At 46.3% G+C, this 55,566-nt stretch carries 56 protein-coding genes, 6 tRNA genes and 1 pseudogene (1 of these 63 only partly in view); 35 read left to right on the forward strand and 28 right to left on the reverse strand.

Going from position 1 to position 55,566, the window contains the following annotated elements:
* Positions 1 to 170 precede the first annotated feature (170 nt).
* From ACH2BK_RS05040 to ACH2BK_RS05055, 4 genes are read right to left on the reverse strand one after another with little or no spacing between them, the layout of a single operon-like run.
* Entirely contained in the window at positions 171 to 455 is a 285-nt protein-coding gene (locus ACH2BK_RS05040) for a hypothetical protein (protein WP_395002348.1), read from the reverse strand.
* A 43-nt stretch (positions 456 to 498) separates the two neighbouring features.
* Positions 499 to 1,107 carry a class I SAM-dependent methyltransferase gene (locus ACH2BK_RS05045; protein WP_395002349.1) on the reverse strand — a complete coding sequence of 203 codons (609 nt, stop codon included), beginning with the start codon at positions 1,105 to 1,107 and terminating at the stop codon, positions 499 to 501.
* 39 nt (positions 1,108 to 1,146) lie between these two features.
* Complete coding sequence (locus ACH2BK_RS05050; protein WP_395002350.1) at positions 1,147 to 1,722, reverse strand: flavin reductase family protein; 576 nt, start codon at positions 1,720 to 1,722, stop codon at positions 1,147 to 1,149.
* Positions 1,722 to 2,876, reverse strand: a complete 1,155-nt coding sequence (locus tag ACH2BK_RS05055) for a glycosyltransferase family 9 protein (RefSeq protein WP_395002351.1) — start codon at positions 2,874 to 2,876, stop codon at positions 1,722 to 1,724. Before ACH2BK_RS05055 ends, ACH2BK_RS05050 begins: the two co-directional genes overlap by 1 nt.
* Before the next feature lie 133 nt (positions 2,877 to 3,009).
* Between ACH2BK_RS05055 and tkt the strand changes: the two genes are divergently transcribed.
* Together tkt and ACH2BK_RS05065 are read left to right on the forward strand one after the other, a co-directional pair.
* Positions 3,010 to 4,956, forward strand: a complete 1,947-nt coding sequence (tkt, locus tag ACH2BK_RS05060) for a transketolase (RefSeq protein ID WP_395002352.1) — start codon at positions 3,010 to 3,012, stop codon at positions 4,954 to 4,956.
* Entirely contained in the window at positions 4,947 to 7,298 is a 2,352-nt protein-coding gene (locus ACH2BK_RS05065) for a PD-(D/E)XK nuclease family protein (protein WP_395002353.1), read from the forward strand. The genes tkt and ACH2BK_RS05065 overlap by 10 nt, the downstream gene beginning before the upstream one ends.
* Here the strand turns inward: ACH2BK_RS05065 and ACH2BK_RS05070 are convergent, their stop codons facing one another.
* The 7 genes from ACH2BK_RS05070 to nrfH all read right to left on the reverse strand — a co-directional run bounded on the left by ACH2BK_RS05070 (position 7,299) and on the right by nrfH (position 13,699).
* Positions 7,299 to 8,267, reverse strand: coding sequence for a hypothetical protein (locus tag ACH2BK_RS05070; protein WP_395002354.1), 969 nt, complete (start codon positions 8,265 to 8,267; stop codon positions 7,299 to 7,301).
* Positions 8,267 to 9,451 (reverse strand): DegT/DnrJ/EryC1/StrS family aminotransferase, encoded by a 1,185-nt coding sequence (locus tag ACH2BK_RS05075; protein ID WP_395002356.1) that lies wholly within the window; start codon positions 9,449 to 9,451, stop codon positions 8,267 to 8,269. The genes ACH2BK_RS05070 and ACH2BK_RS05075 overlap by 1 nt, the downstream gene beginning before the upstream one ends.
* Positions 9,451 to 10,137 carry a hypothetical protein gene (locus ACH2BK_RS05080; protein ID WP_395002358.1) on the reverse strand — a complete coding sequence of 229 codons (687 nt, stop codon included), beginning with the start codon at positions 10,135 to 10,137 and terminating at the stop codon, positions 9,451 to 9,453. Before ACH2BK_RS05080 ends, ACH2BK_RS05075 begins: the two co-directional genes overlap by 1 nt.
* Positions 10,138 to 10,393: 256 nt before the next feature.
* Positions 10,394 to 10,768, reverse strand: coding sequence for a hypothetical protein (locus ACH2BK_RS05085; protein ID WP_394996649.1), 375 nt, complete (start codon positions 10,766 to 10,768; stop codon positions 10,394 to 10,396).
* A 71-nt stretch (positions 10,769 to 10,839) separates the two neighbouring features.
* Entirely contained in the window at positions 10,840 to 11,187 is a 348-nt protein-coding gene (locus ACH2BK_RS05090; RefSeq protein ID WP_394996646.1) for a hypothetical protein, read from the reverse strand.
* A 117-nt stretch (positions 11,188 to 11,304) separates the two neighbouring features.
* Positions 11,305 to 13,149: an ammonia-forming cytochrome c nitrite reductase subunit c552 gene (locus ACH2BK_RS05095; RefSeq protein WP_395002453.1), complete on the reverse strand. Its 1,845-nt coding sequence runs from the start codon at positions 13,147 to 13,149 to the stop codon at positions 11,305 to 11,307.
* Between the two features lie 40 nt (positions 13,150 to 13,189).
* The gene (gene nrfH, locus ACH2BK_RS05100; RefSeq protein ID WP_394996643.1) at positions 13,190 to 13,699 is read right to left on the reverse strand and encodes a cytochrome c nitrite reductase small subunit; all 510 of its coding nucleotides are present in this window, start codon (positions 13,697 to 13,699) and stop codon (positions 13,190 to 13,192) included.
* Between the two features lie 148 nt (positions 13,700 to 13,847).
* Between nrfH and ACH2BK_RS05105 the strand changes: the two genes are divergently transcribed.
* The 10 genes from ACH2BK_RS05105 to ACH2BK_RS05150 all read left to right on the forward strand — a co-directional run bounded on the left by ACH2BK_RS05105 (position 13,848) and on the right by ACH2BK_RS05150 (position 24,020).
* On the forward strand, positions 13,848 to 14,645 hold the full coding sequence (locus ACH2BK_RS05105; RefSeq protein WP_395002360.1) for a polyphenol oxidase family protein: 798 nt from the start codon (positions 13,848 to 13,850) through the stop codon (positions 14,643 to 14,645).
* 97 nt (positions 14,646 to 14,742) lie between these two features.
* Positions 14,743 to 15,507 (forward strand): flagellar biosynthetic protein FliR, encoded by a 765-nt coding sequence (gene fliR / locus ACH2BK_RS05110; protein ID WP_395002455.1) that lies wholly within the window; start codon positions 14,743 to 14,745, stop codon positions 15,505 to 15,507.
* The gene (locus ACH2BK_RS05115; protein WP_394996639.1) at positions 15,508 to 15,993 is read left to right on the forward strand and encodes a GNAT family N-acetyltransferase; all 486 of its coding nucleotides are present in this window, start codon (positions 15,508 to 15,510) and stop codon (positions 15,991 to 15,993) included.
* Positions 15,994 to 16,157: 164 nt separating this feature from the next.
* Positions 16,158 to 16,382 (forward strand): DNA-directed RNA polymerase subunit omega, encoded by a 225-nt coding sequence (locus ACH2BK_RS05120; RefSeq protein WP_394996636.1) that lies wholly within the window; start codon positions 16,158 to 16,160, stop codon positions 16,380 to 16,382.
* 42 nt (positions 16,383 to 16,424) lie between these two features.
* Positions 16,425 to 18,572, forward strand: coding sequence for a RelA/SpoT family protein (locus tag ACH2BK_RS05125; RefSeq protein WP_394996633.1), 2,148 nt, complete (start codon positions 16,425 to 16,427; stop codon positions 18,570 to 18,572).
* A 99-nt stretch (positions 18,573 to 18,671) separates the two neighbouring features.
* A complete protein-coding gene (gene tyrS / locus ACH2BK_RS05130) occupies positions 18,672 to 19,856 on the forward strand; it encodes a tyrosine--tRNA ligase (protein WP_395002457.1) in 1,185 nt (394 codons plus the stop codon).
* A 12-nt stretch (positions 19,857 to 19,868) separates the two neighbouring features.
* On the forward strand, positions 19,869 to 20,957 hold the full coding sequence (locus ACH2BK_RS05135) for a nitronate monooxygenase (protein ID WP_394996631.1): 1,089 nt from the start codon (positions 19,869 to 19,871) through the stop codon (positions 20,955 to 20,957).
* Entirely contained in the window at positions 20,957 to 22,045 is a 1,089-nt protein-coding gene (locus ACH2BK_RS05140; RefSeq protein WP_395002362.1) for an N-acetylmuramoyl-L-alanine amidase, read from the forward strand. Before ACH2BK_RS05135 ends, ACH2BK_RS05140 begins: the two co-directional genes overlap by 1 nt.
* Positions 22,046 to 22,055: 10 nt before the next feature.
* The gene (locus ACH2BK_RS05145) at positions 22,056 to 22,925 is read left to right on the forward strand and encodes a hypothetical protein (RefSeq protein WP_394996625.1); all 870 of its coding nucleotides are present in this window, start codon (positions 22,056 to 22,058) and stop codon (positions 22,923 to 22,925) included.
* Positions 22,926 to 22,973: 48 nt separating this feature from the next.
* Positions 22,974 to 24,020 carry a tetratricopeptide repeat protein gene (locus ACH2BK_RS05150; protein WP_395002364.1) on the forward strand — a complete coding sequence of 349 codons (1,047 nt, stop codon included), beginning with the start codon at positions 22,974 to 22,976 and terminating at the stop codon, positions 24,018 to 24,020.
* Positions 24,021 to 24,137: 117 nt separating this feature from the next.
* On the opposite strand, the gene ACH2BK_RS05155 is transcribed toward ACH2BK_RS05150, so the two are convergent.
* Positions 24,138 to 25,007 (reverse strand): ATP-binding protein, encoded by an 870-nt coding sequence (locus ACH2BK_RS05155; RefSeq protein ID WP_394996680.1) that lies wholly within the window; start codon positions 25,005 to 25,007, stop codon positions 24,138 to 24,140.
* 80 nt (positions 25,008 to 25,087) lie between these two features.
* Positions 25,088 to 25,366 carry a hypothetical protein gene (locus ACH2BK_RS05160; RefSeq protein WP_395002366.1) on the reverse strand — a complete coding sequence of 93 codons (279 nt, stop codon included), beginning with the start codon at positions 25,364 to 25,366 and terminating at the stop codon, positions 25,088 to 25,090.
* 25 nt (positions 25,367 to 25,391) lie between these two features.
* On the opposite strand from ACH2BK_RS05160, the gene ACH2BK_RS05165 reads away from it, so the two are divergent.
* Positions 25,392 to 25,556, forward strand: coding sequence for a hypothetical protein (locus ACH2BK_RS05165; RefSeq protein ID WP_394996614.1), 165 nt, complete (start codon positions 25,392 to 25,394; stop codon positions 25,554 to 25,556).
* Positions 25,528 to 25,683 (forward strand): hypothetical protein, encoded by a 156-nt coding sequence (locus tag ACH2BK_RS05170; RefSeq protein ID WP_395002368.1) that lies wholly within the window; start codon positions 25,528 to 25,530, stop codon positions 25,681 to 25,683. Before ACH2BK_RS05165 ends, ACH2BK_RS05170 begins: the two co-directional genes overlap by 29 nt.
* A gap of 78 nt (positions 25,684 to 25,761) precedes the next feature.
* On the opposite strand, the gene ACH2BK_RS05175 is transcribed toward ACH2BK_RS05170, so the two are convergent.
* The 5 genes from ACH2BK_RS05175 to ACH2BK_RS05195 all read right to left on the reverse strand — a co-directional run bounded on the left by ACH2BK_RS05175 (position 25,762) and on the right by ACH2BK_RS05195 (position 26,629).
* A tRNA-Arg gene (locus ACH2BK_RS05175) sits at positions 25,762 to 25,838 on the reverse strand.
* Between the two features lie 13 nt (positions 25,839 to 25,851).
* A tRNA-Arg gene (locus ACH2BK_RS05180) sits at positions 25,852 to 25,928 on the reverse strand.
* A 27-nt stretch (positions 25,929 to 25,955) separates the two neighbouring features.
* Positions 25,956 to 26,032 (reverse strand) — tRNA-His (locus ACH2BK_RS05185).
* Positions 26,033 to 26,048: 16 nt separating this feature from the next.
* Positions 26,049 to 26,126: transfer RNA gene (locus ACH2BK_RS05190), tRNA-Pro, on the reverse strand.
* Positions 26,127 to 26,245: 119 nt separating this feature from the next.
* On the reverse strand, positions 26,246 to 26,629 hold the full coding sequence (locus ACH2BK_RS05195) for a RidA family protein (protein WP_394996609.1): 384 nt from the start codon (positions 26,627 to 26,629) through the stop codon (positions 26,246 to 26,248).
* 115 nt (positions 26,630 to 26,744) lie between these two features.
* Here ACH2BK_RS05195 and ACH2BK_RS05200 point away from each other — a divergent pair, with 115 nt between their 5' ends.
* The 7 genes from ACH2BK_RS05200 (at position 26,745) to ACH2BK_RS05230 (ending at position 32,883) form a co-directional block, all read left to right on the forward strand.
* Positions 26,745 to 27,320: a hypothetical protein gene (locus tag ACH2BK_RS05200; protein WP_395002370.1), complete on the forward strand. Its 576-nt coding sequence runs from the start codon at positions 26,745 to 26,747 to the stop codon at positions 27,318 to 27,320.
* Complete coding sequence (purU, locus tag ACH2BK_RS05205) at positions 27,320 to 28,186, forward strand: formyltetrahydrofolate deformylase (RefSeq protein WP_394996604.1); 867 nt, start codon at positions 27,320 to 27,322, stop codon at positions 28,184 to 28,186. The genes ACH2BK_RS05200 and purU overlap by 1 nt, the downstream gene beginning before the upstream one ends.
* A gap of 397 nt (positions 28,187 to 28,583) precedes the next feature.
* Positions 28,584 to 29,144 carry a pyruvate flavodoxin oxidoreductase subunit gamma gene (locus tag ACH2BK_RS05210; protein ID WP_394953663.1) on the forward strand — a complete coding sequence of 187 codons (561 nt, stop codon included), beginning with the start codon at positions 28,584 to 28,586 and terminating at the stop codon, positions 29,142 to 29,144.
* Between the two features lie 17 nt (positions 29,145 to 29,161).
* Positions 29,162 to 29,560 carry a 4Fe-4S dicluster domain-containing protein gene (locus ACH2BK_RS05215; protein WP_394996601.1) on the forward strand — a complete coding sequence of 133 codons (399 nt, stop codon included), beginning with the start codon at positions 29,162 to 29,164 and terminating at the stop codon, positions 29,558 to 29,560.
* A gap of 9 nt (positions 29,561 to 29,569) precedes the next feature.
* On the forward strand, positions 29,570 to 30,787 hold the full coding sequence (locus ACH2BK_RS05220; RefSeq protein WP_395002372.1) for a 2-oxoacid:ferredoxin oxidoreductase subunit alpha: 1,218 nt from the start codon (positions 29,570 to 29,572) through the stop codon (positions 30,785 to 30,787).
* 12 nt (positions 30,788 to 30,799) lie between these two features.
* Positions 30,800 to 31,744 carry a thiamine pyrophosphate-dependent enzyme gene (locus ACH2BK_RS05225; protein WP_394996591.1) on the forward strand — a complete coding sequence of 315 codons (945 nt, stop codon included), beginning with the start codon at positions 30,800 to 30,802 and terminating at the stop codon, positions 31,742 to 31,744.
* A gap of 212 nt (positions 31,745 to 31,956) precedes the next feature.
* Entirely contained in the window at positions 31,957 to 32,883 is a 927-nt protein-coding gene (locus ACH2BK_RS05230; protein ID WP_395002374.1) for an aldo/keto reductase, read from the forward strand.
* 81 nt (positions 32,884 to 32,964) lie between these two features.
* Here the strand turns inward: ACH2BK_RS05230 and ACH2BK_RS05235 are convergent, their stop codons facing one another.
* Both ACH2BK_RS05235 and ACH2BK_RS05240 read right to left on the reverse strand, forming a co-directional pair.
* Positions 32,965 to 35,637 carry a DEAD/DEAH box helicase family protein gene (locus ACH2BK_RS05235; RefSeq protein WP_395002376.1) on the reverse strand — a complete coding sequence of 891 codons (2,673 nt, stop codon included), beginning with the start codon at positions 35,635 to 35,637 and terminating at the stop codon, positions 32,965 to 32,967.
* A complete protein-coding gene (locus ACH2BK_RS05240) occupies positions 35,630 to 37,636 on the reverse strand; it encodes a DNA methyltransferase (protein ID WP_395002379.1) in 2,007 nt (668 codons plus the stop codon). Before ACH2BK_RS05240 ends, ACH2BK_RS05235 begins: the two co-directional genes overlap by 8 nt.
* 142 nt (positions 37,637 to 37,778) lie before the next feature.
* Between ACH2BK_RS05240 and ACH2BK_RS05245 the strand changes: the two are divergent.
* Positions 37,779 to 38,847: pseudogene (locus ACH2BK_RS05245) on the forward strand (alpha/beta hydrolase).
* A gap of 301 nt (positions 38,848 to 39,148) precedes the next feature.
* Here the strand turns inward: ACH2BK_RS05245 and luxS are convergent.
* Entirely contained in the window at positions 39,149 to 39,637 is a 489-nt protein-coding gene (gene luxS / locus ACH2BK_RS05250; RefSeq protein ID WP_394996583.1) for an S-ribosylhomocysteine lyase, read from the reverse strand.
* Between the two features lie 103 nt (positions 39,638 to 39,740).
* Here luxS and ACH2BK_RS05255 point away from each other — a divergent pair.
* The 3 genes from ACH2BK_RS05255 to ACH2BK_RS05265 all read left to right on the forward strand — a co-directional run bounded on the left by ACH2BK_RS05255 (position 39,741) and on the right by ACH2BK_RS05265 (position 40,938).
* Positions 39,741 to 39,837 (forward strand) — tRNA-Sec (locus ACH2BK_RS05255).
* 31 nt (positions 39,838 to 39,868) lie between these two features.
* Positions 39,869 to 40,135, forward strand: coding sequence for a flagellar biosynthesis protein FliQ (gene fliQ / locus ACH2BK_RS05260; RefSeq protein ID WP_394996581.1), 267 nt, complete (start codon positions 39,869 to 39,871; stop codon positions 40,133 to 40,135).
* A complete protein-coding gene (locus tag ACH2BK_RS05265) occupies positions 40,135 to 40,938 on the forward strand; it encodes a UDP-N-acetylmuramate dehydrogenase (RefSeq protein ID WP_395002381.1) in 804 nt (267 codons plus the stop codon). The genes fliQ and ACH2BK_RS05265 overlap by 1 nt, the downstream gene beginning before the upstream one ends.
* Before the next feature lie 42 nt (positions 40,939 to 40,980).
* Here the strand turns inward: ACH2BK_RS05265 and ACH2BK_RS05270 are convergent, their stop codons facing one another.
* A complete protein-coding gene (locus tag ACH2BK_RS05270) occupies positions 40,981 to 42,411 on the reverse strand; it encodes a catalase (RefSeq protein WP_395002383.1) in 1,431 nt (476 codons plus the stop codon).
* Between the two features lie 68 nt (positions 42,412 to 42,479).
* Positions 42,480 to 42,962 carry an ankyrin repeat domain-containing protein gene (locus tag ACH2BK_RS05275; RefSeq protein WP_395002385.1) on the reverse strand — a complete coding sequence of 161 codons (483 nt, stop codon included), beginning with the start codon at positions 42,960 to 42,962 and terminating at the stop codon, positions 42,480 to 42,482.
* A 119-nt stretch (positions 42,963 to 43,081) separates the two neighbouring features.
* On the opposite strand from ACH2BK_RS05275, the gene ACH2BK_RS05280 reads away from it, so the two are divergent.
* Together ACH2BK_RS05280 and ACH2BK_RS05285 are read left to right on the forward strand one after the other, a co-directional pair.
* Positions 43,082 to 43,579, forward strand: coding sequence for a PAS domain-containing protein (locus tag ACH2BK_RS05280; RefSeq protein WP_395002387.1), 498 nt, complete (start codon positions 43,082 to 43,084; stop codon positions 43,577 to 43,579).
* A gap of 497 nt (positions 43,580 to 44,076) precedes the next feature.
* A complete protein-coding gene (locus ACH2BK_RS05285; RefSeq protein WP_395002459.1) occupies positions 44,077 to 44,898 on the forward strand; it encodes a methyl-accepting chemotaxis protein in 822 nt (273 codons plus the stop codon).
* On the opposite strand, the gene ACH2BK_RS05290 is transcribed toward ACH2BK_RS05285, so the two are convergent.
* Entirely contained in the window at positions 44,871 to 45,059 is a 189-nt protein-coding gene (locus ACH2BK_RS05290; protein ID WP_395002389.1) for a hypothetical protein, read from the reverse strand. The genes ACH2BK_RS05285 and ACH2BK_RS05290 overlap by 28 nt on opposite strands.
* A 49-nt stretch (positions 45,060 to 45,108) precedes the next feature.
* On the opposite strand from ACH2BK_RS05290, the gene ACH2BK_RS05295 reads away from it, so the two are divergent.
* Positions 45,109 to 46,761 carry a hypothetical protein gene (locus ACH2BK_RS05295; RefSeq protein ID WP_395002391.1) on the forward strand — a complete coding sequence of 551 codons (1,653 nt, stop codon included), beginning with the start codon at positions 45,109 to 45,111 and terminating at the stop codon, positions 46,759 to 46,761.
* Here the strand turns inward: ACH2BK_RS05295 and dxr are convergent.
* Positions 46,758 to 47,876, reverse strand: a complete 1,119-nt coding sequence (gene dxr, locus ACH2BK_RS05300; RefSeq protein WP_395002393.1) for a 1-deoxy-D-xylulose-5-phosphate reductoisomerase — start codon at positions 47,874 to 47,876, stop codon at positions 46,758 to 46,760. The genes ACH2BK_RS05295 and dxr overlap by 4 nt on opposite strands.
* Positions 47,877 to 47,879: 3 nt before the next feature.
* Positions 47,880 to 48,683, reverse strand: a complete 804-nt coding sequence (locus ACH2BK_RS05305; RefSeq protein ID WP_395002395.1) for a phosphatidate cytidylyltransferase — start codon at positions 48,681 to 48,683, stop codon at positions 47,880 to 47,882.
* A 136-nt stretch (positions 48,684 to 48,819) separates the two neighbouring features.
* On the opposite strand from ACH2BK_RS05305, the gene ACH2BK_RS05310 reads away from it, so the two are divergent.
* From ACH2BK_RS05310 to ACH2BK_RS05340, 7 genes are all read left to right on the forward strand, one after another.
* Positions 48,820 to 50,118, forward strand: coding sequence for a S41 family peptidase (locus tag ACH2BK_RS05310; RefSeq protein ID WP_395002397.1), 1,299 nt, complete (start codon positions 48,820 to 48,822; stop codon positions 50,116 to 50,118).
* A gap of 12 nt (positions 50,119 to 50,130) precedes the next feature.
* A complete protein-coding gene (gene purC, locus ACH2BK_RS05315; RefSeq protein WP_395002400.1) occupies positions 50,131 to 50,844 on the forward strand; it encodes a phosphoribosylaminoimidazolesuccinocarboxamide synthase in 714 nt (237 codons plus the stop codon).
* Between the two features lie 8 nt (positions 50,845 to 50,852).
* The gene (purS, locus tag ACH2BK_RS05320; protein ID WP_395002402.1) at positions 50,853 to 51,095 is read left to right on the forward strand and encodes a phosphoribosylformylglycinamidine synthase subunit PurS; all 243 of its coding nucleotides are present in this window, start codon (positions 50,853 to 50,855) and stop codon (positions 51,093 to 51,095) included.
* Positions 51,092 to 51,760, forward strand: a complete 669-nt coding sequence (gene purQ / locus ACH2BK_RS05325; RefSeq protein WP_395002404.1) for a phosphoribosylformylglycinamidine synthase subunit PurQ — start codon at positions 51,092 to 51,094, stop codon at positions 51,758 to 51,760. The genes purS and purQ overlap by 4 nt, the downstream gene beginning before the upstream one ends.
* Positions 51,757 to 52,947 (forward strand): hypothetical protein, encoded by a 1,191-nt coding sequence (locus tag ACH2BK_RS05330; RefSeq protein ID WP_395002406.1) that lies wholly within the window; start codon positions 51,757 to 51,759, stop codon positions 52,945 to 52,947. Before purQ ends, ACH2BK_RS05330 begins: the two co-directional genes overlap by 4 nt.
* Complete coding sequence (locus tag ACH2BK_RS05335; protein ID WP_394996539.1) at positions 52,931 to 53,635, forward strand: 1-acylglycerol-3-phosphate O-acyltransferase; 705 nt, start codon at positions 52,931 to 52,933, stop codon at positions 53,633 to 53,635. Before ACH2BK_RS05330 ends, ACH2BK_RS05335 begins: the two co-directional genes overlap by 17 nt.
* Before the next feature lie 42 nt (positions 53,636 to 53,677).
* Positions 53,678 to 53,753 (forward strand) — tRNA-Ala (locus ACH2BK_RS05340).
* Between the two features lie 249 nt (positions 53,754 to 54,002).
* Here ACH2BK_RS05340 and ACH2BK_RS05345 read toward each other — a convergent pair.
* Positions 54,003 to 54,419 (reverse strand): universal stress protein, encoded by a 417-nt coding sequence (locus ACH2BK_RS05345; RefSeq protein ID WP_394996533.1) that lies wholly within the window; start codon positions 54,417 to 54,419, stop codon positions 54,003 to 54,005.
* Positions 54,416 to 55,566, reverse strand: the 3' portion of a protein-coding gene (locus ACH2BK_RS05350) for a molybdopterin molybdotransferase MoeA (RefSeq protein ID WP_394996531.1). The gene runs 94 nt beyond the window's last position; 1,151 of the gene's 1,245 nt are visible here — the last part of the coding sequence; its start codon lies beyond the right edge, outside the window; the stop codon is at positions 54,416 to 54,418. The genes ACH2BK_RS05345 and ACH2BK_RS05350 overlap by 4 nt, the downstream gene beginning before the upstream one ends.

The following is a 55,566-nucleotide window of genomic DNA, read 5'->3' on the forward strand; positions in this document are numbered from 1 at the left end:
AGAAGGGGGGATTCTATCATTTTATGCAAGTTTGTTTCACAAACTTGTTATCGGCAATGTTGGCAAAGCCCTCATTGCCTCCGCTTACGCGAGCATACATTAGTCTAAATCTATTGGCGTAGATTCTATAACGCCGATAGTGGCTTAGAATCTAAGAGGAGAACCCAAAGCTATCGTAGCTCATAGACTGCCACGGTGGTGTGTCCATAGGCATTTGGTGGGATTTGGATAAGCCTCCTGCCCACAATGCCCGCTTTGCCGATGAGTTTGCGCATTAAGCCCCTATCAATGAGCGGTGTGGGTAGGAATTTCTTTGCCCACATCGTGGCTTTGTAAAATTCTCTGTGCTCGGGCTGCACGGGCTCGTGATAGATTTCTATAAGGCGTAGGTTAAAAAGTTTGGCGATATGGTGGAGTGTTTTGTCGCTAAATCGGGAGATATGGTGTGGAGGCATATTTAAGATGCCATTGACGCAATAGCGCAGGAATGAATCCTCACTAGGCACAGCGATGATAAGCTGCGATGGTTTGTTGTGTATTGCCCCCCCCCCTAGTTGTCTTTAGACAGACAATCTGTGCGCGCAAAAACTCATAGGGATCACTGACATGCTCTAGCACCTGAAAGCTACAGCTCACATCAAACTCCCCGCTATGCTGCGTGCAGTAGTGCTCAATAGGAATGTTTTGGATACTGATACCGCGCTTGGCAGCCATTTCCTTAGCCTTGGTGCTAAACTCTAGCCCGACATAATTGCTCTTTTGTGGGAGAAAATCCGCAAACGCCGCCTTGCCACAGCCCACCTCTAGCACTTTAGATTCTGAAGTGATGAGGTTTTTGACATAATGATACTCGTGCTTTTCATCAAAGTAATACCACGGCAGATTGTTAAGGGCGTTATAAAACGCGTCATCGCCAGTGGGGATACTGCCATCCTCGCACACAAAAAACTTGAGATCGCACTCTTGGCAGTGCCTATACTCCAAATCACTAGAGAGGATAGCGCGTATGTCTATCCCAAAGCTCCTCTGATAGAGCGCGATGAGATCCTCTCTGCGCACGCGCTCTTTTAGTGTTACCTTATTACTATGGCACAAAATACATTGCATAATTAAGCTCCTTTTGGTTTGATAGCCCTGCATTATAACTCACAAATCTTGCAACACTTTGAATCCACTCCCAGCGCGCGCAAGCGGCTCAAACACAAAGCGCAAATCATCACTAGAGTCGCTCACACATCGCTCACTCACAAAGCATTGCTTGAGCTCTAGCAGCAGCGTATCCGTCGCGCTTTGGAAGCCTAATACATCATAAAAATCACAGAAAAATGCGCATTGGCAGCCGCTAGGCACGGGCGGATAGTCGCTAAGTAGGCTTGTGAGGTGTATGCCTAGCTCGCTTGCCTCGCTTTTGCCTAGCTCAAGCTCTAGGGAGCAGCCCTGCACTTGCGCGCTCTCTTGTGGGCTTGGGATCGTGATAGTTACGCGCTTGGAGGTTTTGGCATTGTGCAGCGTGTCCTTGGGGCTGCCATCGCTTTTTTTCATCAGACACACGCTTAGGATGGTGGGCTCTAGACTTATGGGGGCGAAAAAACTAAAGGGCGCGAGGTTGATACTGCCATTGCTATGTATCGTGCTAATCCACGCAATGGGGCGCGGTATGAGGCATTGGCTTAGGATTTTGAAGTTTTGTAGCGGTGTGGTGGGCGAAAATGTAAAAATCATCATAGCTCCTTTGTGCGCGTTTTTTGTGCAGATTCTCCAAGTATGGTGAGTGCGGATTCAAAGACTTCATCGGGTGTGATGGATTTCATACACAGGTGGTGGCTAAGCGGGCAGGTGCGCTTTTTGCACGGGGAGCACTTAAGGTGTTTGCTAAGGATTGTGAGATTGTCAGCAGTGAGGGATTGGAGCGTCGTGATATCCTTTGGCGCGCTACAATCTAGCCTTATAGAATCTAGCGCGTTTTTATCCTCTGTGTTTTTGTCCCCTAGGAGTGCGCGCATAGGTAGGAAAAACTCCCGCGCTATTGCCTCATTCCACGGGCAGGTATCGGCGGTGTCTGTGGAGCCAAAAATGGCTATGGTAGGGGTGTGGAGTGCTGCGGCGATGTGCATAGGACCGCTATCGTTGGTGATAAACAAATCTAGCGCGCCAATGCTATCAATAAGCTCTATTAGACTTGTTTGATTGCTCAGATCGTGGATATGTGCGTTGCTTTGTGTTGTGAGGTTTTGCGTATCGCCAAAGATATAGACTTCCCAGCCTCGTGAGACAAAACGCGTGATAATCTCGACAAAATATTCCTTCTCCCAGCATTTTGCCCAGCCAAATGCTGCACCCGGATTGATACCAATGTGCTTTGTGTGGCTGCGCTCTATCTTGCTACACTCGCCACGCACGAGGGATAGCGGCACAAAGGAGGTAAAAATTATAGAATCTACAAAGTCTTTAATGAGGTATTCGTATTTTTGCACTTGATGAAGCGGCGTGAGGGGCGGGGGTGTGAGCGCGTGGGTTAAGAGGGGAGAGCGGAGGTTTTTGGCATAGCCCACGCGCACCTTTGCCCTGCATAGATAGAGCAGCAGTGCGCCAAAAAATCCATTGCTAAAGCAAAAGCTCAGATCGATTTGCCCAACCTCTGTGCGTATCTGCTTGCAGAGGCGATAGAGGCTTAAAAGGCGATTTTTTGCCCTCTTGCTCTCATCGAGATAGATTGCCCTCACGCGCTCTTCGCGTCTAAACGCCTCGCACGCATAGCTTCCCACTAGCACAAACTGCGCGTTTGGATACATTATTTTGAGTTTTTCAAATGCACTTGCGCACATCACACTATCGCCCAGCCAATTTGGCAGCCGCAAAAGAATTGTTTGGATCATTATTACGCTCTTTATAGAATCTAGGATTGGTGCGGCATTATAGCAAATCTGTTAAGGTTTGTAAAAACTCTCTTTTGTTAGAATCTGCCCCTGCGTGTGAGAGAGCGACAATTTAAAAGACAAAGGATTTGTGATGCTTACCCCCCTTAAGCTTAATGATACCGACAAACTCCAACTTGCAAGAATGGCAAATACTCTGCGTTTTTTGTGTGCAGATATGGTGCAGAGGGCAAATAGCGGGCACCCCGGCGCGCCAATGGGTTTGGCAGATATAGCCACGATGCTAAGCCTGTATCTAAAGGTTAATCCAAACGAGCCCTTGTGGCTTAATCGCGACAGAATCGTCTTTAGCGGAGGGCACGCGAGTGCGCTCGTGTATAGCCTGCTCCATCTTTGGGGCTTTGGGGTGAGTAAGGAGGATTTGAGAGCATTTCGTCAGCTAGATTCTAAGACGCCCGGGCACCCCGAGTTTGGGCACACGCCCGGCGTGGAGATTACAACTGGTCCCCTAGGGCAGGGGATTGCCAATGCCGTGGGTATGGCGTTTGCCTCCAAATACGCTAGAGGGCTACTAGGGGGAGATCTCATCTCACACAATATCTTTTGTTTTTGCGGCGATGGGGATTTGCAAGAGGGGATTAGCTATGAGGCTTGCTCGCTTGCGGGGCTTCATAGCTTAGAAAATCTCGTTGTGATTTATGATAGCAATGGTATCAGTATCGAGGGCGCAGTGCAAAAGGCGTTTGATGAAAATGTAAGGGAGCGTTTTATCGCGCAGGGTTGGGAAGTGCTAGCGTGTGATGGGCACGATTACGATTCTATAAACACCGCGCTTGTGAGTGCGATAAATGCTAGCAAACCAAGCCTTATTATCGCCACCACCACCATAGGCAAGGGCGCACTAAGCCTAGAGGGGAGCCACAAGACTCACGGCGCGCCTTTGGGCAAAGACATTATCGCGCAGGCAAAGGCGGCGCTAGGGTTTGAGAGTGATGAGGAGTTTGCAATCCCCCAAGATGTGGCATTGCGGTTTTTAAATGTCAAAGAAAGCGGCACACTCGCCCATTATCAATGGCTAAAAAACCTCACGCCAGAGGCAAAATCCCTCATAGATTCACTCCTAGATACAGGCTCTATTGACTATCCTAGCTACCAAAAGGGACAATCCATCGCCACGCGCGTGAGCAATGGCGAGATACTAAACGCGATTGCTAAGGGTATGAAAGGCTTTTTGGGCGGGAGTGCGGATTTGGCTCCGAGCAACAACACCGAGCTAAAGGGCGAGCAGGATTTCCCAAATGGGCGTAATCTGCATTTTGGTATCCGCGAGCACGCTATGGGCGCGATTTGTAATGGCATTGCAAATTATGGCTTGTTTTTGCCTTTTTGCGCGACATTTTTTGTCTTTAGCGATTATCTCGCGCCTAGTATGCGTGTATCAAGCCTTATGAAGGCGCGCGTGATGTATGTTTTCACACACGATAGTATCGGCGTGGGCGAGGATGGTGCGACGCATCAGCCCATCGAGCAGCTCTCGCATTTGCGCGCTATGCCAAATCTCCTCGTGTTTCGCCCCTGCGATGGGAATGAAAATGTGGCGTGCTGGCAGGTGGCATTGCGCCAAAATGCGCCGAGTGCCTTTGTGCTTAGCCGTCAGAATCTAGAAGTCGTGAGCGAGAGCCCAAACGCCGCGGCGGTGGCAAGGGGTGGCTATATCCTCCAAGAGAGCGCGCTAGATTCACACAATCCGCACCTTGTGCTGCTTGCTAGCGGTAGTGAGGTAAAGCTCGCGCTAGATTCTCAAAAGCTCCTAGAGGGGCAGGGGATTGCCACGCGTGTGGTGAGCGTGCCCTGCTTTGATTTGCTCCTAGCCCAAGATGAGGCTTATAAAAAAGAGCTTTTTGGAGAAAGCAAGGTGCTAGCTATAGAGGCTTCGCGCGGCTTAGAATGGTATGTGTTTGCCCACGAGGTGGTGGGTATGAGCAGCTTTGGTGCGAGCGGCAAGGGCGAGGCGTTGTTTGAGCGATTTGGCTTTAGCGTAGAAAATATCATAAATCGGGCTAAGATGTTATGCCATTAGATTCTAGGTCATTACAGAATCTACACTCAAAAGAGCTACTTGTCTTTCCCTCTAGGCGCGCGCTACTTTGGCATCACAAGAGTGAGGGGATTTGTCCGCCTAGTATGCTGCTAGGCGAGTTTTTTGCCAAGGCGGTGTATTACCCAAATAAGAGCATTTTGCCCACGCATTTGCGCAAGTTTGTCCTAAGCCGCGTGCTTAGAGACTACGACAGGGAGCGTGTGAATCTCCTCGAGCGCGGGCTTGTGTTTGAGCGCAAGTTTTTGGCGTATTTGCAATCTAGCGAGTTTTTTTTGCAATTTTTTGATGAGCTTTTTGTGCATAATATCAGCATTGACACAATCCCTTTGCTTGATACCTATGGGGAATATGAGGATCATTTGCGGATTCTAAAAGAAGTGTATGAGCGATATTGCGCGTTTTTGGAGCAGCGAGAGTGGGTGCATAGGAGCTGGGATTTTAGACTTGCGCGCTTGTGGCTAGAGGAGTTTGCGCGTGTGCGGATTATGCTCTGTGGTGTGCTAAGCCCCTTTGAGCTGGCGATATTGCGTGAAGTGGCGAGCGTGTGTGAAGTGTATGTGTGCTTTGATGTGTATCAAAACATGCAAGGATTTTGGGATATTTTTGATGTGCCCTTAGAGCTAGATTCACATTTTTGCTACACGATTGCCTATCCAAGCGGCGTGGTGGTGGCAAAGACGCCGCTAGATTGTGCCCCACACATACGCGCGTATTCGTTTCTCTCGCGCATAGAGCAGGTGGGTGCTATCCGTGAGCAAATCGCGCAGTGGCTTATGCGTGGTATTGAGCCAGAAGAGATGAGTGTCGTGCTGCCCCAAGAGGACTTCACGCGGTATTTGCAGGTGCTCGATAGGGAGCAAAATTTTAATTACGCAATGGGTAAGCCATTTAAGGGCACGGAGTTTTATAACGCGCTGTGTCCGCAGCTAGAGGAGGCACCACAGAGTTTGCGTGCGTGTGTGGCGCAGAGTTTTGGTGCTCTTAGTGCGGCACAGAGGGCTAAATATGGCGTGTTTAAGCAAAAAATCGATGAGATTGTGTATCAATACGAGGCAATGAGCGGATTTTTGGACGATGTGAGTGTCAAGGAAGTGGCGCGGAGCTTTTTGCACGAGGTTGAGGGGCTAAGTGTGGATGATGTGTATGGCGGGAGAATCCGCGTTATCGGCGCGCTTGAGAGCAGGGGTGTGGAGCTGCCTTATGTGATTTTGGTGGATTGTAATGATGGCGTGATACCGCGCCTTAAGAGTAATGACTTGTTTTTAAACACTGCACTGCGCTCAAAACTAGGTATCCCCACGACTTATGACAAAGAAAAACTGCAGGTGTTGTATTACAAAAATTTGCTCCTAGGCGCAAAGGAGGCGGTGGCGCTCTGTGTGCAAGATGACAAGAGCACGCCCGCACATTTGCTAGAGGAGCTGGGCTGTGAGGTGTGTGAGAGCGCGCAAAGCCTCTTTGAGCACACTTTGGGGCAAATCCCCACTTACAAGCAGGAGCGATATGTCGGACGACTGCGCAAGGTGTTTTCGCCCACGCGCTTTAATGTCTTGGTGCAGTGCAAGCGCAAATACTGCTTTAAATATATGCTAGAGCTTAAAGAAGGCGATGAGCTAAAAGAGGCGGCGTCTATGGGGGATTTAGCACACGAGGCGTTGCACAAGGCGTATGAGCCCTATATAGGCAAGCGCGTGAATCTAGCGGATATAGATTGCGTGCAGAGAGCTTGTGAGGAGTATCTGCGCGCACGGATTCCAAACAACGCGCTAGAGCGCGCGAATGTCGAGATTTTGTGGCTTGATTTATTGAGATTTTTTGATTTTGAGCGTGAAAATATCGCTAAAAGTGGCGCGTTTGAGATTTTGGGCTTAGAGCAGGAGCTAGAGGAGTTTGTGCTAGAGGGCTACACATTTCGCGGCGCAAGGGCGGATAGAATCCAGCGCGATGGGGATGGCAAGGTGCTTGTGATTGATTACAAATACAAAAACAACTTTAAAGATAGCAATGAGGATTTTGCCCTCGAGCTGTATGCAATCGCGCTAAGTGCGCGGTATGGGGCAGTGGAGGGGGTGTATTATAATATTAAACAAGCAAAGCCCACCCCACAAAATGAAGGCAAAAGAGAGAATCTTTTCAAACATTTACGAGCGATAGAGGAGCATTTTAGCGCGCAAGGCGTAGATGAGAAAAGTGAAGTGGAGATAGGGTATGCGTATGAGGTGGGAGATGAGAGACTCACAAAGGGTTATGGCGCGTTTGAGGCTGCGCAGAGCTCTGCACCCTGTAGATTCTGCGCGTATAAAAGCCTATGTGATAGGTAGCTAGGGCTGCAAAAACTCCGCCACAAGGCTTTGTAGGCATTTGGTATCATCTTGGCATTCTTGGCGTCTAGCGATGTAGTCTTGTGCGCGCTCCTTGGTGGATTCTAAGAGTATGAGTGTCTCTCTATCGGCTTTAGCGAGCTCTGAATCTTGGCAAATCGCGATTTCATCTGGGCTTTGGGCTTTGGCGCACTCAAAGCTTGGCTGGACTTTGTAATACATTGGCGCAAGCACGCCTTTGGCATAGAGTGCCTCACACGCGCTTTTGTTTTGGAAGGAATTAATCTGCAGGCTATAGGCATCACGCTTTTCTATCATAATCCCGCATTCTGGCGTTTGGGCTTGGGTGATGTAGGCTTGGGTGCTATTGAGGGGCTTGAGGATAAATGCCTCGCTTTTGGTGCTCTCTCCTCCGTTATTTTGGAGCGTGTGGCGGAAAATCACGCGATCTTGTTGTAGGCTGATGATGTAGGACTCGCCTTGGAATTGCGGGGATTTGGGGGATTGTGAATCTAGCGAGGCTTTGGGGGGAGTGTCTGTGGGGATTAGCGGGGCTTCTTGGGGCTCTTGTATGGGCTTTAGAATCTGCTTGGTGTAGCTAAATGCGCTGATATCTTCCCAACTTTTGCTAAACCTCTGCCCATCGACATACGCGCACGAGATAGGCTGAATCTGTGTGAAAGAGGGCTCTTCATTTTGTGCGCTTTGCGCAAATATCGCCTTGCTTGGCGCGAGGATATACACATTTTGTTTGTGCGCAAAAGAGAAAAAGCCCTCGCTCACGCTTATCTGCGCGTTGCTCTCATCAAGCTTGGTGCTTATAGAATCTTCTTTGTTGATAAGGCTTAGCGTGGGATTTTGGCATTGTGCTTGGCACTCAAACTTCACATACAGGCTTTGAGCTTCAAAGCACTCTGCGCCAAACCCCACGCCCAAACCCCACACAAGCAATCCCACAAACACTCTCATCACAATCCTTTTTGTCGTTTGTAAGAATCTAACACATCAAGGATAATATCCCCCACCTTCCTAGCGTCATCGCGCCCCATATTTTGCGCACAGGGGATTGAAAGCTCGGCATTATAGAATCTTAGCGCGTTTTGTAGGTGTATCTCCCCAAATCGCTGCTTATACAGGCTAAAGGTGTGGATTGGGATATAATGCACCTGCACGCCCACGCCGCGCGCGTGCAGGGATTCAAAAATTGCGATTTTGTGCGCCCAAAATCGTGGGTGCAAAAAAATGGGATAGAGGTGGTGAGTGCTTATGTCTCGCGCAGGTGGGAGGAGGGTAAAAAACGGATTGTGCGCAAAGTGGCTATCATAAAATTGTGCGATTTCCTCGCGCTTGGCGATAAAAGATTCTATCTTTTGAATCTGTGAGAGCCCCAACGCCGCGCTTAGCTCGTGCATTCTGAAGTTAAAGCCGCAATCAAGACAATCATACTCCCACGCCCTGCCTTTAGTGATACCATGGCTTATGAGGCGGCTTGCGTGCGCGTGAATGCGCTCATCATTGGTTACAAGCGCGCCGCCTTCAGCGGTGGTGATGGGCTTAATTGCGTGAAAGCTAAAAACACTCACATCGGCTTGTGTGCCTAGCCTTTGTCCCTCAAACCTCGCGCCAAAGGCGTGTGAGCTATCTGAGAGCCAAATGAGATCGAACTCTTGGGCGAGTTGGCGCATCTGTGTGCAATCCACGCTCCTCCCGCCATAATCCATACTCACTAGCAGCTTAACCTGCGCTCTGTGCGGGTGGGAGGTGAGAATCTCACGCACGCTTATGGGATCTAAATGCCCGCTAGGCGTGATATCAGCAAAGATTGGCGTGATGTTATTAGCTAGCATCATATTTGTCGTGGCGACAAAACTAATGGGCGTGGTGATGGCAAAGATTGGCGCATTTGTGGAGTTGTGCGCGACTTTTGAAGTGGATTGTGTGGATTGGAGGGTGGATTTGATCGCGTGGTAGGCGGCATAGAGTGCGGAGGTGGCGGAATTGCACACGCTCGCGTATCGTGCGCCACAGGTGCGTGCTATGGCAGATTCAAACTCTCTAGCGCGCCAGCCTTGCGTGAGGTGCTCATCATCTAGGGCGCACAAAACCGCGGACTTGTCGTCCTCTTGGATACTCTGCGTGCTGTAGGGATACATTAGGAAAGCAACTTGCTTACGCGTTTAGAATCTAGCTTGCTCGCATCGTGTGAGCCGCGCAGAAAATCCCCCATATTTTTGAAAAACGAGGCGATTTTGCTCGGTTGCTTTTCTTTAGTGAGAGAATCTAGCGCGTTTTCTTTAGGCTTATCGTGCTTTTGGGTGGCTTTGGCTTGGATTTTTTGCACGCTTTCTTGGGCGTCTTGGGAGAGTAGGGCTATGGCGTCTTTGATATCTTTTTGCAAATCTTTTAGCTCTTGGTTGAAACTCTCCAAATCCTGCTTGTCCTCACTGATGAGTGAGGTATCGAGCTTGATTTTTTCAAGCACGATATTGCCTTGTGAATCTTTAAACCTCACGCCAAAAACTTTTTGCCCTTGGAATTTTGTATTTTGTATCGTTTGTGTGATCTCATCTTTGAGTTCCTCGGCTTTTTCGCTTCTTTGGGTTTCATCGTTTATTTTTTGGAGGCTGCGCACTTTTTGCTCGATAGAATCTAGCGAGGATTGGAGGGTTTGGAGCTTGCCGATGTTGGTGTTTAAGTCTTTGATAATATCGGTATTGATTGCCTGTGTCTTTGGGAGGGATTGGGTGCTTTGCTTGGCGGCGGTGGTTTTGGATTCTCTTTCTTGTGGTTTTTGTGCTGCTTGTGTCAAAGCGCTGCTTTTGGTGCTCTCAATTTTCATAGGCTACTCCCTTTTTGTATGCTTTAAGCAAATCCCGAGCCATTGTGCGAGTTTTGCCTGCATAAGGGAGAGATTGTGGCGCGAGGTGGCTTTAGGATTTACCCCCTTTGCTACGCTAAGTGGCGCAAATCTCTTATGCCAAAGGCGACAAACTATGGCTACGCACAATCCTTTGGGGTGGAATGGTGCAATAGCGTAATCTTGCGTGATACAAGGGCGGGGGAGCTCTTGTATCATCATATCGTGATGATAGGTATTAATGCTTTTGTAGAATCTTTTTTATGGGAGCTTTTAGGGTGCGCTTGATTGTGGCAGAGATTTTGATGATAAACTTTCTTTTGAGGTGTGCTAGCTCTTTAGTGTATATCTCCCAAAGCTCTGGATGCACGAGATAGGGCGGTATCGGCGTGGGTGCTATGCCACCAAAGAGCTCTAATTGTTGCTTATGCACAAACACAAGCGTGTTTTGTCGATACCACGATTCTACTTTTGGATTGTGCCATATCTGCATACGAATGTAATCTAAGCACACATAATCGTGCTTAGCAAAGAGCTCTGCCCAATACGCAGGGGGTTGTTCATTGACATAGTGTGTGCCGCCCTGATGAGGGATGGCAGCGGAGAATAGCACGACATCGGCGAGGGAAGTGAGGAGTGTGATGAAGTTTTTGGCATATTGCGCGTCAAAATGCTCGGCGACTTCTAGGGATTGCGCGAGCGTAAATGGCTTCGCCCTCCCCCATTTGGCTTAGAAGAAATCTGTTGCAAAATTTGGCGTGAATCTTGCGTGAGATCCACACGCTCATAGCATTCTGTGGGGATAAAAAAGAGCGATTTATCGACGCTATTGCCATCAATCCCAAAGACTGCAATACCCGGCTTTATATCCTGCCAAGCTTTAAGCCATGTGCCCACCCCACAGCCCACATCAATCACGCTTTTGACATCGAGATATTTTTGCACATAGGGGAGAATCTCAAGTGCGGAGTTGTAGCTGCCTTGCATTTGGGCGTTGTAAAATTCTTCATTGTAGAGATTTGCTTGTTGCATAATAGTCCTTTGTGTGGTGAGATGGGGCGTATTATAGCTAAATTCTCAAGGAGAGAATCTAAGAATGCGTAAGGGGGCCCTTGGGGGAAGCCCCCAAGAGTCTTAAAAAGGGGGAGCTTAGTGCTCCTTGTAGCTTGTGATACTTGAAGTGCGTGAATCTAGCACCTTGTAGTTGTAGGGCTTGGTATTTTTATCGAGCTCAAGCAAGTCTTTGGGAGGCGCGCCATTGATAGTGTGATGCTTGTAGTAGCGATCGCCTGCCTTGTGCTCGCCCATATCCACTTTGTAAGTGATCTCGCCCGGATTTAGCTTTTGAATCTCTTCAAAGCCCACATCGGAGGTGCTAAAGCCTTTGATACCATTAGCCGCAGCGATCTCTACGAGCTTTGCTTGTCCCATTCTCGCCATCTCCACTGCTTGGAGGAGCATTCTGCTTGCTTCGCGTGGATTATGGAATCCTGTGGAGTTTTCTGCTCCTACGAAGTCCCCTCTCATCTGTCCTCTGCGGTGTAGCTCGAGAGGCTCCGCAAGGGCTTGTGAGATTTTTGCCTCATCGGGCTTGCCGGCATTTTGGTATGCAGGGAGCTTGCCTAGCTCATCACGCAATTTTTTGATATCTTGGATAAGGCTCACGGTTGCGTATTCTGCACTTCTTAGATCGTAAGCCACAGATTTTTGGATATCAGCGATTTGCTTTTTGAGCACATCTTCACTTTGGGAATGGCAGGTTTTGCACGCTGCGTTGATATCATTAAGCGGGGAAGTGATATTGTGTTGGGTTGCTTTCCTGCCACCTGTGCCCTTTGTGTAAGGCATATGACAATCCGCGCAGCTCACGCCATTAGCCGCATGCACGCCACCGCTAAAGAGCTCAGATTCTGGATGCTGGATTTTGAGCATTGGGGCTTTTGTGAGTTTGTGCTCCCAATCAGAGATGAAAATATTTTTGTCACGCGCTTTGTCGTAATGCTCATCAAACATCTCGATTCTAAAGGGCTCGCCTTTTTTCCACGCACTCCATGGGAATACAAGCTCGATACCATCGACTTCTATTTCAGTGGGGCTATTGCCATCACGCCATAGATCGTATTCGTCATAGGTTTTTTGTGTGCCATCCCACCATTTTTTGCTTGAATCCTGCGCGATACTCTCGCCCGTTACCTTGACTTTAGAGCCTGTGGGGCGGAAGTAATACTCGACATGGCATTGGGTGCATACAAGCGTGCGCATTTCCTTCCTGTCGGCTTTCACGCCTTGCACCTCGTCTTTTTGGTATCCTCTAAAATCCACAAGTGCGTTAATGAGGGCTTGGCGCGTGATTCTAAGCTCCATTGTCTCTGGATTGTGGCAGTCTGCGCAGGTTACACCCATTCTCGTGCCCCCGTGCGCTCCTCTGTGTGCGTCAGAATTTGGCGCGATACCATTGACTGCGGGGACATCTTTTATCATAGTCCAATATTTTGTGGAGTTAAAGCGCACCCAATCGCCCTTAGCAGAGTTTTTGAGAAGCCACGGAGACCAACCACTATGGCAGTTCATACACGCAGCAGGTTGTCCGCCAAACTTCGCAAATCCGTGGGCGTTTAGAAAGTCTTTGTTGTTTCTTGCGGTATCCATCTGATCGACTTGCACCCAAAAATGCCCGCGCTCTTCATTAGCATCTAGGCTAAATGGATAGCCTGCCCAAAGCACGGTGAGTTGAGGGTATCGGATAAGCTTTGAGTAGGCGAGATTGCCACCAAAATCTGTGTATTTTGGCGTCTCTGTCTCGACTTTGAGATACATATCTCTGTATTCTGGGAAGTTTTTCCCCCACTCATCAAAGGTTGGATTGTCATCGCTAAGCTTCACTGCTTCGAGAGACTTCACGCCCGATACGCCGCTTTTTGAGCTAATATCGCTATTTAGCCAAAAAATACCAGCGATAATAACGACAGCCAATATGATGAGAATTGGCATCATGCTACTTTTCTTTTGCATATTTCCTCCTTAAACTTTGAGATTAAAACCCGCGCCTATGCCCGACATTTTCGTGGCACGATACGCATTGTAAGCTGTTGTTGGCTCCGTGTATGGTAGTGGGATTGACTACGCTTGCAGCATAATCGCCATGGCAGTTGATGCAGTTTTGCTGCACGATTTTTTTGCTTTTTTCATTCGCGCTAAGATTCACAGGGAGTTCATCAAGCTTGAAGGTAAAAGCATAGCCATGTCCCACGCCACTCTGTGCTTTTGCAATCCACTTAGAGACAAACCCATGTGGCAGGTGGCAGTCGCTGCAAGTCGCCCTGTGCTTCCCATTGGTTTTGAGAGAATGTGGATCGGACATATAGTTTGCATACACCTCATTCATAATGTGGCAGTTATTACACGCTTCTGGATTGTTGCTTAGATAAGAAAACCCCTTAGCGTTGTAAAATGTGTAGCCCCCACTCACGATGATAACAACAACCAAGAATGCAAAAACCTTTGACAAAAAAGACCAAGATTTTTTGTTGTTGTGCGGTTTCAAAAGGCCCTCCTTACCTTGCAGAATCTCTATCGGCACTTATGTGTGATAGATTGGGCGTGATTGTAATAAAAATTTTCTTAAAAAAATTTGATTTACTTTCTGTTAATATTTCATAAAACTTTATCAGTTTATTTTAAGGAGAGCGTTGATGTTTGCCCACACAGGTTTTATTCCAAATGTTGCAAATAATGGCGGCGTGGTGTTTGCCCTCACTAACCGCTATGACGGGTATAGTCAGCCACCATATGATAGTCTCAATCTCGCCTTTCACACTGGCGATGAGAGCGCAGTGGTGGAGCGCAATATCGCGTGTATGCTAGAGGCATTTAGGGCACTAGATCCACGTTGTGCAAACGCACAGAATCTAGCGTATATGACGCAGATTCATAGCACGCATTGCGCACTACTAGGGGAAAATCTCTGTGGTGGGTATGCAGGACAAAATCCCAATCTCATCAATGTGGGCGAGGCGGATGCACTGCTGCTCACGCACACGCACGCGCCCTCTATGGTGCTGGTGGCGGATTGTAACCCAATCTTATTTTTTGATAGAGCGCATAATGTTGCCGCGCTTATCCACGCTGGGCGCGCGGGTGTGTTTGGCAGGATTTGCTCACTAACCCTAGCGCGTATGCAAAAGCATTGTGGCACGCACGCGAGTGATGTGTATGCGTTCATCGGAGCGGGGATACGCAAATGCTGCTATGAGGTGGGCGATGAGGTGTGCAAAAAGCTAGAACCCAAAGAGCGTGAGAGACATATAGAGTTGCGCGCAGGGCGGTATTTTCTTGATTTAGAATCGCTACTAAGGGCGGAGTTTGAGAATCTAGGGATTGGGGAGTGGGAATTTTTGCCAAAATGCAGTTGTTGTGAAAGGGAATTTTTCTCCTATCGTCGTGATGGGGTTACGGGACGATTCGCACTTGTAGCAATGCTAGTAGGCTAGGCTTTATGCGCTAGATTCTCATCGCTAGGAGTGCTTAGAGAATGTGCTATAATGCGGGATTTGAGGCAAGTAAAAGTGTAGCGCAAGGAGTGAAGTGATGGAGATCGTGCCGTATCTGACAAATGATAGCAATGTTATCGTCTTTTTGCTCCTGCTTTTGCGCTTTAGCGGGGTGTTTGCGTTTTTTCCGTTTTTTGATAACCAAATGATCTCGCCAAGTATCCGCGGGGCGATGATATTTTTTATGGCGGTGTTGTTTTATCCCCTCGCGCATTATGAGTTGGGGCAGCTCTCGGTGATTGATTTGATGATAGCGGGGCTCTTTGAACTGATGATGGGCTTTTTGGCGGGACTTATGCTCCAAATCGTGTTTGCGATGATTAGCTTTAGTGGAGAATTGATGAGCTTTTCGATGGGGCTTACGATGGCGAGCGCCTATGATCCTATTAGTGGCTCACAACGCCCTATCGTGGGGCAGTTGCTAAGTATGCTAGCCTTGCTTGTCGCTTTGAGTTTGGACTTCCATCATATTGTGCTCCAGCTTATCGCGCATAGCTTAGATTCTGTGCCGCTTGGGGGATTTGTGTCCATAGGGAGTGTGGAGTATTATATCGAAGCACTTGGGAATTTCTTTGTGGTGGGCTTTTCTATGGCGTTTCCGATTTTGGCGATTATCCTTTTTTCGGATATCATCTTTGGTATGATTATGAAAACCCACCCACAATTTAACCTCCTAGCCATCGGATTCCCCGTAAAAATCGCGATTGCCTTTGTCGTGCTTATCATTATCCTACCTTCGATTTATGTGCATTTTAGGCGCGAGATTGAGAGCGCGCTTTTTGCCATAGGGGAGATGTTTTGAATGAGGATTATCCCTGTGCGCTCGTGTGAGTGGCTTATCCCGCGGGCTTGTTTGTGGTTTGCGCAAAAATGGAGCATTGCGCAGAGCGAGTATGAGCAAAGTATGAGAGAATCTCACGCAAACTTTTGCGCCAAGGAGCACTCTTGTGGTGGCACAAATCTCATACCCCAATGGTATGTCGTGCTCAAAGGCGAGAATATCATCGCAGGGGCAGGGGTGATCGATAACGACTTCCACGCACGCAAGGATCTAAGCCCCAATGTGTGCGCACTCTATGTGGAGCAAGACTATCGCAAAATGGGCGTAGCAAGGGCACTGCTAGAGTTTATACGGCGCGATATGGGTGCGTATGAGCGGTTGTATCTAGTGACAAGCCACGAGGATTTTTATGAAAAATGTGGCTGGAGCTATGTGTGCGATGTGCAGACAGATGACGGAGAGGGCGGACGCATCTATGAGATTGGGACTTTACGCGAGGAAAAATAGAGCGAGATAGAGAATCTAGCTAGGCGTCCTTTTAGATTCAGATGATGTGTTTTTGTAGCAGAGATTGTGGGATTTGCTAGTATCTCAAGCGGCGTAATAAAATAATTATAAGCATTTTTGTAGTAAAATCGCGCCCTAAAACTTCATACCCTAAAGGAATCACGATGAGAACTGAAGAAATCGCTGCTATGGCGTTAGAGAGGCTTGATGACGATCGCTATGTGCTTTCAAATTTGCTTTTTGCACGGATTAAGGAGTTGGGCGCGGGTGCTACGCCGCTAGTGGATATGGATGTCTCTAAGCACAAGCTTGCCGATATTGCGATGCGTGAGATTGCAGAGGGCAAAATCACGCTTGAAAATATCGAGCCACTCCCCACAAACGCATAGATTTTGCGCTAGATTCTATACAGACTTAAAAAAGGCAGGATTGTGAGTTTTTTCACACGCATAGGAGCGATTGACAATATAGAATCTGCCACGCGCGCCCTGCAAGAACTCACAACCATCACCCCCACAATCCAAAAAGCCATCAGCTGCGCTACCCACTACCACCACGGACAATTCAGAAAAAGCGGTATCCCCTATATCATCCATCCTATGTGCGTGGCGTGTATCGTGGCGTTTTATGGAGGCGATGAAACGATGATATGCGCGGCACTGCTACACGATGCGGTGGAGGATACGCAATGTAGCCTTGAGTATGTGCAGGCGGAGTTTGGCTGGGATGTGGCGCATTTAGTCGATGCGCTCACAAAGATTGTGGAGATTCGCAAGGAGGAGTTTGGCGGGAGTTATAACAAAAAGCTCGTTGCTTCGGCACTTTCATTCCGCAAAATGCTCCTAGTCTCTATCCAAGACATTCGCGCGTTTGTGATAAAAATCTGCGATAGAATGCACAATATGCTCACCCTCGATGCCCTGCCCCACCACAAGCAAGTGCGTATCGCTGAGGAAACGCTCGTGGTGTATGCGCCTATCGCGCACAGACTTGGTATCGCATCGCTCAAATCCGAGCTAGAAGATCGCTGTTTTTATTATCTCTTCCCCAAAGAATACGAGAAAATCGACACTTATATCAAAACGCACTACCAAGCTATCAATTTAAAACTTAGCTCTTTTACAGATTCTGTGCGCACCTTGTTGCAGAGCAATGGTTTTGCGGAAGGGGATTTTGACATAGAATCTCGTATCAAGCGGTATTATTCGATTTATCTCAAAATGCAGCGCAAGGGCGTGGAGATCGATGAGATACTCGATTTGCTTGCAGTGCGCCTTGTGCTCAATACCCCGCTAGAGTGCTACAAAGCCCTAGGGATATTGCATCTCAACCTAAAGCCCGTGGTGTCGCGCCTCAAAGACTATATCGCAATCCCCAAAGAAAATGGCTACCAAACCATTCATACGACGATTTTTGATAAATCAAGTATTTTTGAAGTGCAAATACGCACCTTTGATATGCACAAAACCGCGCAGTATGGGATCGCTGCACATTGGAAATACAAAAGTGGCGGGCGCGAGCCCGATCTCAAATGGGTACAGAATCTCCAGCACCAAAATAGCTCCATTGAGGAGTTTTATGAGCTTGCCAAAAACGATCTCTATCGCGAGGATATCGTGGTGTTTTCGCCCGCGGGAGATACTTATAGCCTGCCTGTGGGGGCGTTGGTGCTAGATTTTGCCTATGCTATCCACACAGATGTGGGCAATCGCGCAGTGGGCGCGTATGTCAATCACCAAAAAGTCTCATTGCTCCAGCCGCTCAAAAATAGCGATATCGTGCGTATCGTGGTGGCAAAGGATGATGAGGAGATAAAGCCGCGATGTAGCTGGATAGACGCGCTCAAAACCTCCAAGGCAAAGAGTCAGCTAAAGATTCAATGCCAAGCGCGGCTAAAAGAGATAGACAAAAGGGCGGCGATTAATATCCTAGCTACGATGTTTGAGCGCACACCAAAGGCACTTGAGGAGTTTTTGCGCGAGCAGAATCTAGATTCTGAAATCCATAAAGTAATGCGTGATCGGAGTTTTTTTAAAAATATCAAAAACCACATTAGGGACTTTTATCAAAAACGCAAGGTGTTCTTTGGGCTTTTTAAAAGCAATCGCTTTAAGGTGCGTCAGATTAAGCTCGATAATATCGTGGCGTTTAGCAATTTTGCTATCAGTGAGGCGATTTTTGACTACTGCTGCCACCCAAAATACGGCGATGGAATCTTGGCAATCAAAAACGGCACAAAGCTCTATATCCACCATAAATTGTGCAATCGCATAGAATCTGATATGAAAAATGGCGCGGATATGGTGTTTGTGCAATGGCTAGAAAACCAAAAGTATCATTATAAGATTCTCGTGGCACTTGAGGATAAAAAGGGTGCGATGGCGCGTTTTCTCACGACTTTGGCAAAATATCAATGCCGCGTGGTGCGCGTGAATTATGACAGAATGAATAATGAGTTTGCGAGTTTGTGCGAGGTGTATATCCAAAATGCTGATAACAACATAAAACCGCTCAAAAACGCCATAGAGCAGCAGTATAAGATTATCGAGTTTAGCGCGCTCAAAGACGCGTATTCTTAAAAAGTCATACAAAGGAATGGAATGCAAAAAATTAGTGAGACAATTGAGGATTTTGAACAAAGATTAGATTCTGTGCAGGTGGAGCGTCTCAATGAGGCAATGCGCGAGATTGAGCGGGGGAGCGTGGAGTTTATCGGGGCGGAGTATATCAGATCGCTTGTCGCGCGGTTTTTGCTCACAGGAGAGCGGTTTGTGCTCAAGGCGGGGTTTGATCCTACCGCGCCGGATTTGCACCTAGGGCACACGGTGCTTATCCAAAAGCTTGCTACATTTCAGCGATATGGCGGCGATGTGAAGTTTTTGATAGGGGATTTTACCGCGACTATCGGCGATCCAAGTGGCAAAAGCGAGACGCGAAAACCCCTAAGCAAGGAGCAAGTGGAGCAAAACGCCCTCACTTACAAAGAGCAGGTGTTTAAGATTTTAGATCCTAAGCACACGCAGGTGTGTTTTAACTCCGAGTGGATTAGCAAGCTTGGCGTGGAGGGGATTATCGCGCTTAGCTCGAAGTTTTCAGTAGCGCGAATGCTAGAGCGCGATGACTTTACTAAGCGGTATAAAAACAATCAGCCCATTTCAATGGTGGAGTTTCTCTATCCGCTGTTGCAGGGTTATGATTCTGTGGTGCTGGAGTGCGATATAGAGCTTGGGGGTAATGATCAGAAGTTTAATCTACTCGTGGGGCGAAGTCTGCAGCGAGCCTATGGGCTAAGCAAAGAGCAGAGTGTGCTCACCGTGCCGCTTTTGGAAGGGCTAGATGGTGTGCAAAAAATGAGCAAGTCGCTGGGCAACTACATAGGCGTTACAGAATCTCCAAACACAATGTATGCCAAGATTCTTAGCATTTCTGATGCGCTGATGTGGCGATACTATGAGCTACTCTCTGCTAAGAGCCTTGATGAGATAGCTAGCCTTAAAGCACAGGTAGAGAGCGGGGCGCTGCACCCCAAAGCGGCAAAGGAAGCCCTCGCTCTAGAGATTACCGCGCGCTATCATAGCCTAGAGCTCGCACAGAGTGCGAAAGAGGAGTTTGATAATATCTTTAGCAAAGATGAGATTCCAAGCGATATAGAGACTTTTAGCTTTGAATCTGGAGAGTGGATTTGCAAAATCGCACTTGAATGCGGACTATCGCCATCGACTTCACAAGCAAGGCGCGATATCAAGGCAGGTGCGCTAAAACTAAATAAGCAAAAAATAAGCGATGAAAACCTAAAATTAGCCAAAGGGGAGTTTATCCTGCAGGTTGGTAAAAGACGCTTTGCTAAAATACTCATAAAATAACTAAGGACTACGATGCAATTAAAACCTATCAAAATCGGGAAACATATCATCAAATACCCTATATTTCAAGGTGGTATGGGTGTGGGTATAAGCTGGGATAGACTAGCAGGAAGCGTCTCAAAAGAAGGGGCTTTAGGGATTGTGAGTGCTGTGGGGACGGGGTATTATAAAAAAATGCACTTTGCCCAAAAGCTCGTTAATCTTAAGCCCTTTGAAGCGATTAATTTCTACTCCAAGCAAGCCCTCCAAGAGATCATCAAAAACGCGCGCAAACTTTGCGGGAGCAATCCCCTAGGTGTGAATATCCTCTATGCGATCAACGAATATGGGCGCGTGGTGCGCGATGCGTGCGAGGCTGGGGCAAATATCATCGTTACAGGTGCGGGGCTACCCACCAATATGCCCGAATTTACCAAAAACTTCTCTGATGTCGCGCTCGTGCCTATCGTCTCATCGGCTAAGGCATTGCGTATCATCTGTAAGCGTTGGAAGGATAGATATGCGAGACTTCCCGATGCGGTGGTGGTGGAGGGACCTTTGAGCGGGGGGCATCAGGGCTTTAGCTATGAGGATTGTTTCAAGCCCGAGTATCAGCTAGAATCTATCGTGCCAAAAGTCGTAGATGAGGCAAAAAAATGGGGTGATATCCCCGTGATTGCCGCAGGTGGCGTGTGGGATAGGGAGGATATTAATACTATGCTAAGCCTTGGCGCGAGCGGTGTGCAGATGGGCACGAGGTTTTTGGGCTCGCTAGAGTGCGACGCAGAGGCTTATAGAGAGATAATGCCAAAGATTACCAAAGAGGATATCGTGCTCATCAAATCGCCCGTGGGCTATCCGGCTAGGGCTATCAAAACGGGAGTTTTGGAGCGACTAGAGGAGGGCAATGCGCCCAAAATCCGATGTGTGAGCAACTGCGTCTCGCCGTGCAATAGAGGACAGGAGGCAAAAAAGGTGGGGTATTGTATCGCAGATTCACTAGGAGCAGGGCATTTGGGCGATCGTGTCAATGGCTTGTATTTCACAGGAGCTAATGGATATAGGATTGAGAAGATTCAGAGTGTGAAAGAGATTATCACAGAGCTTGTTAGTGATGTGTAATGCGACAAATTCTTTGTATTCTAGTGTGCGTGGGCGCGCTTTTTGGGGCGCAGCCTTATAAAATTTTGGGGCTTGTGCCCTTTGGCGATTGGAATCTAAAAATCGTTTTTGACAGAGATATCAGCGCGCTAAAGCTTGATGAGAAAAAGCTCCAAGATGGGCGCGTGTTTGTGGATATAGAATCTATCCTCATCGTGCCTAAGAAAAGCTTTGCTTTCAAAGACAATTCCATCATCAATGTCGCGCAAAACACGCCCCAAATCGTGCGTATCGTGATAAAACCCACAAAAACCTATCGACTACACAAAGACGCGCACAATCTCTATGTGCGCCTAGGCGGGAGCACCCCACCAAAGCCACAAACCCCCGCTACTACAGAATCTAGCACTCTAGCCCCCACTCCAAACCTAAGCACAAAGAAAAAGATTGTGATCGATCCCGGGCACGGGGGCAAGGATTGCGGAGCGATGGGCGTGGCTAAGGTGTGTGAAAAGCAAATCGTCCTAGAGGTGGCAAAATACCTCCAAGCAGAGCTCAAAAAGCGCGGCTACATCACCTATATGACGCGCGAGCGCGATACATTTATCGATCTCATTGAGCGCACGAAGTTTGCTAACGACAAGGGCGCGGATTTGTTTGTCTCCATACACGCTAATTCTATCCCTGTGGGCAGGAAGTCGCCAAGTGGCATTGAGACTTATTTTTTATCCACCAATCGTAGCCAAAAAGCCCTCAAGGTCGCTGAAGCTGAAAACATAGGCGATATTGCCACGATGAATTACTTTTCTAAACAGACATTTTTGCACACGATTAACAATCATCGTCTCATCGCCTCTAGCAAGCTTGCAGTGGATATCCAAGCGGGTATGGTAGATTCTGTGCGCAGAAAGCACAAAAATATCATCGATGGAGGCGTCAGAGATGGTCCCTTTTGGGTGCTAGCTGGTGCGCTTATGCCCTCTGTGCTCATTGAGATAGGCTATGTCTCGCACCAAAGCGAGGGCAAGCTCCTCACGACTAAGGATTACCAAAAGCTGCTAGCCACCGGGATTGCCGATGGTATCGAGGATTATTTGGACAAAAACTAAAGGAGAGAGATTGAAAATCAACAACAATATCCTAAGCACCATTGTTTCTTGCGTGTTTTTTGCCTTGTTTTCTTGGATTGTGATATTGCTTTTGAGCTCCAAATTTTCTGACACATTTTCATATATCTTTTTTGTTTTTATCCGAGATCACGGGCTTTTTGCGTTTTTGACAAATACGATTTTGCTCTGTGGGGCGGGCGTGGCACTAGGATTTTTAATCATCGCGAGCTGGCGCAATAAGCTTGATGTGTGGTTGTATGCCTTTGCCCTTAGTGTGTGCATTGTGTTTGTGTATATCGTGGTGTTTAGCGCGAGTGAGAGCCCCCTGCCGCAGGAGATTACCGATGTGCTCTTGATAGAATCTAGTATCGATCATCGCAGCGTGGTGGAGAGTATTTGGGATTATAGGTGGCGGATTTTGCTGAGTATGATTGTGTATATGTTTTTTATCTTTATACCGCTTGTCTTTGGGCTCACGCATCTTGTGCCAAACACCAAAACATACGCGGGCTGGCTGCTTGAGATTACCAAACCATCGCTAAATGTCGTCGTTATCGCACTTTTTGCCTGTGCGTTTCAGCCCTTTTATCTCAAGGCGCACGCATATGATTATATCGATTTGGCGCTGCTTGTAGCAGGGCTTGCGCTGCTTTGTGCCGTGCTAGTGCGTCAGAAGTGTGTGCTTAACTTCTATGGATATAGCAATCTTGTAATGCTCGCCATAGAGATAATCCTCATCGCACTGTGTTCAAATATCCTTGCGAGCTCGGATCAGTATTTTTCTGTGCGTTATATGCTCTATGCGTTTGTGTTTGTCGTGTGGTGCGCGGAGTGTATGTATGGCTATATCACTTATGAGGAGCACCCAAATGAGCGATAAATGGCATTTTTTTTGCTTCCTAGGGGGAAATGTGTCAAGGAGTAGGCTATGAAAAAAATCATCATATCTATCGTGTGCGTGCTAGGGGTGCTCTGTGCGGAGCCAGAAAACTCTCCAGATGCCTCAATCACACAATCCCCTGCTCCTGCCCCCACACAAGCTCCCAGCACACAACCTCACTTGCAAGATTCTATCCCTACGCCTTCTAATGGCTCAAATATGCCCTATGATGACTTTGCAGCGATTATGCAAAACGCCAATGCCTCGCTAAACTCCGCTATGGCGTTTGCAAAAATGGGGGATTATAATAAGGCTTTGGAGCTTTTCACGCAGTCTTGTAGAGGTGGCAATGCCGCAGGGTGCTTTGGGAGCGGGCTCATCTATATGTATGGTATGACTACGGGCGTGCCCGAGCCCGATGTGGCAGTGAAGTTTTATGCGCAAGCTTGTGCAGGGGGCGATGCTACCGCGTGTGCGAATCTCGCGCTTGCATACGATAATGGCGAGGGTGTCAAGCAGGACAAGGCGCAGGCTCACGAGCTCTATGCGATTTCTTGCGCAGGTGGGGACGCACTGGCTTGCACAAATCTGGGTTGGATGTATGCTAATGGCGTGGGGACAAACAAGGACTATGCTAGAGCAATGGAAGCCTATCGCGCCGCCTGCACGCTAGGCAATGAGCTAGGCTGCTACAATCTAGGGCTAATGACAAACACTTATAATATCTATGGTATGACAAAGGACAAAATGGGCATTGTTGAGATGAATTATGTAGCGTGCGAGCAGGGCGATAATGTCGCGTGTGGGAATCTAGGCTATCTATACGCCACGGGCGAAGAGGGCGCAAACCAGAGCTATTTTTATGCGGCTAAATATTTTAGCATAGCGTGTGATAGCGGGCATATGCAGAGCTGCAATAATCTCGGTGTGCTCTATGATGGGGGCTTTGGGGTGAAGCAAAACAAGGCTAGGGCGATAGAGCTTTTTGGGCTTGCGTGTGAATATGGCATACAGGGTGCTTGCACGAATTATTCCATTATGCTTGATAGAGGCGGGCTCAATCGCGGCTCGGTAGAGAGTTTGTTTGGGATGTAGATTCTGATTTGGGTAATTGTGGGGGTGGGGCGTCGTGTCTAACTACCCCACTTTTTGCAATGTGTTAAAAGTATCGTGGGCATAAATCGTGCAAAGGCACGAGCCCACAAGTTTGGCTTATGGCAAGTCGATGATACTCACCTTTTTATCCACCATTCTTGGTATCCATAGGCTTTTCCCATCGCTATACATATCAGCAGGTCCGCCCATAACCTCAATATCGATTTTGCTCACTCCGCCTTTAGAATCCACTCTATACACCACGCCCTGCAAGTTCTCGCCCCAATCGCTCACGAGCAAATCGCCATTTTTAGCCATTACGACACCATCAAGCGCGCCTAGGGGTTCAGTGATTTTGGTTGCCTTTTTGGTTTTTAAATCAATTTTTACCACGCTGCCCTTTTGCTTGCCTGCTGGATCGTAGCCCACGACGATGAGAGATTTTTTCTTAGAATCTAGCAGTAGTCCATTTGGTCCGGCATACATAGAATCTAGCGTAGTGAAAGTCTCATAAGTTTTCTTAGCTAGGTTAAAGCTGTGGATAATGCCCGTGCCTGTATCGCTCACTAAAAGTGTGTTTTTATCAAGCACCACGATATCGTTTAGAAACACCGCGCCAGAAACGGGGATATTTAGCACCTCTTTTTTGCTTTTAATATCAAAGCCCTTAAGCGTATCGATATCCACGACATACAAGGTATTGCCAATCACATTCATACCCTTGGGGGCGTTGAGATTCTCTATCCACTTGAGTTCCACGACTTTGCCATTTTTATCAAGCTTAGAGATGAAGCCATCGTTATCCTTTGCCATTGGCTCGAGCTTTTCCCCGATATTGCTCACATACACCTCGCCTTTATTGACAAACACGCTCTCTGGGTGAGAGAAGCCCTCTATATGCTGTGGTTGTGCTGCATTAGCACTGAGTGCAAGCCCACTTGAGATAATTCCTGCAAGCACGAAGCTTTTGAGTGATTTTGTAATCATCATCTATCCTTTTTGTGAAATTCCCAAACTTTGTGGATTCTATAGGATTTGTATAGAATCTCATTATTTGGTTGGAGGCATTATAAGCAAAAAGCGCAATTTTGTGTATGACTTTTGCCATAAAAAATACAAGTTTTTTGACTTACTACAAGGCTAGAGGCGCGAACAATTGCGCTATGATCTCTGTCATAGATTCTGTGATTTTCATACAAGTTTGCTAGGCAGACTTGGTATCGGGGCTTAGGGTAGAGCCCCTCGCCGCTGTGCGTGCATACACTGCCCAAATCTATTGCCTTGGCTTGCTTAGATTCTGTAATGTCGCTTGGTGGCTTAGATTCTATAAAATAGCAAAGAGACAAAGTATGGCTAGGGCACAAAAACAATATGTGGATTATTGGTTTTTGTAAGCGTGGGCTTGTGGGCAAGCTCGATGCGCGCGATATAGTGGGTATCGTAACAAATGCGGATTACACCGCTAAGAGAGTGCCTGATATGCGCTTTGCCCAAAGCATGGCGGCATTTGGTGGCTTTAAGCGATTTGCCATTTAAGGGTGGAGCGAACTTTGAATCTCTCCTAAGTGCGCTAGGAGATTCTGAGGTCTCTAGCAATGTGGATAGGCAGGAATTCCTAGGCTTGGTGGCAAAGGTAAGCAAGATACAAGATGTGCCAAAATGAGTTAGGATTGTTTAGTGGTTGGCTGTGAGGCTTTCATACGATGTGTGCGGTAGAGAGGCTAGCAAGAGAATCTAGAAGTGGTACGCCCAAGAGGATTCGAACCTCTGACCTACGGCTTAGAAGGCCGTTGCTCTATCCAGCTGAGCTATGAGCGCATAACCCAAGGGGTGGTACGCTCGGAGGGAGTCGAACCCCCAACCCTCAGATCCGAAGTCTGATGCTCTATCCAATTGAGCTACGAACGCATAAAAGTGATGGATTTTTGAAAGAAATGGGGTGGATGATGGGGCTCGAACCCACGACCCTCAGTGCCACAAACTGATGCTCTAACCAACTGAGCTACACCCACCACAAGCATAATAAAATGGTCGGGGCGAAAGGATTCGAACCTTCGACCCCTTGGTCCCAAACCAAGTGCGCTAACCAGACTGCGCTACGCCCCGACAAAACAAAAGGCGCATTATAGTTTGAGAGACTTTAAAAAAGGCTGAAATCAAGAATACGCGCGTATGCGGCGGCTTGACAAGGAATTTTGCGCCGCAATATCACGCACTAGGCACGCCTAGATAGCTGCGATACACTCAATCTCCACAAGTGCGTTTTTGGGCAGAGTTTTCACCGCAATCGTGCTACGCGCTGGCTTGTGATCGCCAAAATACTGCGCATACACCGCATTCATCGCGCTAAAATGCTCCATATCTGAGAGAAACACAGTCGTTTTGATGACTTTTTGCAGTGAGCTGCCTGCCTGCTCTAAAATCGCCTTGAGATTCATAAACACCTGCTTTGTCTGCGCCTCTATGTCGCCCTCATTTGTCGCGCCTTGCATTGCGCCTTGTGCGTTGAGTGCGATTTGTCCTGATGTATAGACAAGCCCATTATGCACGATAGCCTGTGAGTATGGACCGATAGCCTCTGGGGCATTTGGGGTAAAGATAGACTGCATAGCCGCTCCTTATGTTGGTTTTGTGCGCGCATTATAGCATAGTGGTATTTGCTTTTTATCCGAAAGTGGCTATAATTGGCGACTATGAGACTTTATAAAAGACTTGGAGCAGAGCGTGAAAAAAGTGTGTTGTTTTTTGTGCGTGGTATGTGGTGCGGTATGGGGCGATAACTTCATCATAGATTCACATTCCCTAAGGCATTTTGAACTCCTTTTAAAACCCAACCAAACGCTTATGATTAACCACCAAACCAAAGCCCTGCTAGGGATTTTAGAATCTCTTGATAATGGCACGATGAGGCGACTTCCTATCCCGCAGGAGTGGCTTAGCAAAAATGAAGATAATGCCTCAAGGCTCAAAACCTACTCGGACTACACGACTACAAAAACTACCATAGGTTCTAGCACCACTACCACTTATGAGAAAAACAAAGACTTCAATCCCTCACTTCACGCCCCATCATCCAACCACCCTCAACCAAAGCCCTCACCCAAATATACGCCCATCTTAGAATCTCACACGGAGCGTCCCGACAATACGCGGCATGATACACCGCTACAAACACGGCAAGATAGCCCCTCATCTGTGCAGCCAAAGCCACAGCCTCTCAAAGCCCCGAGTGAAAGAGAATGGGATAAGAGAAGAATTATTTATGAGCAAAAGAGCGAATTTATCAATCTCGAGCGTTAATGCAGCGATTTAATGTCCTCATCAGCCTTCCGGATAAAAAGGGCTTAGTGTTTCACATCTCACGCGTATTCTTTGAGCTAGGATGCAATATCGTGCGCCAAGATGAGTTTGTGGATACACAAAGTCAGTATTTTTTCTTACGCACACAGATAGACTCGCTAGATTCACACCTGCAGCCCCACACACTGCTTGCGTGCTTAAGCCAAGAGTTAGGCGCACAAGCCCATATCCGCATACAGCCTGTGAGTAAGAAGTCTATCGTGATTTTTTGTACTAAAGAAAACCACTGCCTAGGGGATTTGCTCCTGCGCTATGAGAGCGGTGAGCTATGCGCACATATCAAAGCCATCGTGAGCAATCACGACATTCTCGCGCCGCTTGCCCAAAAATTTGGCGTGCCATTTGCGCACATACCGGCATTGCAAGATTCTCAAGCAAGCACGCAGCAGGAGAGACTCGCACACGAGAGGGAGATTTTAGCCTACCTTGCGACGCTTGGGGAGATCGATCTCATCGTGCTTGCCAAATATATGCGCATTTTAAGCCCCGAGTTTGTCGAGCACTTCCCGCATCAGATTCTAAATATCCATCATAGCTTCCTCCCCGCATTTATCGGAGCCAATCCCTACAAGCAAGCCTATGAGCGTGGCGTGAAAATCATCGGGGCAAGCGCGCATTTTGTCACCAAAGATCTCGATGAGGGACCTATCATCACTCAAGATGTGATCCCCATAGATCACACCTACTCGTGGCAGGATATGCAAAGGGCTGGGCGCGATATTGAAAAATCCGTCCTCTCACGCGCACTCAACCTCGCTCTAGAGGACAGAATCTTTGTGTATCAAAATAAAACTATCGTGTTTTAATTTTATTGCAAGTTTTTGCTAAAGCAAAAACTCTTGGTATTGCTCGTGGCAAGTGAATTGCCACTTCGCTCCGCTGCGCGTGCATACACAGAATCTAAATGCGAGATTCTGTGGCTTCTTAAGCATAAGCCGCCTCAAGGAATGCGATGCAACCAAAACACTTAACTTATAAACCAACCTAGATTCTATTAGAAATTTAAGCAAGTCTTATCTGTGATAAGCAAAAGTTATACAAAATGTGTCTTATGTCTCAAAAACGATACAAATGCACACATTTTGGTAGAAAAAGATTAAGTTTTAATAAAACTTTACTTTTATTTTAGACTTTTGTATTTATAATTGCGCAATTTGAAAGAAGTTATTCTCTCAAAGCACTTTATAACTATAAGGAGGAAAAATGCTAGAGATTAGATGGCATTCGCGCGCTGGTCAAGGTGCGGTAACGGGAGCAAAAGGTCTAGCCGATGTGATCGCTGGGACAGGCAAAGAGGTGCAGGCATTTGCATTCTATGGTTCTGCTAAGCGGGGAGCTGCGATGACGGCGTATAATCGCATAGATTCTGCCCCCATACTCAATCACGAAAAGTTTATGAATCCTGATTATGTGCTTGTGATAGATCCCGGACTTGTGTTTATTACCGATATTTGTGAGCACGAGAAGCCCACTACCCAATACATCATCACCACGCATTTATCCAAAGACGAGCTACTAGCCAAAAAGCCCCAACTACAAGGCAAAAAGGTGCATACGCTTGATTGTATCAAAATCTCTCTCCAAGAGCTTGGCAAGCCTATCCCTAACGCGCCAATGCTGGGTGCATTGATGAAAGTATCGGGACTTTTGGAGCTAGATTTTTTCCTCAAGGCTTTTACTAAGGTGCTTGGCAAAAAACTTCCCCAAAAAGTCATCGATGGCAATATGGTGGCTATCAGACGCGCTTACGAAGAAGTGCAATAACCCAAAAGGAGGCAACAATGGATAACAGAGGCTGGAATGAATTAGAAATTGGCTCGGCTCTTTTCCCTTTTAGCAATGATGGAGAGACTCAACTACAAGAGCACAACGACAAGCGAGCTTACACGCGCGATAGCTCTTTTACCGCGAGTGTGGCGCATTGGCGTGTGGAGAAGCCTGTGCATAATAGCCAAGTGTGTATTAACTGCTTTAACTGCTGGGTGTATTGCCCCGATGGTGCGATTTTGGCGCGCGATGAGAAGCTTGCGGGCGTGGATTATGTGCATTGCAAGGGTTGTGGCGTGTGTGTGGATGTCTGCCCTACTAATCCCAAATCTCTATTGATGTTTGAAGATCATAAAGACAATCAAGAAGCACTTAGTGCGTGGCCACAAAAAGAAGAGAAAAAGAAAAATTAAGGAGGCATTATGGCAAAAGTTATGGAATTGCAAAAAATCGAGGTTTGGGATGGTAATATGGCTGCCTCCCAAGCGATGCGACAAGCCCAAATCGATGTGGTAGCCGCCTATCCTATCACGCCATCTACGCCTATTGTGCAAAACTATGGCACATTTATGGGCAATGGCTATATCGATGGAGAGTTTGTAATGGTAGAATCCGAGCACGCCGCAATGAGCGCGTGTGTGGGTGCAGCCGCGGCTGGTGGGCGCGTGGCTACCGCGACGAGCTCACAAGGATTTGCGCTGATGGTGGAAGTGCTCTATCAAGCCTCTGGTATGCGTTTGCCAATCGTCCTTAACCTCGTAAATCGCGCGCTAGCAAGCCCGCTCAATGTCAATGGTGATCATTCTGATATGTATCTTAGCCGCGATACGGGTTGGATAAACCTCTGCACCTATAATCCTCAAGAGGCGTATGATTTTAACCTTATGGCATTTAGAATCGCTGAAGATTTGCGCGTGCGCGTGCCCGTGATTGTCAATCAAGATGGTTTCATCTGCTCACATACTGCCCAAACTGTGCGCCCGCTAAGTGACGCGGAGGCGTATGCGTTCATCGGCGAGTATAAGAGCAAGAATCCTATGCTAGATTTTGCTCGTCCGGTTACCTATGGATCGCAAACCGAGGAGGATTGGCACTTCGAGCACAAAGCCCAACTTCACCACGCCATTATGGAATCTCATAAAGTGATTGAGGAAGTGTTTAGGGAGTTTGAGAAGCTCACGGGGCGCGCGTATCACTTTGTAGAATCTTATGATATCGATGATGCGGAAGTGGCGATCATCGCACTTGGCACCACGGTAGAATCTGCGCGTATCGCCGCGCAAGAAGCACGCAAAAAGGGTATCAAAGCCGGTGTCGTATCACTGCGCACATTGCGTCCTTTCCCATTTGTGCTTTTTGGACAGAGGTTGAAGCACCTCAAAGCCGTTGCGTGCCTTGATAGGAGTTTGCCAGCGGGTGCTATGGGTATGCTCTTTAATGAAGCTGCGAGCGCGATTCACGCTGCGGGAGGCAAGGCAGTGGTCTCAAACTACATCTATGGCTTGGGCGGACGCGATTTGACACAGGCGCATTTGGGAGAAGTGTATGAGCAGCTTAGCCAAAACGCCAAGGCAGGCAAGCTCACGCACCCAACGCAACAATTCATCGGACTTCGCGGTCCCAAACTAAGCTTTTGCTAGGAAGGAGAAACTATGGTAAAAGAAATCAAAAATCTCAAACAATTTTCTAAATCGGCAGAGAAATTCGAGGGCGCGCATCTTTTGTGCCCGGGCTGTGCGCACGGTATGATTATCCGCGAGGTGCTTAATGCCGCCGAGGGTCCTATCCTCATAGGCAATTCCACGGGGTGCGTGGAAGTCTCTACTGCGGTGTATCCACACACAAGTTGGGATGTGCCTTGGATTCATATCGGGTTTGAAAACGGCTCTACGGCGGTGGCTGGAGCGGAGGCAATGTATAAGGCATTAGTCAAAAAGGGCAGATACAAGGGCGAGAAGCCAAAGTTTGTGGCTTTTGGTGGCGATGGTGCGACTTATGATATCGGCTTTCAGTGGATTAGCGGGTGCTTTGAGCGTGGGCATGATATGACTTATATCTGCCTTGATAATGAGGTGTATGCCAACACAGGAGGGCAGAGGAGTGGCTCTACGCCCATTGGCTCAAGCACTTCTACCACGCCCGCAGGAAGTGTGAGCTATGGCAAAAAAGAGAAGAAAAAAGATTTGCTAATGATTATGGCAGCGCATGGATCGCCCTATGTCGCGCAGGTAGCACCCAATAAATGGAAAGATATGAACAAAAAAATCAAAACCGCGCTTGAGACAGAGGGACCGACATTTATCAACGCGATGAGTGCTTGCACTACCGAGTGGAGATTTGATTCGCACAAGACGGTTGAGGTTAGTGATTTGGCAGTAGATTCACTCGTGTTTCCGCTTTTTGAAGTGATTAATGGCACGGAGCTTCGTATCACTTATAGACCAAAAAACATCATACCAGTGCGCGATTATCTCGGTGCGCAGGGGAGGTTTAAGCATCTCTTTAAGCCAGAAAATGAGCATATCATCGAGCAATTCCAAAAAGATGTCGATGCGCGATGGGAGTATTTACAACGCAAGGAAGAAGCAGGCGTGTAGCCTCGCTTCCTTGTTTGCTTCGAATTTTCAAGCAAGCTTTTGCTCACGGAGTGGATCTCTGTGAGCCACGCTTTAGCACACTTCAAGCTACATTGTGTTTTTTTAGCAATGTTTATCCTCACTGAAATAACTTCATTTTTTCCCAAACCCCTTGACTTAGAGTAACTCTCATACTTTATAATTACGGTATCTTATACCAAAGGAGCACGACAATGCGAGATAGAAATACAAGTCGCAGGGAGTTTTTGAAAGATTCTTGTAAATTTGTGGGTGGGGTTATCGCTCTAGGTGCCCTCACGCCTATTTTTGCTAACACCAAAGGAGAAAGAGCGCAAATGCAATACACAACGCTTAATAATGGGCTGCAAATGCCCTTGCTAGGCTTTGGGACTTATGGGATTAACCAAGTTGATACACTTTTAATGGCGGTGGATTGCGGCTATCGTCTCTTTGATACCGCCCAAATGTATGGGAATGAACGTGAGGTGGGCGCGGCGATACGCGAGGCGATTGTAAGGCGCGGCATAAAACGCGAGGAGTTTTTCATCACCACAAAACTTTCAAGCAATATGAGTTTTGAAGAGGCAAAAAGAGGGATAGAATCTAGCCTCAAAGCCCTAGATTTGGGCTATATCGACTTGCTCTTAATCCACCAGCCCTACGCGCAGGCAAAGCAAATGTATAAGGCGATGGAGGACGCCTACAAAGAGGGCAAGCTCAAAGCCCTTGGCGTCTCTAGCTTTACCCCAAAAGTCTTTAGCGAGTTTGTGAAATCTTGTGAGATACTCCCAGCAGTCAATCAGTGCGAGACGCATATCTACTACCAGCAAAGGGAGCTAATAGAAGTAATGAAGCCCTATAAGACGATTTTAGAATCTTGGAGTCCTTTTGTGGCGGGCAAAAGCGGGTTTTTTGATAACCCAACCCTAGCACAAATCGCCCAAAAGCACAACAAAAGCGTGGCGCAAGTGGCGTTGCGATTTTTGGTGCAGCAGGGTATCGTGGCTATCCCAAAGACTTCTAAGCTAAAGCATATGCAAGAAAATATCGCTATCTTTGATTTTGCTCTAAGTGCGGCGGATATGGAATCTATCAGGGCATTAGATACGAACAAAACGCAATTTAGTTGGGGGTATTAGGGTAGGGGGAAGGTTTATAAAATATTGCAAAGCGCACAAAGATTTTTATATTTTTCTCAAAATCTTTGATTTGCTTTTGCCTTATTTTTCCCTGTTTCTAGCCAAAAAGCTCTCAAAATTTTCCTTAAATCTTATGTCTATCCTTTTAGTAAAAAAGGGTAAGGCATGGATTGTGAGTTTGTGCGAATGTGTATCTAGAGATCTAGAATCTTGAGTGATGGCAAACTCTTTTCCCTTAAGAGATTGCAAAAACTCTTCCTTCCAAGTATCCTTTCCTTTGTAATGCTTATCGCCACTTAAATGTGCGCCTTTAGACTCTATAAAACACTCTATACTTAAAATCCCTTTATCCTCCTCATCTATGCGCCTACCAAAAAAGAGAAAATCCGGCTCAAAACCTTGTGCGAAGTTAGGATTTTTTATGGATTTTGTAGTTTTTGATTTTGTAATATCATCGCTTGTAGATTCTAAATATTGACGATTATCATAGATTCTAAACTCACTAAAGCCATCATTACGCACGATAACCCACTGACTAAAACTCTCATCGATACTTTCTTTATGCCTTTCTATAAATTCCAAAAACTCTTGCTCTAGCGTAGAATCTGTGCTATACCTATCATAATACAACCACTCATATTGCGCGCTTTGTGTAAATGTTTTTGTGCTAAAAATTTCCTTTTTGTCCTCTAGCTTTAACTTTTGCGCTCTAAAGTCTGTGGCGATAGGGCTATATCCTATTTCATAAGTTTGTTTTTTGAAGTGCTCTAAGACATATTTTGCGATTTCTAAGCTATTTTCCCTACTAAACTCCTGTCTTTTATCAAACTCAAGCTCCATATTGCCAAAGGATTGATAAAACGCCTCTTTGCTTGCAAAGCCAAAGGGTTGTATGTGTGTATCAAAGCTTAGTCCTGAGCGATTGAGTGCCTTATAAAACACCTCTTTTGCTACCACATCACAAAACCTTTTTGCCCTTTTGCTCGTATCTGTGCCTTCTATCTTTTTTGCAAAATCCACCTCGCTTTCAGCCACTTTGTGTGAAAATAGCGGAATCTCAAGTGTGCGAATATACCCTTGTATCTCCTTATACCGCTCGTAATTAAAGAGATTGGGTATTTGGCTTCCCCTTAGACGCTCGTTAGTGATAGTAAAAAGTTCATTGTCTTTTGTGATTTGCTTTGCCCTCTTGCTCATATGTAACACGATTTTCTTTTTTTCATTTTCAAAGAGTAGTCCGCTTTTTTGCATTTGGGATTCTAGCTCGGCGATAAAGCCCACATCATTTAGCGTATGATAGCTTAGTCGCTCGAGCACACTTAGTGCATTACCCAAATCGCTATCAAACTTGCGTTTATATTCTAAATGAGAATCTAGCCCTTGCATGAGAAACGGAAAAAGTCGCGCCCCGCGTCCGATAAGCTGCACTTCTTTTGTAGTTGTGTTTTTGGGATTTTTTGCCCTGCCCCCTAGCCGCACGATATCAAAGAGATTGAGCACATCCCAACCTTCATTGAGTTTGTCCACTACAAAAATCGCACGCACTTCATTTTCCTTATTCTCTAGGTTATTGAGCACAATCTGGCATTTTGCCACTTCGCTATCGTTATTGACATTAAGTATATAGTGAGGGCTAAAACTTGTTTTAAGAGATTGCAAAACCTGCTCTTGCCATAAAGTCTCTCCAAACTCTTTTTTAAAAAACACAAGGCTTTGCAAAAGTAGAGAATCTCTTCTATCACTTGCCTCTATATCAGTATAAAACCTTAGAATCTCTTGGCTTGTGAGATGAGCAACAAAAGTGATAAAAGCCTCCTCATTTTTCTTAGATTCGGCGATAGTCTCACTTTTAAACAGCACCACAGGCTTTAAGAAAATCCCATATTTACTCGCCACACATTCGCGATAGAGACTAAGCAGCATAGCTCCCAAAAAGCGCGATTGTAGCCCTAAATCCTCATATTTTACGAGGAAAATCCGCTTAGAATACCCATTTTCACAAAATTTTTTCAAATCATATTCATACACGATTTTATCACTATATTTTGCTAGCACCTCGCTTTCTTGGGGGATTGTCGCACTAAACTCAAGGAGGAGATTCTCACTATGGCTTTCATACGCCCTGCGCACTATACTCTCCCAGCTTTCTTTTTCTTGTGCTTCATTTTTGTTTAGCTTCTTTTTAGTCTCGCTATTTAGATGGTGTGCTTCATCGGCTAAAAACACAAGCTTTTTGCCTTTTAAATCCTCAAAACTAAGGCTATTTTCTCGCTCATTATTTAGGAGTGAAAACAGCCCTTGAATCGTGTTAAAATAGATATTTATATAGCCCTCTTTACTCTCACTAAGATTTTCTATGATATTAATGCCTACATTTGTAGAATCTATGTGGATAGATTGGCTAAAAAGGTATTTGTGTGAGAGGATATCGCTAAAGTTTGCCTTAGTCTTTTCTAGCACACTTGTCGCATTGACAAAAAAGATAAAGTCCCTATATCCTTGTTTGTAGCACTCTAGTATAAGGGAAGCCATTATGAGTGTTTTGCCACTACCTGTCGCCATATTAAACATCAAATGTCGTGCTTTAAGCGTCTCATTATTGGCTAGATAGAGTCTCAAAGCCTCTATTTGATATTCTCGCAAGTCTTTGGAGAGATTTTCACTTATGTAGCTTGGGATTTCTAACTCCCGCAGATTCTTTTTGCCATATTCCTCGATGATTAGCTCTTGTAGGGTTTGCTCTCTCTCACGCATTTTCATTTCCTTTTAGATTCTCTTTTAGACCAAAAAAGATTTTGTTTAGCTCCTTTGTTTGCTCATCTATATCTAAGCTAGAGTCCTCTAACTCACTAAGTAGCACATAGTCCATATTAGAATCTAGGATTTGGTAGAGCACGCACTTTTTCTCCTCTAAATTTAGAGCGTGAAACTCCCTATCTTTTAGGATTTCTTGTATGTCATAGCGATAGTCTAAAAAGGCTTTGGATTCTAAGTCTTTGTAGAGTTTTTCTAATTCGTTGTGAGAAACTTCCCCAGAATCTAGCTTGGCGATTTTCTCTTTATACAGGGTGTTTAGTGGCATTAGCTCAGCATAGAGGAAGCTCCCTCCACCTTTGAAGTTCAAGGTTTTGCTTACCCCTCCTTGCTCTCCGCTCACCACCTTTTTTAGTCGCTCTTTTGTGATAGATTCTATATAGTCCATTTGTTCTATCCCTACATAGCGGCGATTCATCTTGTGTGCTACGGCAAGGGTTGTCCCACTCCCCGCAAAAAAGTCCATTACCAAATCGCCTTCGTTTGTGGAGATTTCAATAAGATATGCTACTAAGCTTTCTGGTTTGGGATAACCAAAAATATCTTTTCCCAATAAGGTTTCAATCTCACTACTGCCATTTTCTGTAGTCCCTATTTTACAATTTTTAAACATAGTGCAGAAAGGATTATTACTATTTGAAAAAATAATTGTTTTTGGGGATACTATAAATTCTTTGTTATCTGCATAAATAATTCTAGGGGAAAATTTTTTAGACTTTATAAGAATTTTGCCTCCATTTTGTATCTCATTTTGCAATGTTTTATTACTCCAACGACTTTTAAACTTAATTCTAAAATCATTTATGTTTATCCCATTTTTTACATTTACAGAATCTAATAATTCATATTTGTCCTGTTCTTCACTTGTTGTATAAACACCATCATCAATTTTAAATATACAGGAATTTTTTGGAAAAGTTAGAATATGTTTATTGTTACTAGCGTTATACAATGGTGCATCTTCAAATTCGGTTTGTATGCTTTCCACAAGCAATCTTTTTTTATTTTCTCCAATATATAATTTTTTTGAATAGCACAAAATAAATTCCTTGTTGGAATAAAAGTTTATTTTTTGTCGTCCAAAATGCTGGGTTTTTTCCCAAATAAAGCAAGTAATGAAATTCTCCCTGCCAAAAATCTCATCGCATAGCACCTTTAAGTAGGCCTGTTCATTATCATCGCATTGGATAAAGATCACGCCATCCTCGCATAAAAACTCGCGTGCGATCTCTAAGCGGTTTTTCATAAAGGTAAGCCAAGTGGAGTGTGAGAATCTATCGTTGTAATTAAAGCTATCATTGCCCGTGTTATAGGGCGGATCTATGTAGATACATTTCACTTGTCCGAAAATATCTTTGCGGCTTTTAAGTGTATGTAGAGCTAGGAGATTATTGCCCTTTAGTAAGAGATTGCAAGAGGCTGAATCCAAATAGTTTTCAAGTCTTTGCTTGATGGATTGTGGGGTGTTTTGGGAATCATTACTAGATTCTGTATTTGCAGATTCTATGAGTTCAAAATTTTGCAATACTTTTGGAGCAAACAACACATCGATTTCCTCCCTAGCCAAAATCTCATTAAAAAATATCTCTTGGCTTTTTGTTTTATCCTTATCCTGCGCACCTTTGAGAATGCAGTCTTTATAAGGGAAGTGTAACACGACTTCATTTTGGGCTTTTAGGAAAGTATTGTCGTTTTTATGCCCTAGTCCGATTTTGTTGCTAAACTTCGTATAAGAGCTAGCAAGCTCTCTTGTAGCTAGCAGGGCCAAAAACCTCTCTTTTTCAAAGATAAGCGCATCGCCCACCTGCGTAAAATACGCTTTTTTATAATTTTCGTTTTTAATTAAAAACTCTATAACCTTTGTCGTATCAAAAAGCGTAGCCTGTCTTGCTTCCTGCGCTGAACCAAATGTAGCGATAATATCCTCTAAAATCTGCATAAAACTCCTTGTGTGAAAGCGATTTGGGATTGTAGTCAAAATTTCATTAAAGGGATTTTAGAACTTTTCCCCCAAATCCCCCTTGACTTAGAGTAGCTCTCATTCTTTATAATTCCAAATATTAAATTTACAAGGAGCAATTATGGCATTGAAACTTTTCAAATCGCTTCTTTTTGGAGCGTGTATCATTTCTCTAGGAGGTGCTATGGCACAGGCAAATACAGGTAAATGGGATAAAACCTTTGCAAAAAATCCTAAGGTAGAGGTGCAGAAGGTGAGCTTTAAAAACCGCTATGGCATTACTTTGGTGGGGGATTTGTATATCCCAAAAGACTTGCTAAAAAATCCGCCAAAAGATTCTAAAAACACAAAGCTCCCTGCTATCGCCATAAGCGGACCCTTTGGTGCAGTAAAAGAACAAGCTTCTGGGCTATATGCACAAACTCTCGCCAAGCAGGGCTTTATCACGCTAGCTTTTGATCCCTCTTTTACCGGTGAGAGTGCTTTGGCAAATCAGAATCTACCCCAAAATGTCGCCTCGCCCGATATAAACACCGAGGATTTCTCTGCGGCGGTGGATTTCCTAGCTAATCACGCAAGGGTGGATTCTAGCAAAATAGGGATTTTGGGGATTTGTGGCTTTGGGGGCTTTGCACTCAATGCGGCTGCTATGGATACGCGTATCAAGGCGGTGGTAACCTCCACGATGTATGGTATGACACGTGTGAATGCCAAGGGCTATAACGACGCACAAGATAGCAAAGAGGAGAGAAAAAGGCTAAAGAAAAGCTTAAACACACAACGCACCAAGGACTTTGCAAGCGGTAGTTTCGCTAAAGCAGGAGGCTTGCCAGAGAGCTTAAAGGGCGATGAGCCGCAATTTATCAAGGATTATTTCAACTATTACAAAAACAAAGACAGAGGCTTCCACCCTCGCTCGATAAACTCCACAGGCGGTTGGAATCTCACCTCCTCCCTCTCGCTTATCAATATGCCTATTTTAGCCTATAGCGATGAGATAGATTCAGCAGTGCTAGTGATACACGGCGAGAGGGCGCATAGCAGGTATTTTAGTGAAGATGCCTTTAAAAAAGCTAAGGGGCGAGAATAAGGAACTTTTGATAGTGGAGGACGCAAATCATGTGGATTTGTATGACAATGTAGAGAAGATTCCATTTGGCAAAATCACAGAGTTTTTTGGGGGAATTTAGACTAGGCGTTGGTTGTGAGGCTTGTTGATTTGCAAGTCTTTATTTGTGTGAGTTTGCTTTGTTTTTGCTGCTTGCCATTGCACTTGCCACCGCTTGATTGTGTGGTAAATGGTTTGTGATTCTGCAGTGGCGAGGTTGTTTGGATTCTAAAAGCTGCATTTATAGCCTTTGTGGTGCGGTTTTTGGGTTAAGGTATAGCCTCACTCCCCAAATCGCTTAGAGACAGAATCTGCTAAAAGATAGTGTAGGTGCAAGCTCTCGCCCTTTTGATTGGGTGTTGCTTGCTTCTCTTGTAAGCTTCCTAGACTAAGTCTTTTAACAAAATCTTTTGCGTATCCATAATCCCAACGCCTCTCTCTAGCACATTTGCCGCGATGTCTTGGGCTTCTTTAAGCGAGTGCATAGCGTAAGTGCCGCATTGGTATTTGTTCGCCTCTGGGATCGTATCGACTTTGAGGATATCACGCATGCTCGCCTCCCACGCCTCTTTGACGCTATCATCGCTAGGTGCGCCTATCACACTCATATAAAACCCCGTGCGGCAGCCCATAGGGGAGATGTCAATAATCTCGGTGCGCGTGTCGTTAAGATGATCGCGCATAAATCCCGCAAACAAATGCTCAAGCGTGTGGATTCCCTTTTCGCTCAAAATATCCTCATTTGGCACGCAAAATCGCAAATCAAACACGCTGATTGTATCGCCCTTAGGCGTTTGCATAGTCTTTGCCAAACGCACCGCCGGAGCTGGCATAATCGTATGATCCACTTTGAAACTATCTAGTAATGGCATATTCTCTCCTTATTATCTATTTTTTGTGAGAGCGTATTGTAGCATTTTCTTGGCGCATTCTCCTTGATTTAAGCTAGAAAAGTTTATAATTGAGCCCCACTAAGGGAGGCAAGTGTGCTGGTGTGCGCCTTGGGCTTCAAACCCAAAGAAGGGCTAGGTGTCTAGCTCTTGGGGAGTTCGATTCTCTCGCCTTCTCGCCAATAAAAATACAGAAATCTACAAGGAATCACAATGGAATCTCAGCTAATGAGCCTAGCGATACAAACTTATAAAATCACTCTCATTCTTTCGCTGCCTATGCTGCTAGCTGGGCTTATCGTGGGGCTTTTGGTGAGCATTTTTCAAGCCACCACACAGATAAATGAAATGACTCTAAGCTTTGTCCCCAAAATCTTAGCAGTCGTGGCGGTGATTATCTTTGCGATGCCGTGGATGATTGGTATGATCACGGATTACACGACTATGCTTTTTAATATGATTGTAGATATTAAGTTTTAATGCACGCACGCGTTATTGACTTTTCTAAATACTCAAGTCTGCGCGTGGGCACGCCCCTAGAAGTGCAGATGATAGAATCTCCCCGCGAGTGCTCCTCCCTGCCCCCAAATGCCCACATCATCGGCAAAGCAAATAATCTCCTCATCTCCCCAAACGCCTCACATCTGTATATGCTAGACAAAAGCTTTGCGTTTATTGAGGTGCAATCGCACTGCGTGCATATCGGCGCGGCGATGAGCTCGGGGCAGATTTGTAGCTTTTTTAAAAAGCACGATTTGGGCGGTATGGAGTTTTTGCAGGGCTTGCCCGGCTCGCTAGGTGGGATCATTAAGATGAACGCTGGGCTCAAGGATAAGCGCGGGGGAATGCACGAGATAGGCGAGCGGCTACTAGAAGTCAATATTAACGGCGTGTGGGTGCGGGGCGAGGAGCTTGGTTTTGGGTATCGCACAAGCGCGATTGATGGCGTGATTTGTGGCGCGAAGATTCACAAAACACAGGGCTTTGCCCACGAGCTCACGCAGGATTTTCTCTCACTCCGTGCCCATCACCCCAAAGCCCCTAGTTGTGGGAGCTGCTTTAAGAATCCTAGGGGCGATTATGCTGGGAGGTTGTTAGAATCTGTAGGACTAAAGGGCTTTAGAATCGGCGGTATGGGCTTTGCGCAAGAGCACGCAAATTTTTTAATTAATCTTGGTGGGGGCACATTTGCAGAGGCTATGGAGCTCATAGAGCTAGCCAAAAAGCGCGTGTTTGAATCTAGTGGGATAATGCTAGAGTGCGAAGTGCAGATTATCGCATAGGCGTCTTAAGTGGAATGGGGCGACTCGCACCCCGATTGTTACTTAGAGCACCAATTCCTCCACGCGTTTGCCATAGTTGGCATCAGCCTTTTTGAAGTGCTCGATCTGACGCTTTTTAATCTCCACAGGCACGCCCTCCATTGCTTCTTTGATATTTTGGCACAAAATCTCTTTTTGCTCTGCACTCATCAGACGATAGAGATCCCCTGCTTGGCTAAAATGATCCTCCTCATACTCGCGGTGGTTGTATCGATCCATTATCTCGCCTTCTTTGATATGCAAAGGCGGCTCGCTTGCTTGATTAGATTCTGTATAGTCGTTGTAGTAGCTTGGGTTGTAGTTGCGCATTCCTCCAAAGCTTCCCATCTGCATATAGCCATCACGATGCGTGTTGCTCACGGGAGCAATAGGGGCATTGACAGGAATCTGTGCGTGGTTAATCCCTAGGCGGTATCGCTGCGTGTCGCCATAGCTAAAGAGCCGTCCTTGGAGCATTTTATCGGGGCTATATCCCACACCCGGCACGATATTTGCGGGGTTAAACGCGGCTTGCTCGACTTCGGCAAAGTAATTCTCTGGATTTTTGTTAAGCTCCAAAATCCCCACTTCAATGAGCGGATAGTCTTTATGACTCCAAGTTTTGGTGAGATCAAAGGGATTAAACTTGTAGCTAGCAGCTTCAGATTCTGGCATTATCTGCACACAGAATCGCCATTTAGGAAAATTCCCCCGCTCAATATTTTCAAACAAATCTTTTTGATGAGATTCTCTATCCTTAGCGATGATTGCAGCCGCTTCTTTGTTGCTGAGATTGACAATGCCTTGCATGGATTTAAAGTGGAACTTCACCCAAAATCGCTCGCCTTTGGCATTGATAAAGCTATATGTGTGGCTGCCAAAGCCGTGCATTTCGCGATAGCTCCTCGGAATCCCCCTATCACTCATAAGGATTGTTACTTGGTGCAAAGATTCTGGGTGTAAGCTCCAAAAATCCCATGCAGCCGTGCTGCTTCGTAAGTTTGTCTTGGGATCTCGCTTTTGGGAATGGATAAAATCTGGGAACTTCACCGCGTCTTTGATGAAAAATACCGGCGTGTTGTTGCCCACGATATCCCAATTGCCCTCTTGTGTGTAGAGTTTGAGCGCAAAGCCTCGCACATCGCGTTCCGCGTCGGCAGCCCCTCGCTCCCCTGCCACGGTGGAAAATCGCAAAAAGGCTTTCGTCTTTTTGCCCACCTGTGAAAACAAGTCGGCTTTGGAGTATTGCGCAATGTCGTTTGTGATGGTTAGCTCACCATAGGCAGCACTGCCCTTGGCATGCACGACTCGCTCGGGGATTCGCTCTCTGTCAAAATGCGCTAGCTTCTCTAGTAGCCAAGTATCCTGCAAAAGTGTAGGCCCTCTTTTCCCTGCTGTTAGGGAGTTTTGGTTATCGGCTATGGGTGTGCCTGTGGCGGTTGTTAGTGTTTTCATTGTAGCTCCTTTAAGTGTTGTTAATGTCAAACAAGGGGACATTGTAATATCGGTTTAAATCATAATTTCTACCTATGAGAGCTATCTTCTTTTTTTGAAAATTTTCCTAAAAAAAATAAGCCAATTTTTTGCCATATTGAAAGTTTTTTGTGTGAGTGTGCAAGGAGGAGCTTTAGAATCTCTTTGTGGCGAAACATTATCGCACAATTAATCGGTGTCAGTCCCAATCCATTGTCCTCATCGGGATTTGCCCCATATTTTAGGAGCAATTCCGCCATCTCTTTATAGCCTTTAAAGCACACGCCAGCTAGGGGTGTTTGGGCTTTGTCGTTTTTTTTATCGACTTCTGCGCCTCTTTGCAATAGCATTTGGGCGACTTCAAGGCTATTATTGTAGGCAGCGAGCATAAGGAGGGTGTTGCCTTTGTGATTGGCGAGATTGACATTTAGCCCGGCATCAAGCATAATCCGCAAAGATTCTGTGTCATTATTGCGAGCAAAATCAAAACTTTGAGCGACGAATTTTTCAAACTCTTCTTGAGTGTGTGGCATTGTGACTCCTTTGTGTTTGGTTGTTTGTGTGGGGGGAATTTTACCCAATTTCTTGTCATTTAATGCGCAATGTCTTATAATCAATGAGTGATAAATTTAGTGATATAGAGGAGTGTGTAATGAGCCAAGAGAAAGAAATTAAAGGCTTTTTGGTTTCAAAAACCGATCCAAAAGGTAAGATTACTTATTGCAATCAAGCATTTATTGAGGTTTCTGGGTTTGGTGAATCTGAGCTTTTGGGCAAGCCCCACTCGATCGTGCGCCATCCCGATATGCCGCGCACGATTTTTAAGTTTTTGTGGGAGGAAGTGAGCAATAAGCGCGAGATTAATGCATTTGTCAAAAATCTCTCCAAAGATGGAGGGTATTATTGGGTGTTTGCCAATGTCACGCCCTCTGTGGATATTACCAATAAAATCATCGGCTACTACTCCGTGCGGCGGCGGCCAAATAGAGCTGTGCTAGAGACGATTAGCAATCTTTACAAAGAGCTTAAAGATATCGAGAGTGCCCAAGGCTTAGACGCGGGACTAGCGTATCTACACGAGTTTTTTGCTAAGCAAGATGAGACTTATGCAAACGCGATTTTGCGCTTGCAGCTAGGAGAGGAGCTATGATGGCAGTGATTTTGGGCGCAGTGTGCGCGATACTCGTGATTTGTGTGATTGTGCTATCGATGCAATTACTCAAGATGCACGCCTTTAGCGAGAGACTTGGGTTTGTTACCTCTGAAGCGATTAAGGGGAATTTTGAGCCGCGCGTTACCCATATCGGCTCATCATCATGGGGACAAGTTGCCCTAGATCTTAATGAACTCCTTGATCAGCTTGAAACCTTTATCCGTGAGAATAGAACTCTCGCCGCCAATGCCACTAGAAAAGACATATTCCGCCCATTCCTCACCGATGGTATGCTCCCAAATCTCGCGATGGTGGGCGATCAAGTCAATGCTAGTATGAAGACTATTTTAGAATCTATGACGATGGACGCTAAAAGGGAGTTAAACCACGCCCTTGAAGAAGTCAATGGCAACCTCGCCCAGCAGAAGTTTATCCAAGATAGTTTCCACAGGAGTATGAAGACACTAGCATCGGCACTAGGGGCGTTAGAATCTATGGTGAAAGGCTCTGAAAAAAGCCACACAGAGATCAACAAATCTCTCCAATCCCTAGAAGAGATCTCCTCACTTGTAGATTCTAACAACACCAATATCGAAGCACTCGGCAAGCGCAGTGAGGAGGTGCGCCAAATCACAAGTGTCATCAACGACATCGCCGATCAAACCAATCTCCTAGCCCTAAACGCCGCTATCGAAGCCGCACGCGCAGGGGAGCATGGGCGAGGCTTTGCCGTGGTGGCAGATGAGGTGCGCAAGCTCGCAGAAAAGACGCAAAGCTCGACTAAAGATATCCAAACCCAGCTCACGATATTCCAGCAAGATACGCTCCAGATCTCTGAAAACTCCCAGCATATCTCCCAGTCGGTGCATAGTTTCCGCGAGCTGATGAGTGAGTTTGAATCGGTGCTAAAAAGTATGCTAGAGAGCTCTAAGAGCATAGAATCTAGTATGAAAATCATCTCCTCTCGTATCAATGGGAATTCTATGATGATCGATCATATTATTTTCAAGGCAGATTCTTATAGGCATGTGCTTAAGATGCGCAATCCTAGCGATTATGAGAGTGCGTGCGATGACGCATTCCAGCTATGGTATGAGAAGCGTGGCAAGGTGTTTTATGAAGGCACGCAGATTTTGGCTGAGATTTTGGATTCACACAAGCGCGTTATCGCTCATGGTAAAGCCGGCGTGCAAGATGCCTATGCTGATGGCGTGCAAAATCAGCGCAAGATTATCAACGACTTTAGAGAGATGGAGAGGGCGAGCGAGGAGTTTTTTGAGAAAGTGGATTATCTAGCGAGGCAGTGGGAGCAATAAAAGGACTGATCGATAGAATCCACATCGCCCACAGCATTCCTTAACGCACTCACACCAAAGATTCTAGAATCTCGCACTAGACTCTGTGTATGTTCGCGCAGCGGAGCGAGTGGAGATTCACTCTCTGCGAGCGATATATAATCATAAGGAACTTGCAGCAAATATTGCTATAATGCGCGCTTTGATAATTAAACCAACAAAAGGAGTGTTATGTATCAGGCAAATTTAAGTTCGGGGGGGGGCAATAGCCTAAAAGTAAGCTCCAAGGGGCTTGTGAGTGATGGTGTATTTTGGATTATCGTCATTTGGTATGCGATTTTAGTCGCCTCTTGGGCGGAGTTTAGCGTGATTGACGATCACGGTTTTACCAAAACGCTTTTTGTAGGCGAGTCTATCCCCTACTTTATTTTCAAAGACATTGGGCGGTTTTTCCCTCTTGATGGGCAGGAGTGGAATATCCTAAGTGCGATTTTTACTCCGAGTGCGGGTGTGTTTTATGCCTTTAACGCCATTTGTCTCCTCATAGTCGCGTGGTGCCTGCGCTATGGGCTTTTTAGATTCACTGCGCATACGCAATCCCACGTCGCGCGCGCTTTTGTCTATGTAACTATTCTCATCTGTCTGTTTTCTCCCACCTTTATCACAGCTTGGCTTAGGCTTTTTGCGCCAGAGCGTATGGAGTTTGTGTTTTTGAGTCTCTTTTTGGCGTGCTATATGTATGTGGTATATGCGCGTGTGAGTGCTAGGGCTTGGATTTTTTTGGCATTTGGCGTGATGTGTGCAAATTTTGCACTGTATTACAAAGAGACGGCGTTTGCGATGCTTGGGGCTTTTGGGTTTGTGCATTTTGTGCTAGATTACAAAAACTCATCAAAAGCCACCAAAGCCTTTGATATCGCGCTTGTGCTAAGTAGCGTGGTGTGGCTGCTCGTGTATGCGCTAGTGGTGCTTGCCCAAAAGCAGGGCGGCGGGAGCTATGGCGACACGCCCTATAATCAGCTGATTGTGATGGCAAAAGTCGTGTTTAACTACATTTTGCAAGAGCCGTTTTTGTTTGTGGCGATACCTTGTTTTATGCTGTATAGAATCTACCAAGTCTTTGTGAAAAAATCCCCGTTTATGCCATTGCTAGATTCTGCACTCATCGCGGCATTGGTGCTATGTGCCGAGTATATCGTGCTAAAAATTGGCGATGTGCATTACCCACTTCCTGCGTATGTGTTTGGGCTCATAGGGCTTGTGGGTATGGGTGTGTATTATTGGCGTGTGCGCATTATAAAGGTGATTTATGTGCTGTGTTTGGTGATTTTTGTGGGCAATAGCGCGTTTATGAGTGCCTATCAGTTTGCCTTTTATAAGCTCGTGCCAAATAATTTCCAAGATACCTTGCATTTTTTGCGCGACTATATCGCACAAAACCCTAACACGCGCATTTATCTCGAGGGCGTCAATCGCGCTTCGGGTGTGGAAGTCTATCATAGCTTTGGCGCGTGGCTTAGCTTTTATGGGGCGAGGGAGTTTGATTTGCATTCTGATAGGGAGGTGGATAATGTGCTTTTGGGGCAGGAGAAGCCAGATAGCCCATATAGCGTCTTTAGGAGCAATGCCATCGTGCCTAAGCAAAGTGGGGATATCGTCGTGCTCACGCCATACACGCTAAATAATATCACCACAGATTCACTAGCTGCGCTAGAGCAAACCTACGAGCTACTGCACACAAGCGATTTTGGGCTTGAGATTCCAAAGCTTGGGCTGAAAGCATTTCTCAAGGCATTTATGCGCGATAGGGTGCAAGGCGAGGTGATACTAAGCCAAAATGCCTTTGGCTTGCCGTTGTATTTTTATGTCTATAGGGTGCGCTAGGAGAGTCCTAGCCACGACGCGCTAAAGGCGCGCACTTCAGAATCTAGTCTTTTAATATCCTGCAAATGTGTGAGAGCGTGCGTTTTGACAGACTCAAAGTGTCGCATACTCTGCAGGATACACGCGCTAATATCCCCAAAGCAAATGTGTGAATCTAAAAACGCGCGCAAGGCTACTTCGTTGCTTGCATTGAGCACGATGCCTAGCTTTGGATAGGCTAGAAGCGTGGGTTTGAGCTCCCATACGGGATAGCGGCGCACATCTATGGGGCTAAAGCGCAAAGAAGTGAGTGTAGCAATGTCAAATCGCGGGATAAGCCGCACGCATTTGGCTTGCTGCTCATCTAGGGCGTAGGCTATGGGCAGCTGCATATCGGCGTGTGAGATATGTGCGGTAATGGAGCCATCGACAAACTCCACAAGCGCGTGAATCGCGGAATGCTCCTCGATGAAGGCATCGATAGAACTAAGCCCAAAAAGCCAATACGCCTCCAAAACCTCAAAGAGCTTATTTACCATTGTCGCGCTATCGATGGTGATCTTTTGTCCCATAGACCAGTTTGGGTGCTTGAGGGCTTGAGCGGGAGTGGCAGAGGGCAGATCTGCTAGGGGCATATCACGCAGCGCGCCGCCGCTAGCGGTGATATAGAGCTTGTGAATCTTGCGCGATGTGTGCAGATACCACAAGCCAAAATGCTCGCTATCAATGGGCGTGATAGGATAGCCCGCAAAGAGCCAGCCAGCACTCACGAGACTTTCTTTATTGGCAAGGGCGAGTTTTTTGCCACATTGCTTAATCTTAAGGCTTGGGGCAAGTCCGGCATAGCCCACGAGGGCATTGATAGCTAGGGTGCTCTGTGAAGATTCTATCATCTCTAAAAGCCCCGATTCTGTGCAAAACACCTCTATATTATGCGCTTTGATAAAAGGCATATCAAGCTTTGGCAAATCCTCTGAATCTAGAATACAGATTTTTTTGGGGCGATGGCGGCGGATTTGCTCATTAAAGAGCGCGATGTTTTTGCCAGCACTTAGGGATTCTATGGGTAGTCCAAACGCAGTGGCGACTTTGAGCGCGTTTGTCCCGATAGAGCCAGTGCTACCTAAGAGGATCATAGGCTATAGGGCTATTTCGCTATAGAGTGGCAAAAAAGAGAGGATAAAAAGCATAGCAACTGCCGCAAAGAGCGTAGCATCGAGCCTATCTAGCACGCCACCATGACCGGGGAATATCGTGCCGCTGTCTTTGAGATTTGCCTCGCGCTTGAGATAGCTCTCAAACAAATCGCCAAACACGCACGCAAGCGCGACAACAAATGCGACAATTGCCGCTAAGGGGAAGCTATGCGTGATACCTGTGTAGAGAATCGCGCCTATAGCAGTGCCGCAAGTCAAACCCACGATAACGCCCTCAATCGTCTTTTTAGGCGATGTGGGCGAAAAAGGCGTCTTACCAAAGAGCTTGCCGCCAAAATACGCGCCCGTGTCCGTGCAGACAACCACGGCTATGAGGCAAATAATCCCCAATCTATCTAGCAGTCCATACACAGACCAAATGCACAAAAATGGCAGAGTGGGATACAAAAATGGGAGCAGAATCTTTAGAGGAAGTTTCTTGCTATAGGCGATATAGGACGCGTAGATGATGAGCGTGATGAGTCCGCAGTACAGAGGGGCTTTGGTAAAATACGCCCCTATCCATAATAGGGCAGTCCATATATAAAAATGCAAGCTAGATTCTAAAGTGTAGAGGGCGAGGGATTCTCTCACAGAGAGCAGAAGTAGTGCGCCTAGCACAAACCAAATAAGCGGCTTGCTATTGATAAACAAAATACCCACCAACGCCGCGATGAGTATCGCACCAGTGATGTAGCGTTGCTTGTCTGCGCTAAAGAGCTTTTTGATACCATCTGTGCTTTTCATACAATCCCTTAATCGATGTGATGTGCCAAATTATAGCAAAAAAATCAGTATTTACTGAAAAACGGAGAATTTTTGGTAGAATCGGGCTCTTGTGAAGTGCCTAAAATTTAGACTATCTTAAGAAAGGGATGGGGGAATGAAATACCAAAAAGCATTGCTGTTTTTTGCGTGTCTTGCGCTTAGCTTTGGGGTTTTGTGGGGAGCGGATAATAAGGAGCAAAATAGGCTTGATGCGCATAAAAAGTTACGCAAAGTTATCAATGTCATAGAAGAAAACTATGTCGATGAAGTGCAGATTGATGAGATTATCAACAAAGCCATAGATGGACTTTTGAGCAATCTCGATGCGCATTCTGCGTATTTGGATAAGAAAAAGTTTGAAGACTTAAAGTCACAAACACAAGGCGAGTTTGGCGGGATTGGGATCACGCTTGGTATGAAAGATGGGGCATTAACCGTGATAGCACCCATTGACGATACGCCAGCGTTTAAGGCGGGCATAAAGAGTGGCGATGTGATTTTGAAGATTAATAACGAAACCACGCTTAATATGGGGATTGACGATGCGGTTAATCTCATGCGCGGTAAGCCAAAAACCAAACTTGAGCTTACAATCGTAAGAAGCGGTGAATCTAAGCCCCTAGTATTTCAGCTCACGCGAGATATTATCCGCGTAGAATCTGTCAAAGTGCGCGGCATTGATGAGACAAATTTCGCGTATGTGCGTGTGAATTCTTTTGACAAAAATGTAACGCTTGAAGTAAAAAATGGCTTAAAGGCAATGGGCAAAGTCGATGGTATCGTGCTAGATTTGCGCTCTAATCCCGGGGGACTGCTTGATCAGGCAGTCGATCTCTCAAAGCTTTTTATCAAAAATGGCGTGATTGTCTCCCAAAAAGGGCGTAATAAAGGCGAAAACATAGAGTTCAAAGCCAATGGAAGCGCGCAGTATTCCGATGTGCCACTCGTGGTGCTTGTCAATGGCGGCAGTGCGAGTGCGAGCGAGATCGTCGCAGGGGCATTGCAGGATCACAAACGCGCGGTGCTCGTGGGCGAGCAGACATTTGGCAAGGGCAGTGTGCAGATGGTGATTAAGCTTGATGATAATGAGGGCATTAAGCTCACGATTGCTAAATACTATCTGCCTAGCGGGAGGACAATCCAAGCAGTGGGAATCCAACCCGATGTGGTAGTCTATCCGGGTAGTGTGCCAGAGAGCGATAATAACTTTTCACTCAAAGAGGCGGATTTGAAGCGGCATTTAAAAGGCGAGCTAGAGAAGATTCAGGAGAAAGCCCCCACAAATGCTAAGAATGCTACAAAAAACAAACATATCTCACAAGAGGACATTTATAAGGATATTCAGCTAAAAACCGCGATTGATATGCTCAAGGCTTGGAATGTGTTTAAGCCCAAAAGTAGCAAAGAAAAATAAAGGAGTGTAGCTATGGACACAGGACAGATGCTGTATGAGGGTAAGGGCAAGAAGCTTTTTCTCACAGAAAATGCAAATGAAGTGCTTGTGGAGTTTAAGGACGATTTGACTGCGTTTAATGCCGAGAAAAAGGGTTCTGAACAGGGCAAGGGTGCGCTAAATTGTGAGATTAGCACCGCGATTTTCGAGCTTTTAGCAAAAGAGGGCGTTAGCACGCATTTTATCAAAAAGCTAGATTCTACCCATATGCTGTGCAAAAAAGTAGAGATTATCCCCATCGAGGTGGTGGTGCGCAATGTCGCCACAGGCTCTCTGATAAAACGCCTAGGCATTGATGAGGGCAAGGTGCTGCCCTTTGGGCTTGTGGAGTTTTATTACAAAGACGACGCGCTCGGGGATCCCATCATCAATGATGAGCATTGCAAGATCCTTGGTATCACGCAAGATGTGAGCGAGCTAGATTTTTTGCGCTCACAAGCACGCAAGATAAATGCAATCCTTAGCGCGTTTTTTATTGAACGTAATTTGCGCCTTATTGACTTCAAGCTTGAGTTTGGCAGAGATAGCTCTGGGCATATCCTGCTTGCCGATGAGATTAGCCCCGATAGCTGTAGATTCTGGGATAAGGATAGCAATGAAAAGCTTGATAAAGACAGGTTTCGTCAGAATCTCGGTAGCGTGAAAGTCGCTTATGAAGAGGTTTTAAGAAGAATTTTAAACAAATAAGGATTGTTATGGAGATAAAAGCCCTCATTACGCTCAAAAATGGTGTCCTAGATCCACAGGCTAAAGCCATTCATCACGCGCTTTTGGCGCATAATTTTAGCAGTGTCAAAGATGTCAAGATAGCAAAGCAAATCGTCTTAGAGCTAGATTCTGATGACAAATCTAGCGCGATTGCCGAGGTGGAGAAGATGTGCCAAGAGCTCCTAGCTAACACGGTTATCGAAGATTATCAAGTGATGAGTGATAAATGAGCGTTACAATACTGCAATTCCCCGGGACGAATTGCGAAATGGATATGGCGTATGCCTACAAGCTCATAGGTGCGCCTTATAGCATTGTGTGGCACAAAGAGCGGTGTCTGCCCAAAGATACCAAGCTCGTGGTTGTGCCGGGCGGGTTTAGCTATGGGGATTATTTGCGTAGTGGGGCTATAGCGAGATTTTCTCCTATAATGCAGGCTGTGAGCGAGTTCGCCGCACAAGGCGGCTATGTGTTAGGGATTTGTAATGGCTTTCAGATTCTGTGTGAGGCGAGATTGTTGCCCGGTGCGCTCAAGCGCAATGAAGGACTGCATTTTATTAGCCAGTCCCAAAAGCTGCGTGTTGCAAGCACAAGTAACGCCTTTTTGTGCCATTATCAACAAGATAGTGAGATCTCCCTACCCATCGCCCACGCCGATGGTTGTTATTTTATCGATGAGCTCTCTTTGCGCACATTGCAGGCAAACGAGCAGATTCTACTCACTTATGTGGATAATCCCAATGGCTCTGTGGCAAATATCGCAGGAATTTGCAATGAGCGTAAAAATGTCTTTGGGCTTATGCCCCACCCAGAGCGCGCGATAGAATCTCTGCTAGGTGGGCTTGATGGGCTAGCGATGCTCACAAGTCTCTATGAGAGGGCGTCGCAACGATGATGGGCGCACAGATAGCGCGGTGGTGGCATAAAGCTACGATAATCCTCGCCTTTGTGGCAAGTAGCGTGATGGTGCTATCTGCGCAGGAGAGTGGGGAAGAGGAGATTCAAGAAAGCTTAAGATCAAAGATTGTCTATGCAAAAGTCCTCTCCGCGCCCCAAATGCCACAAGAGCAGCCCTCACAGGATCAAACGCTATATGTCGGGCAGGAGGTGTTTGTAACCTATGAGGTTTCGCTCTTTGCTGGAGCAAGCCTTAAGGGCAGTAATTTTGAAAAGGCTGCGCGGGATAAGATAGAGATTGCGAGCAAAAATGTGAGTTGGAAAAGCGTGGATTCTGGGCGTTTGCAGGCTACTTATGGATTTAAGATTAAAGCCCCTTCTGTGAGCATACCTGCGCTGCATATCACTGCTTTGGCTGCTGATGGGAGTTATGAGGAGAGTGTGCGCGTAGATTCTATCGCGCTAAATGCGATTGACTTGCGTAGCAATGCGCAATATGCCGGGGTTTTGGGTAAGAACTTCAAGCTCCTACGCACCAAATCCCAAAGCCACGATGACACGCACAATATCGTGATTTTTGAGTTTGAAATGCAGAGCAAGAATCTCAAAAATATGGCGATTAGAGGCTTTGAGACACAGGGCTTTGAGGAGCTTAATGAGCGCAATGGCAGTATGTATGCAATCTACTCCGTGGTAGTCCCAAAGGGCTTGCGCGAGCTTTCATTTGAGTATTTTAACCCCGATTTGCGTCGTTTTGAAAGCGTGCATATCCCCATCGTGGTGGTGAGCTCCGAGCTCGTGAGCACGCAGAGCGATCTCAATCCCAAGGTAAGTTATACGCTCTTTAAGCTCGTGGTGGTGGGCACGCTCATTATGCTCTTTTTGGGGCTTTTTATTTGGAAGCGTTATAAGATTTTTTTGTTTATCGTGGCGCTTTTGTGCGGAGTGCTCATCTACAATCTCGCGTTTAACAACATCTACGGCGTGCTTAAATCCGGTGCGGCAGTGAGTATCCTGCCGATGAAAGATTCTACAATCGTGCGCATTATAGAATCTGACACGCCCGCACAGATTGTAGGAGAGCGAAAAATGGATTTGCAAGGGCAGGAGGTGCTGCTCTATAAGGTGCTTATTGGAGATTCTCAAATTGGTTGGGTAAGGAGCGAGTATGTTAGCAAAGATTAGGGGGATTTTTGCCACGCTAACTATTTTGGTGTATTTGCCAGTGATTATTTTGCAGATTTTTTTCACGCGTCATCGCCAAAATGGCAGGAAGGCACGGCTACAATGTCGCTATTTTTTTGCGCTCAATGGCTTTAAAATCGAGCAAATAGGGGAGTTTGACACGAGCGCGCAGCTCATTGTGCTCAATCACCAAAGCGTGAATGATATTATGTTTTTGGAGGGCTTTCACCCTAGCAATATCTGCTGGGTAGCAAAAAAGCAACTAGGCGAAGTCCCATTGTATGGGCTTGCGCTCACATTGCCCGAGATGATTTTGATAGACAGAGAGGATAAAAATGGCATAATCTTCCTCCTCAAACAAGCCAAAGAAAAACTCGCCCAAAACCGCCCTATCGTGATATTCCCAGAGGGCACGCGGGGCAGGGGCAGGGAGAAACTGCTCCCTTTCAAACCCGGGGCTAAGATACTCGCCCAAAAGCTTAATCTCAAGATTCAGCCCATACTTCTCATCAACACACGCAAAATGTATGACACATCGCCCATCTCCTCGCAGACAAGTAGGGCGCGTATGGTTATGCTTGAGGCTTTTACTCCGGATTTTAGCGATGAGGGGTGGTATGAGAAGTTAGAATCCCTTATGCAAGAAACCTATGCCAAGCATTATGCGGAGTGCAATCCAAACCCTTAATGTAGCTTTAAAGTCTTTGCGGGTATAATTACTCTTTTGTTTGGGGTGTTAGCTCAGTTGGGAGAGCGCAACGCTGGCAGCGTTGAGGTCAGGGGTTCGAACCCCCTACACTCCACCATTTTTACAGAATCTAAGAAGTTACAACCATCTCACAAAAGCCAAATATCCCTCACTGATATCCACAGCAGCATTTCAAACCCCAATAGGCTAAAACACTTTTCATCATCTAGGATTGTTTTGGTTTGTGAAAGCAGACTTAACTTTAGGCACAAAAGGCACACACAGAATCTAGGGCAGATCTAAAGCCTAGATTCTATGTGTGGAGTATGCAGAGTGTAATGTCCGCGTATAGAATCTAAGACTTAGCTTATTTTGCCACGAGCACGGGGATTGGCGAGGAATTGACAAAACTATTTTGGTGTGAGCTAAAGATTCTATACAGCAGCGAGGACTCGCTAGCACCGATGACAAGTAAGTCATACTCGTTGGCAATCTCAAGCACGATATCGATAGGATTTCCTGTGCGCAGGATTTTTTTGCACGCCAAACCACCTTGTTTAAATCTCTCCTCAAACTCACTCAGAATCTCATTAGACTTCTCGTGCTCGATATTTTCTATTGTTTCATAATTCACCACGCCACTTTGGGCATACACCACGATATCCTGACTCACATGCAAAAGCGTGAGCTCTATATCCTCGCGTTTCCCAAAAAGCTTGATTATCGTATCTATCGCCCTGCGGCACTCCTGCGTATCACTCACGCCAAATAATAACTTCGTCATTTGCGCTCCTTTGTGTTGATAAATTGGCAAGTCTCCTCAAACTCGCTTTCAAACAATACACATCGTATCGGCTCTCTAGCATTTATCTTAGCATAATTTTCATCTAAGAGGGCGAGGGCGTTGTTTTTCCACACATTTATGAGGGCACTTGAGCCAAATTTACCGCGATTAAAGATAGAAAAGATTCCATTGCGAAACTCCCCCAAAAGCAGGGTTTGCACGCCCTCTCTTAGCACCACTTCACTATCAGCAAGCCCAAGATGCGCTCTAGGGTAGCATTTGCGCGCCCCGGCACAAAACTCCAAAAAACTAAGAATGATTGTGTATAAATGCAACAACGACGCGAGAGGATTGCCCGGCAGCATTATAAAAATCTTTTTGTCCAAAAGTGCCACGCTAAGGTGCTTGCCCGGCTTTAGATTCACACCATCAAAGACAAATTGCGCCCCAAGCTCTTGCAGCGTGGATTTGAGCAAGTCCGCATCGCCCACGCTCGCACCCCCTGTGGTGATGATTATATCGTGTGTATCAAGTGCCTTGAGTTTTGTGCGCAGGGCTTGCGCGTCATCTGGCAAAATCCCGCAATACACGGGCTCGTGATGGTATTGGCGCAAAAGTGAAGTGAGCGCAATGGCGTTTGTGTTGTAAATCTGATGCGCTAGTGCCTCTTTGCCGGGCTCTATGACTTCATCGCCACTAGAAAATATCGCAATGGAGGGCTTTTGATACACCTCTATGTGTGAAAGCCCCTGTGAGGCGATAAGCCCTAGATCTAGTGCCCTAAGGCGCGCCCCTTGAGTAAGTATTACAGAATCTAGCGCGACTTCCTCGCCCACAAATCGGATATTTTGCCCCTCTCTGATCCCATCTGGAAGCACAATCGTGCCCTTGTGCGTGTGTGCTACCTGCTCTATGGGCACTACTGCCTGTGTGCCGCGCGGGATAGGCGATCCTGTCATTACTTTGTGGCAAAAACCCGGTTTGAGCGTGATATCGGCGTTGCTCTCTCCTGCGAGCGTGCGTCCAGCGACTATCACTTCCTTGCCCGCGTCTGCCAAACACACGCCGTAGCCGTCCATCGCGGAATTGCTAAATGGCGGCAGCGGACGCGTAGCGATGAGATCTCGCGCTAGTATAAAGCCCTGTG

The sequence above is a fragment of the uncultured Helicobacter sp. genome (genome assembly GCF_949282165.1).
In the GTDB taxonomy this organism is placed as follows: Bacteria; Campylobacterota; Campylobacteria; order Campylobacterales; family Helicobacteraceae; genus Helicobacter_F.

Bases quoted from the DNA above. Each gene is read 5' to 3' on its own strand.
- ACH2BK_RS05040 (WP_395002348.1), bottom strand. From the start codon at position 455: ATGCCTCCACACCATATCTCCCGATTTAGCGACAAAACACTCCACCAT.
- ACH2BK_RS05045 (WP_395002349.1), bottom strand. From the start codon at position 1,107: ATGCAATGTATTTTGTGCCATAGTAATAAGGTAACACTAAAAGAGCGC.
- ACH2BK_RS05050 (WP_395002350.1), bottom strand. From the start codon at position 1,722: ATGATTTTTACATTTTCGCCCACCACACCGCTACAAAACTTCAAAATC.
- ACH2BK_RS05055 (WP_395002351.1), bottom strand. From the start codon at position 2,876: ATGATCCAAACAATTCTTTTGCGGCTGCCAAATTGGCTGGGCGATAGT.
- tkt (WP_395002352.1), top strand. From the start codon at position 3,010: ATGCTTACCCCCCTTAAGCTTAATGATACCGACAAACTCCAACTTGCA.
- ACH2BK_RS05065 (WP_395002353.1), top strand. From the start codon at position 4,947: ATGCCATTAGATTCTAGGTCATTACAGAATCTACACTCAAAAGAGCTA.
- ACH2BK_RS05070 (WP_395002354.1), bottom strand. From the start codon at position 8,267: ATGAGAGTGTTTGTGGGATTGCTTGTGTGGGGTTTGGGCGTGGGGTTT.
- ACH2BK_RS05075 (WP_395002356.1), bottom strand. From the start codon at position 9,451: ATGTATCCCTACAGCACGCAGAGTATCCAAGAGGACGACAAGTCCGCG.
- ACH2BK_RS05080 (WP_395002358.1), bottom strand. From the start codon at position 10,137: ATGAAAATTGAGAGCACCAAAAGCAGCGCTTTGACACAAGCAGCACAA.
- ACH2BK_RS05090 (WP_394996646.1), bottom strand. From the start codon at position 11,187: ATGCAACAAGCAAATCTCTACAATGAAGAATTTTACAACGCCCAAATG.
- ACH2BK_RS05095 (WP_395002453.1), bottom strand. From the start codon at position 13,149: ATGATGCCAATTCTCATCATATTGGCTGTCGTTATTATCGCTGGTATT.
- ACH2BK_RS05105 (WP_395002360.1), top strand. From the start codon at position 13,848: ATGTTTGCCCACACAGGTTTTATTCCAAATGTTGCAAATAATGGCGGC.
- fliR (WP_395002455.1), top strand. From the start codon at position 14,743: ATGGAGATCGTGCCGTATCTGACAAATGATAGCAATGTTATCGTCTTT.
- ACH2BK_RS05115 (WP_394996639.1), top strand. From the start codon at position 15,508: ATGAGGATTATCCCTGTGCGCTCGTGTGAGTGGCTTATCCCGCGGGCT.
- ACH2BK_RS05120 (WP_394996636.1), top strand. From the start codon at position 16,158: ATGAGAACTGAAGAAATCGCTGCTATGGCGTTAGAGAGGCTTGATGAC.
- tyrS (WP_395002457.1), top strand. From the start codon at position 18,672: ATGCGCGAGATTGAGCGGGGGAGCGTGGAGTTTATCGGGGCGGAGTAT.
- ACH2BK_RS05135 (WP_394996631.1), top strand. From the start codon at position 19,869: ATGCAATTAAAACCTATCAAAATCGGGAAACATATCATCAAATACCCT.
- ACH2BK_RS05140 (WP_395002362.1), top strand. From the start codon at position 20,957: ATGCGACAAATTCTTTGTATTCTAGTGTGCGTGGGCGCGCTTTTTGGG.
- ACH2BK_RS05150 (WP_395002364.1), top strand. From the start codon at position 22,974: ATGAAAAAAATCATCATATCTATCGTGTGCGTGCTAGGGGTGCTCTGT.
- ACH2BK_RS05155 (WP_394996680.1), bottom strand. From the start codon at position 25,007: ATGATTACAAAATCACTCAAAAGCTTCGTGCTTGCAGGAATTATCTCA.
- ACH2BK_RS05165 (WP_394996614.1), top strand. From the start codon at position 25,392: ATGTGGATTATTGGTTTTTGTAAGCGTGGGCTTGTGGGCAAGCTCGAT.
- ACH2BK_RS05195 (WP_394996609.1), bottom strand. From the start codon at position 26,629: ATGCAGTCTATCTTTACCCCAAATGCCCCAGAGGCTATCGGTCCATAC.
- purU (WP_394996604.1), top strand. From the start codon at position 27,320: ATGCAGCGATTTAATGTCCTCATCAGCCTTCCGGATAAAAAGGGCTTA.
- ACH2BK_RS05210 (WP_394953663.1), top strand. From the start codon at position 28,584: ATGCTAGAGATTAGATGGCATTCGCGCGCTGGTCAAGGTGCGGTAACG.
- ACH2BK_RS05215 (WP_394996601.1), top strand. From the start codon at position 29,162: ATGGATAACAGAGGCTGGAATGAATTAGAAATTGGCTCGGCTCTTTTC.
- ACH2BK_RS05220 (WP_395002372.1), top strand. From the start codon at position 29,570: ATGGCAAAAGTTATGGAATTGCAAAAAATCGAGGTTTGGGATGGTAAT.
- ACH2BK_RS05225 (WP_394996591.1), top strand. From the start codon at position 30,800: ATGGTAAAAGAAATCAAAAATCTCAAACAATTTTCTAAATCGGCAGAG.
- ACH2BK_RS05230 (WP_395002374.1), top strand. From the start codon at position 31,957: ATGCGAGATAGAAATACAAGTCGCAGGGAGTTTTTGAAAGATTCTTGT.
- ACH2BK_RS05235 (WP_395002376.1), bottom strand. From the start codon at position 35,637: ATGCGTGAGAGAGAGCAAACCCTACAAGAGCTAATCATCGAGGAATAT.
- ACH2BK_RS05240 (WP_395002379.1), bottom strand. From the start codon at position 37,636: ATGCAGATTTTAGAGGATATTATCGCTACATTTGGTTCAGCGCAGGAA.
- luxS (WP_394996583.1), bottom strand. From the start codon at position 39,637: ATGCCATTACTAGATAGTTTCAAAGTGGATCATACGATTATGCCAGCT.
- fliQ (WP_394996581.1), top strand. From the start codon at position 39,869: ATGGAATCTCAGCTAATGAGCCTAGCGATACAAACTTATAAAATCACT.
- ACH2BK_RS05265 (WP_395002381.1), top strand. From the start codon at position 40,135: ATGCACGCACGCGTTATTGACTTTTCTAAATACTCAAGTCTGCGCGTG.
- ACH2BK_RS05270 (WP_395002383.1), bottom strand. From the start codon at position 42,411: ATGAAAACACTAACAACCGCCACAGGCACACCCATAGCCGATAACCAA.
- ACH2BK_RS05275 (WP_395002385.1), bottom strand. From the start codon at position 42,962: ATGCCACACACTCAAGAAGAGTTTGAAAAATTCGTCGCTCAAAGTTTT.
- ACH2BK_RS05280 (WP_395002387.1), top strand. From the start codon at position 43,082: ATGAGCCAAGAGAAAGAAATTAAAGGCTTTTTGGTTTCAAAAACCGAT.
- ACH2BK_RS05285 (WP_395002459.1), top strand. From the start codon at position 44,077: ATGGTGAAAGGCTCTGAAAAAAGCCACACAGAGATCAACAAATCTCTC.
- ACH2BK_RS05295 (WP_395002391.1), top strand. From the start codon at position 45,109: ATGTATCAGGCAAATTTAAGTTCGGGGGGGGGCAATAGCCTAAAAGTA.
- dxr (WP_395002393.1), bottom strand. From the start codon at position 47,876: ATGATCCTCTTAGGTAGCACTGGCTCTATCGGGACAAACGCGCTCAAA.
- ACH2BK_RS05305 (WP_395002395.1), bottom strand. From the start codon at position 48,683: ATGAAAAGCACAGATGGTATCAAAAAGCTCTTTAGCGCAGACAAGCAA.
- ACH2BK_RS05310 (WP_395002397.1), top strand. From the start codon at position 48,820: ATGAAATACCAAAAAGCATTGCTGTTTTTTGCGTGTCTTGCGCTTAGC.
- purC (WP_395002400.1), top strand. From the start codon at position 50,131: ATGGACACAGGACAGATGCTGTATGAGGGTAAGGGCAAGAAGCTTTTT.
- purS (WP_395002402.1), top strand. From the start codon at position 50,853: ATGGAGATAAAAGCCCTCATTACGCTCAAAAATGGTGTCCTAGATCCA.
- purQ (WP_395002404.1), top strand. From the start codon at position 51,092: ATGAGCGTTACAATACTGCAATTCCCCGGGACGAATTGCGAAATGGAT.
- ACH2BK_RS05330 (WP_395002406.1), top strand. From the start codon at position 51,757: ATGATGGGCGCACAGATAGCGCGGTGGTGGCATAAAGCTACGATAATC.
- ACH2BK_RS05335 (WP_394996539.1), top strand. From the start codon at position 52,931: ATGTTAGCAAAGATTAGGGGGATTTTTGCCACGCTAACTATTTTGGTG.
- ACH2BK_RS05345 (WP_394996533.1), bottom strand. From the start codon at position 54,419: ATGACGAAGTTATTATTTGGCGTGAGTGATACGCAGGAGTGCCGCAGG.